The organism is Candidatus Phyllobacterium onerii (assembly GCF_028331445.1).
Lineage (GTDB): Bacteria > Pseudomonadota > Alphaproteobacteria > Rhizobiales > Rhizobiaceae > Phyllobacterium > Phyllobacterium onerii.
On sequence record NZ_JAQMHX010000010.1, the window covers coordinates 114,490 to 157,981 of the forward strand.

Annotated in this window: 33 protein-coding genes and 6 pseudogenes (1 of these 39 cut by a window edge); 25 read left to right on the forward strand and 14 right to left on the reverse strand. The window is 56.8% G+C overall.

What is annotated here, in order from left to right:
• The 5 genes from PHA01_RS21545 to PHA01_RS21565 all read left to right on the forward strand — a co-directional run.
• Positions 1-78, forward strand: the final stretch of a protein-coding gene (locus tag PHA01_RS21545; RefSeq protein ID WP_271898402.1) for a Bug family tripartite tricarboxylate transporter substrate binding protein. The gene continues 906 nt to the left of window position 1, outside the view; 78 of the gene's 984 nt are visible here — the last part of the coding sequence; its start codon lies beyond the left edge, outside the window; its stop codon occupies positions 76-78.
• A 58-nt stretch (positions 79-136) separates the two neighbouring features.
• On the forward strand, positions 137-637 hold the full coding sequence (locus PHA01_RS21550; RefSeq protein ID WP_224515290.1) for a tripartite tricarboxylate transporter TctB family protein: 501 nt from the start codon (positions 137-139) through the stop codon (positions 635-637).
• 33 nt (positions 638-670) lie between these two features.
• Positions 671-2,194 carry a tripartite tricarboxylate transporter permease gene (locus PHA01_RS21555; RefSeq protein WP_271898403.1) on the forward strand — a complete coding sequence of 508 codons (1,524 nt, stop codon included), beginning with the start codon at positions 671-673 and terminating at the stop codon, positions 2,192-2,194.
• A gap of 25 nt (positions 2,195-2,219) precedes the next feature.
• Positions 2,220-3,614 carry an NAD(P)H-dependent oxidoreductase gene (locus PHA01_RS21560; RefSeq protein ID WP_271898404.1) on the forward strand — a complete coding sequence of 465 codons (1,395 nt, stop codon included), beginning with the start codon at positions 2,220-2,222 and terminating at the stop codon, positions 3,612-3,614.
• Between the two features lie 384 nt (positions 3,615-3,998).
• Entirely contained in the window at positions 3,999-4,427 is a 429-nt protein-coding gene (locus PHA01_RS21565; RefSeq protein WP_271898405.1) for a DoxX family membrane protein, read from the forward strand.
• 57 nt (positions 4,428-4,484) lie between these two features.
• On the opposite strand, the gene PHA01_RS21570 is transcribed toward PHA01_RS21565, so the two are convergent.
• On the reverse strand, positions 4,485-5,579 hold the full coding sequence (locus tag PHA01_RS21570) for a LacI family DNA-binding transcriptional regulator (protein ID WP_271898406.1): 1,095 nt from the start codon (positions 5,577-5,579) through the stop codon (positions 4,485-4,487).
• Between the two features lie 203 nt (positions 5,580-5,782).
• On the opposite strand from PHA01_RS21570, the gene PHA01_RS21575 reads away from it, so the two are divergent.
• From PHA01_RS21575 to PHA01_RS21650, 16 genes are all read left to right on the forward strand, one after another.
• Positions 5,783-6,628 carry an ABC transporter substrate-binding protein gene (locus PHA01_RS21575; protein WP_417021002.1) on the forward strand — a complete coding sequence of 282 codons (846 nt, stop codon included), beginning with the start codon at positions 5,783-5,785 and terminating at the stop codon, positions 6,626-6,628.
• Positions 6,629-6,685: 57 nt separating this feature from the next.
• Positions 6,686-8,239, forward strand: coding sequence for an amino acid ABC transporter permease/ATP-binding protein (locus PHA01_RS21580; protein ID WP_271898407.1), 1,554 nt, complete (start codon positions 6,686-6,688; stop codon positions 8,237-8,239).
• A gap of 37 nt (positions 8,240-8,276) precedes the next feature.
• Positions 8,277-9,401 (forward strand): NAD(P)/FAD-dependent oxidoreductase, encoded by a 1,125-nt coding sequence (locus PHA01_RS21585; protein WP_271898408.1) that lies wholly within the window; start codon positions 8,277-8,279, stop codon positions 9,399-9,401.
• Between the two features lie 226 nt (positions 9,402-9,627).
• A complete protein-coding gene (locus PHA01_RS21590; RefSeq protein ID WP_271898409.1) occupies positions 9,628-10,650 on the forward strand; it encodes a LacI family DNA-binding transcriptional regulator in 1,023 nt (340 codons plus the stop codon).
• A 165-nt stretch (positions 10,651-10,815) separates the two neighbouring features.
• Entirely contained in the window at positions 10,816-11,829 is a 1,014-nt protein-coding gene (locus tag PHA01_RS21595; protein WP_271898410.1) for an SIS domain-containing protein, read from the forward strand.
• 81 nt (positions 11,830-11,910) lie between these two features.
• On the forward strand, positions 11,911-13,236 hold the full coding sequence (locus PHA01_RS21600; protein ID WP_271898411.1) for an ABC transporter substrate-binding protein: 1,326 nt from the start codon (positions 11,911-11,913) through the stop codon (positions 13,234-13,236).
• A 24-nt stretch (positions 13,237-13,260) separates the two neighbouring features.
• The gene (locus PHA01_RS21605) at positions 13,261-14,217 is read left to right on the forward strand and encodes a carbohydrate ABC transporter permease (RefSeq protein ID WP_271898412.1); all 957 of its coding nucleotides are present in this window, start codon (positions 13,261-13,263) and stop codon (positions 14,215-14,217) included.
• On the forward strand, positions 14,214-15,071 hold the full coding sequence (locus PHA01_RS21610; RefSeq protein WP_271898413.1) for a carbohydrate ABC transporter permease: 858 nt from the start codon (positions 14,214-14,216) through the stop codon (positions 15,069-15,071). The genes PHA01_RS21605 and PHA01_RS21610 overlap by 4 nt, the downstream gene beginning before the upstream one ends.
• A 13-nt stretch (positions 15,072-15,084) precedes the next feature.
• Entirely contained in the window at positions 15,085-15,927 is an 843-nt protein-coding gene (locus PHA01_RS21615; RefSeq protein WP_271898414.1) for a sugar phosphate isomerase/epimerase family protein, read from the forward strand.
• Positions 15,927-16,787, forward strand: a complete 861-nt coding sequence (locus PHA01_RS21620; RefSeq protein ID WP_271898415.1) for a PfkB family carbohydrate kinase — start codon at positions 15,927-15,929, stop codon at positions 16,785-16,787. The genes PHA01_RS21615 and PHA01_RS21620 overlap by 1 nt, the downstream gene beginning before the upstream one ends.
• A 2-nt stretch (positions 16,788-16,789) precedes the next feature.
• Positions 16,790-18,193, forward strand: coding sequence for an NAD(P)/FAD-dependent oxidoreductase (locus PHA01_RS21625; protein WP_271898416.1), 1,404 nt, complete (start codon positions 16,790-16,792; stop codon positions 18,191-18,193).
• Between the two features lie 35 nt (positions 18,194-18,228).
• Complete coding sequence (locus PHA01_RS21630) at positions 18,229-19,377, forward strand: ABC transporter ATP-binding protein (protein WP_271898417.1); 1,149 nt, start codon at positions 18,229-18,231, stop codon at positions 19,375-19,377.
• Between the two features lie 146 nt (positions 19,378-19,523).
• Complete coding sequence (locus tag PHA01_RS21635; protein ID WP_271898418.1) at positions 19,524-19,802, forward strand: hypothetical protein; 279 nt, start codon at positions 19,524-19,526, stop codon at positions 19,800-19,802.
• A 78-nt stretch (positions 19,803-19,880) separates the two neighbouring features.
• Positions 19,881-20,246, forward strand: coding sequence for an HVO_A0114 family putative DNA-binding protein (locus PHA01_RS21640; protein WP_271898419.1), 366 nt, complete (start codon positions 19,881-19,883; stop codon positions 20,244-20,246).
• A 386-nt stretch (positions 20,247-20,632) separates the two neighbouring features.
• Positions 20,633-21,085: an excisionase family DNA-binding protein gene (locus tag PHA01_RS21645; protein ID WP_271898420.1), complete on the forward strand. Its 453-nt coding sequence runs from the start codon at positions 20,633-20,635 to the stop codon at positions 21,083-21,085.
• A 24-nt stretch (positions 21,086-21,109) separates the two neighbouring features.
• The gene (locus tag PHA01_RS21650; RefSeq protein ID WP_271898421.1) at positions 21,110-21,658 is read left to right on the forward strand and encodes a PIN domain-containing protein; all 549 of its coding nucleotides are present in this window, start codon (positions 21,110-21,112) and stop codon (positions 21,656-21,658) included.
• A 100-nt stretch (positions 21,659-21,758) separates the two neighbouring features.
• Here the strand turns inward: PHA01_RS21650 and PHA01_RS21655 are convergent.
• The 7 genes and pseudogenes from PHA01_RS21655 to PHA01_RS21685 form a co-directional block, all read right to left on the reverse strand.
• Positions 21,759-22,232: pseudogene (locus tag PHA01_RS21655) on the reverse strand (IS30 family transposase); the annotation flags it as partial.
• Positions 22,233-22,543: 311 nt separating this feature from the next.
• Positions 22,544-22,822: pseudogene (locus PHA01_RS21660) on the reverse strand (transposase); the annotation flags it as partial.
• A gap of 10 nt (positions 22,823-22,832) precedes the next feature.
• A pseudogene (gene pepT, locus PHA01_RS21665) lies at positions 22,833-24,031 on the reverse strand (peptidase T).
• 50 nt (positions 24,032-24,081) lie between these two features.
• Positions 24,082-24,873: pseudogene (locus PHA01_RS21670) on the reverse strand (CapA family protein); the annotation flags it as partial.
• A 1-nt stretch (position 24,874) separates the two neighbouring features.
• Positions 24,875-25,231 (reverse strand): annotated as a pseudogene (locus PHA01_RS21675) (ATP-binding cassette domain-containing protein); the annotation flags it as partial.
• A gap of 154 nt (positions 25,232-25,385) precedes the next feature.
• Positions 25,386-25,691 carry a hypothetical protein gene (locus PHA01_RS21680; RefSeq protein ID WP_271898422.1) on the reverse strand — a complete coding sequence of 102 codons (306 nt, stop codon included), beginning with the start codon at positions 25,689-25,691 and terminating at the stop codon, positions 25,386-25,388.
• Complete coding sequence (locus PHA01_RS21685) at positions 25,688-26,929, reverse strand: flavin monoamine oxidase family protein (protein ID WP_271898423.1); 1,242 nt, start codon at positions 26,927-26,929, stop codon at positions 25,688-25,690. The genes PHA01_RS21680 and PHA01_RS21685 overlap by 4 nt, the downstream gene beginning before the upstream one ends.
• Before the next feature lie 99 nt (positions 26,930-27,028).
• Between PHA01_RS21685 and PHA01_RS21690 the strand changes: the two genes are divergently transcribed.
• Complete coding sequence (locus PHA01_RS21690) at positions 27,029-28,567, forward strand: cation:proton antiporter (protein WP_271898424.1); 1,539 nt, start codon at positions 27,029-27,031, stop codon at positions 28,565-28,567.
• 854 nt (positions 28,568-29,421) lie between these two features.
• Here PHA01_RS21690 and PHA01_RS21695 read toward each other — a convergent pair.
• Entirely contained in the window at positions 29,422-29,859 is a 438-nt protein-coding gene (locus PHA01_RS21695; RefSeq protein WP_271898435.1) for a type II toxin-antitoxin system VapC family toxin, read from the reverse strand.
• Complete coding sequence (locus PHA01_RS21700; RefSeq protein ID WP_224515319.1) at positions 29,859-30,104, reverse strand: type II toxin-antitoxin system VapB family antitoxin; 246 nt, start codon at positions 30,102-30,104, stop codon at positions 29,859-29,861. The genes PHA01_RS21695 and PHA01_RS21700 overlap by 1 nt, the downstream gene beginning before the upstream one ends.
• Before the next feature lie 764 nt (positions 30,105-30,868).
• Between PHA01_RS21700 and PHA01_RS21705 the strand changes: the two genes are divergently transcribed.
• Together PHA01_RS21705 and PHA01_RS21710 are read left to right on the forward strand one after the other, a co-directional pair.
• Positions 30,869-31,246 carry a helix-turn-helix domain-containing protein gene (locus tag PHA01_RS21705; protein ID WP_271898425.1) on the forward strand — a complete coding sequence of 126 codons (378 nt, stop codon included), beginning with the start codon at positions 30,869-30,871 and terminating at the stop codon, positions 31,244-31,246.
• Positions 31,246-32,478, forward strand: a complete 1,233-nt coding sequence (locus PHA01_RS21710) for a type II toxin-antitoxin system HipA family toxin (RefSeq protein ID WP_271898426.1) — start codon at positions 31,246-31,248, stop codon at positions 32,476-32,478. The genes PHA01_RS21705 and PHA01_RS21710 overlap by 1 nt, the downstream gene beginning before the upstream one ends.
• A gap of 129 nt (positions 32,479-32,607) precedes the next feature.
• Here PHA01_RS21710 and PHA01_RS21715 read toward each other — a convergent pair whose 3' ends face one another.
• From PHA01_RS21715 to PHA01_RS21730, 4 genes and pseudogenes are all read right to left on the reverse strand, one after another.
• Complete coding sequence (locus tag PHA01_RS21715; protein ID WP_271898427.1) at positions 32,608-32,859, reverse strand: hypothetical protein; 252 nt, start codon at positions 32,857-32,859, stop codon at positions 32,608-32,610.
• Positions 32,860-33,604: 745 nt separating this feature from the next.
• Positions 33,605-33,847 (reverse strand): hypothetical protein, encoded by a 243-nt coding sequence (locus PHA01_RS21720; protein ID WP_271898428.1) that lies wholly within the window; start codon positions 33,845-33,847, stop codon positions 33,605-33,607.
• A gap of 157 nt (positions 33,848-34,004) precedes the next feature.
• Positions 34,005-34,271, reverse strand: a pseudogene (locus PHA01_RS21725) (MFS transporter); the annotation flags it as partial.
• A 115-nt stretch (positions 34,272-34,386) separates the two neighbouring features.
• Complete coding sequence (locus PHA01_RS21730; protein ID WP_334312047.1) at positions 34,387-34,848, reverse strand: class I SAM-dependent methyltransferase; 462 nt, start codon at positions 34,846-34,848, stop codon at positions 34,387-34,389.
• 436 nt (positions 34,849-35,284) lie between these two features.
• Here PHA01_RS21730 and PHA01_RS21735 point away from each other — a divergent pair.
• Positions 35,285-43,492: peroxidase family protein (locus PHA01_RS21735; RefSeq protein ID WP_271898430.1), on the forward strand; the 8,208-nt coding region annotated here is incomplete at its 3' end.

A 43,492-nucleotide genomic window follows, 5' to 3' on the forward strand; every position in this document is an offset into this window, starting at 1 on the left:
GACTTTACCACCTATCAAACCAGTGATCGCGAAAATGTGGTCAAGGTTCTCAAGCGCGAAGGCTGGCTGGTCGAGTGATCTGATCGCGAGGCGCTCGCGGTGGGCGCCTCGCGTTTGACTGCGGATGGAGGAGAGCATGGCCGAGTTGCAAAAAGGATATGTATCCCGCAAGACGATGGAAATCGTAACAACGCTCCTGACCGGAGGGGTCGGCATCGCCATCTGCATTGAGTCGTGGCGAAGTGGAGTCGGTTGGAATGAGACCGGGCCCGAGCCGGGTTATTTCCCCTTCATTGTCGGTAGCCTGGTAATCCTGGGAAGTGCCGTTACGCTCTTGCGCACCCTCTTCTTCTACAACCACGAAGGCGAGATTTTCCTTGATATCGAACGGGCCAAACCCGTCCTTGGTTTTTTTCTGCCCATCGTTGCCTTCATCGTCATATCGCTTCTCCTTGGTCTCTATGTAGGCACGGCGCTCTATATCCTCGGCTCCATGAAATGGCAGGGAGGTTACCGGTGGTGGGTGTCAGCCTGCGCCGCGCTCGCCGTCTCCGCACTTTTCTATCTCGTTTTTGAGGTCGGCTTTCAGGTGCCGCTGCTCAAGGGGCCAATCGAAGGTTGGCTCGGAATTTACTGATCCTGCGATTGCCGGGACACTTGGGAGATGCCGATGGGAAATTTCAGCTATCTGATGGATGGGTTTTCGACCATCATCACGGGTCACCACATTCTTATCATGATAATCGGCGTCATGCTCGGGATCCTCGTCGGTGTGCTGCCAGGTCTCGGTGCGCCGAACGGCGTCTCGCTGCTCCTGCCGCTGACGTTCACGATGGATCCGATCTCGGCCATAATCCTCCTTTCCTGCATGTATTGGGGCGCCCTGTTTGGTGGCTCGACGACCTCGATCCTCTTCAATATCCCTGGTGAACCTTCATCTGTGGCGACGACCTTTGACGGCTATCCTATGGCGAAGAACGGCCAGGCAACACGCGCGCTTACGCTTGCGTTCATGTCAGCCGGTATCGGGGCATTGGCCGGTGTGATCATGATCACCCTGCTTTCCACCTGGGTTGCCGGTTTTGCGTTGCAGTTCTCCTCGCCCGAATTTTTCGCCGTTTATTTTCTGGCATTCGCCAGCTTTATAGGAATGAGCGGAAATGCACCGGCCAAGACCCTTGTCACGATGATGCTGGGCTTCGCCTTTGCCACCGTCGGCATGGATACGATTTCGGGCGGATTGCGACTGACATTCGGTATTCCGGATCTGATCAAGGGGGTCTCGTTCCTCGTGGCAGTCATGGGACTTTTCGGTATTGGCGAGTTGCTGCTCACCACAGAAGAGGGCTTGCGGTTCGACGGCATCAAGGCGCGGGTCAGGATCGTCGATGTCCTGAATGCGCTAAAGGAGATGCCCCGTTACAGCTGGTCGATCCTGCGCTCAACGGTAATCGGCATCTGGATGGGGATCACGCCGGCCGGCCCGACGGCGGCCTCGTTCATGAGTTATGGCCTGGCAAGACGGTTTGCCAAGGACAAGTCCGGATTCGGCAAGGGCGACCCTCGCGGCATCGTCTCTCCGGAGACCGCAGACCACTCGGCAGGTACAGCGGCGCTGCTGCCCATGCTTGCGCTTGGGGTGCCTGGCTCGGCAACGGCAGCGGTGATGATGGGTGGGCTGATGATATGGGGGCTGACACCCGGCCCTATGCTCTTTATCGACCGACCGGATTTCGTGTGGGGGCTCATCGCTTCAATGTATCTTGGCAACGTCGTCGCCGTTGTGCTGGTACTTGCCACGGTTCCTATCTATGCGTCCATTCTGCGGGTCCCCTTCTCGATCGTCGGACCGGTGATCGTGGCCATTATCTTTTCAGGTGCTTATCAGATAGCTAATTCGACTTTCGATATGTGGCTGGTCCTCGGCTTCGGCATACTCGGCTATCTGTTCAAGAAACTGGACTACCCGATCGCTCCACTCGTTCTCGCCATGGTCCTTGGCGACAAGGCTGAAGATGCTTTCCGTCAATCCATGCTGATGTCCAATGGCTCGCTGTCGATCTTCTGGTCGAACCCGCTGGTCACTGGAATCATGGTGCTGGGACTACTGATGCTTCTCTGGCCGGTATTTGCAAACGCAGTTGGCGTCCACAATCTCCGGCGCCGTGCCGCAAGACATTCGGCGAAGGTTTAAGCCCCGTACCGAAAGGATCAACAACGTGAATTATCATGATTATTTCGGCCATGCGCCGCGGCCAATCGGCATGTGCATTGTGGGCACCGGCGGGTTTGGCCGGAGCTTCATGGCCCAATCCAGACACATTGCTCTCCTCGATTTGCGCATCGCCGTCGATGTCGATAGCGCTACGGCCGCCGCGGCCATGAAGTCCGCCGGCTTCGAGGCGGTCGCTGAGTGCCGCAGCAAGGAGGAGGCCCAGCTGGCATGGGAGAATGGCCAGTACATTGCTGCCGGGGACGTCGCACATGTCGTCGATTTGCCATTTGATGTGTTGGTAGAAGCGACTGGGCACGCGGAGGCCGGTGCACGTCACGCCGAGCTTGCGATCAGTGCAGGCAAACATGTCGCGCTTGTATCCAAAGAGGTTGACAGCGTCATCGGGCCCGTCCTGGCTAAAATGGCATCGCAAAGGGGGACAGTGGTCACTCCGGTCGATGGCGATCAGCCCAGCCTCTTGATCGGCCTTGTCACATGGGCAGAGGTTCTTGGTTTCGAAATCGTCTGTGCCGGAAAGTCCAGCGAGTATGATTTCGTCTTCGACCCCCTGACGGGAACGCTCACGAGCAATGGCGTTGTTGTCGATGCTCCCGGCTTTGCCGACCACCTTGAACTTGGCCAACGTGACGTCAACGAAATTGTCGCCGCACGGTCACGATCGGCTGCTGCATTGCCCCAACGCGCGGTTCCAGATCTGTGCGAACTCGCCGTTGTCTCCCATTCGATCGATCTTGCCCCTGACTGTCCAGGCCTTCACTGTCCTATAGCCCGGATTTCGGAGGTGCCAACGTTCTTCTCCACACGGACAGATGGCGGGCTCTTGGAGGGCGAACGCCGAATGGATGTCTTCCATTGCCTGCGCCTTCCTGGCGAAGTCAGCTTTGCCGGCGGCGTCTTCGTCGTGGTTCGGTGCCGAGATGCAGCGAGTTGGAGCCTTCTTGCGGAAAAAGGCCATGTTCTAAGCCGCAGCGGAGCGACAGCGATGGTCTATCTCCCGCGCCACCTTCTCGGGCTTGAGGCGGCCACCAGCGTCCTCGACGCAGGACTGCGGCTTCGTTCCAGCGGATCACGGCATCCGCAACCGCGTTTCGATATTGCCGCGATCGCGGAAGTCGACCTTGGCACCGGCAAGATTTTGGCTGCGACGGGCCACCACCACGCTATCGAACAGGTTTCGGCGGTCCTCCTTCCTGCAGGACCGCTCGCGGCGGAACAACCAGCTCCTTTCTACCTGGTGGCGAACCGAAGATTGATCCGCCCGGTGAAGGCGGGCGACCCGATCCGGCTCGCAGATGTGGAACTAGACGCCTCACTCCTTCTTAGTTTGCGTCAGCAACAGGATGCGCGCTTCTTCGGGCACATACACGATAAAAAATAAAGTCTGAAAGAGACGAGGGTACCCAAGTTTGGCGGGGTCTGTCACAAAAATTTTCTAAGGGCACGGCTATCCGACCCATTCGCAACCACGCGTCGAACTCCGGACAGATGGATCTGACAAGCCACGTTATCTGGTGCAAATCGCGCTTCATCCTCGCACCCACTCCAGCTACACCTATAAATCGCACGATATCTTGCGCGAAACGCAGATGAATCGCGCATTGCTGCCGCGCAGCGAAGAATTGCGGTTGGATCCCGCGGAGTTCGAGCTTTATAGGCACCATTGTAAGTGGTCGTGTCGGGAAAGGTCCCCATTGTTCGTCCTTGCAGCGAGCCAACTACTTTCGGCTAGTTAGATCAGGTGACAGGGATGGACGTTATGGCGATGGTGAAAACATCAAACAAGGCGGGATGGACAACGGCGGCGGTTCTGACAGCGCGACTAATTTTCGCGCTCGTTTTCATAATGGCTGCAAGTTTCAAGTTCATAGATATTGCGGCAACGGGCGATTATATCGCTGCCGCGGGTTTCCCTTTGCCCAAGCTTCTGGCATGGCTTGCCGCATTGCTTGAGCTAGGGCTTGTTGCATGTTTTTTGACCGGCGCCTACTTTTCTGAAGCTGCCCTCGTGGCTGCTGCTTATGTCGTGTTCCTTGCATTTGCGTTCCACGGTCCTTCGCATTGGGAAGGGAACCAGTCTGAATTCGGTTTCTTCGTCAACCATTTTACGTTCACCGCTGGCCTTCTCTTTGCAGCAGTACATGGACCCGGTCGGGTGCTGGCGATCAATAGCAAAAGGTTTCTTCCGAGATAGTGCCGAATCGCCGGCATCGGCGCGCATGGCCGCTGTCACCTCGCCGCTGACGGGTTCTCATGACCGAGTACGAGGTTTGTCCTGGTCCAACGGCGGCGCAACGGAACCCCGCTCGATGATCGAAGTGGGAACGATGATACGCTCAGGCGGTCTGGCTTCACCCTTGAGCCTCCGTATGAGGAGCTCGGCCACTGTCTGGCCAAGAATATAGGCCGGCTGGTCGACGACAGTAATGGGGGGGCTGGTAACGGTTGTCCAGTCGGCATCATGAAATGTTATGAGCGACAGGTCTTCAGGAATGCGCACGCCTCGCTGCCGCACGACCTTGAAAATCTCAAGAGCGATCACGCTGTCCGACGCGATGATCGCCGTCGGCGGGTTTGAGCGCGACAACAGCTTGTCGGTGATGTCGGCCGTCGCCTGCGGAGTGGTCGCCCCCAGCATAATCAGCCGGTCCGATGGCAGCAGGCCGGCGATGTCGCATGCCGTCATGAAGCCCTCGATGCGTTCGCGCACGGAAGAGGTATAGATCTGCCCCAAATCCTTATATTCATGCCCTGCGAAATCGACAGCGGTGATATAGGCGATCCTTCGATGGCCGCAGGCAGTCAAGATTTCGGTCGCACGTTGAGCTGCCTTGCTATCGTCCACGGTTACAGTATCGACGTCGAAATCAGGAAGCGCCCGGTCAAGGAGCACCAGGGGTCGGCCGGAACGATGTATTTCGCGCAGGTGTGAAATGTCGCGCGATTCCGACGGGGTAACGATCAGGCCGTCGACACGCTTGCCGATCAACACCCGGACCGCCGCCTTCTCCATCTCGATCTGCTCGCTGGAATTTGCCAGGATTACATTGAAGCCGGCAGAACGGGCCGTGTCGCTGATCCCACGCACAGCATAGCCGAAGAAGGAATTCTCGATGTCACCGACCACGACGCCAATGATACCGGATCTTCCTGTCGTCATGCTCCGGGCGAGTTCATTGGGGCGATAATCGAGCTGTTTGGCAGCCGCCAATACATCGCCTCTTATCTTCGCGCTGACGACCCCATAATTTCCCAATACGCGCGCCGCCGTAGCCTTCGAGACACCTGCCTCTCGCGCGACATCGGCGACTGTGACCGAGTGGATCCTGGGGTTCGAACTATTCATGTGCTGAACGACTACTAGAGTTGTTGACGGGAGGTCAATGTGAATATATCAATTATCATTGAGACCGGTCTCAAGCAATAAGAGACCGGTCTCTACGAAGAAAAACCTGTTTGATGATGTCGAAATTCCGAGTTTCCTGACCTTTACAGCTGCGGATCTCGGCAGGCTCAGACAAGAAATACAACGTCAGAGGAGAACAACAGATGATACGCATTCACGGAACCAAAATGTTCGCACCTGCGGCCAGACGGGCCGCAGTTGCATTGAGTTTGATACTGGCCGGCTTTTTCTCCGTCGCGCAGACCCAGGCCGCCGGTGACAATCCCTATGGTCTCATCGATCCGAAGGTGATCAGCGTCGGCACAATGGGCGATGCCAAACCTTATACATTCACCACCGCGGAGGGCGAGTTTACCGGTTTCGATATCGAGCTCTTTCTTAACGTCGCGAGCCGTCTTGGTTTTCAGAAGGGCCAGGTCATCTTCACCGGCCAGGAATTTTCAGCCCTGATGCCATCGGTCGCCAACCAGCGATTTGACGTCGCTGTGGCGGCAATTGGAACCACGGAAGCACGTAAGAAGACAGTAGATTTTTCCGACGGCTATCTTGCCGGCTACCTTTCTGTCCTGACCTCGGATAAGGCGATCACGTCCGCCGAAGGCTTGAAAGGCAAGCGCCTTGGCGTCGTGCAGGGGACACTCCAGGAAATCTATGCCGGAAAAAACTTCGCGGGCACCGATCTGGTCAAATTCCCGGATAATAATTCTGCCATCTCAGCCCTGAACAACGGAACGGTTGATGCCCACTTCCTCGATTACGAGGCCGCCAAGCAATACAGTGAACGTTATCCCGAGCTGAAGATCGCCGCGAATATTCCCTCATTTGATGCACCGGCAGGATTCGTCGTGCGCAAAGGCAATGATGGCTTACGCGAGGCGCTCAACACGGCACTGCATGCTGCCATGGAGGACGGCACCTGGAAGACGCTCTATGAGAAATGGTTTCCGGGTTCGCCCATGCCGGATCAGTACCTTCCCAAAAAGCAATAATACCTGACGCCGGCTGCAGCCCCGCTTACGGGCTGACCTAACGATAAGGGGAACAGTATGGACTGGATGGAAAACCTGCGTCGCAGTTTCCTCGATTGGGAGGCTATGGCAGCGGTCCTGCCGACAATGATTACCGTCGGGTTAAAGAACACGTTGATCCTCGCCGCAGCATCGACGGTACTCGGCGTAATCATCGGGATGGTTCTTGCGGTCATGGGTATCTCGCAATCGCTCTGGCTGAGAATGCCGGCCCGTATCTACACGGATATCTTCCGCGGCCTGCCGGCCATTGTAACAATCCTGCTCATTGGCCAAGGTTTTGCTCGCATTGGAAGAGAGTTCTTCGGCCCATCTCCCTATCCGCTCGGCATTCTGGCGCTGAGCCTGATCGCCGGTGCCTATATCGGCGAGATATTCCGCGCGGGAATTCAAAGCGTCGAGCGCGGCCAGATGGAAGCATGCCGCGCCTTGAGCATGAGCTATGGGCAAGGCATGCGCCTCATCGTCGTCCCGCAAGGGATCCGGCGCGTATTGCCGGCACTTGTCAATCAGTTCATCGGTAATGTGAAAGACTCCAGCCTAGTCTACTTCCTTGGACTGCTGGCGGCGGAGCGTGAGATTTTCCGCGTCGGCCAGGATCAAGCGGTTGTCACGGGCAATTTGTCGCCGCTGTTGCTTGCCGGGGTATTCTATCTGATCATCACTGTTCCGCTCACCCACCTCGTCAACTTTATCGACAACAGTCTAAGGACAGGGAAACACACGTCCGGTGCGCTCACCAGCGGACTTGTCGAAGTCGATGAACTGGACGACCCCGTCAACCACCAGGCACCCGTCGGCGCCGAGCCTGACAGGGCAAGGATCGACCCGGCAAAACCGCGGTTCACAGGCGGCAGCCTCGCTGTCAGCGAACTCGACATGGCATATGGCGACCTTAACGTTCTCAACCAGGTGAGCCTTGCGGTGAAAGCCGGTTCGGTAACCTGCGTTATCGGTCCCTCGGGCTCTGGCAAGTCGACGCTGCTGCGCTGCCTGAACCGGCTCGTCGAACCGAAGGCCGGAAATATTCTCCTCGACGGAACGACAATCCTGACGATGAAACCTGAAACGCTCCGCCGGCGGGTTGGCATGGTATTCCAGCATTTCAACCTTTTTCCGGACCATACGGCGTTGGAAAACGTCATGCTCGCACTCGTCAAGATCAAGCGCCTGCCCAAGCGTCAGGCAAAACGGATCGCTGAAGCCAGCCTCTCAGATGTCGGTCTGGCCTCACGCAAGGATCACCGGCCAGGACGGCTCTCCGGTGGCCAGCAACAACGCGTGGCTATTGCGCGTGCCCTGGCCATGGAGCCGGAGATCATCCTGTTTGATGAGGTGACGAGCGCGCTCGATCCGGAATTGGTGAAAGGCGTGCTCGACCTTATGGCAGATCTTGGTCGGCGTGGCATGACGATGGTCGTCGTCACCCACGAGATGGGTTTTGCCCGGAAGGTCGCCGACCAGGTCATCTTCATGGATGAAGGCCGCGTGATCGAAACAGGCCCACCATCTGAAATCTTCGACAATCCAAAAAGTCCCCGCCTGAAGCGGTTCCTGGCTGAAGTGCTGTAACAACCAGCAACCGGCTCATCAATATGAAAGTAACGTCATGAATTTATCCGCTCCCGTAGTCTCGAAAGTCGTCGTGGTCGGCGGCGGTATCTTCGGTGCATCTGCTGCTTTGCATCTGGCACGGCATGGTGTTCGGACCATTCTCGTCAATGATGGGCCGCTTGCGCGGGGCGCATCGGGACGCTCGCTCGCCTGGCTCAACTCCGCGCGTCAGCGTTCTGCCGCTTACCACTACCTGCGCCTCGCCGGGATCGATCGCTATCGCACCCTGGCAGCGACGCATCCGGGCGCCGGCTGGCTGCGTTTCGATGGTGGATTGACGTGGGATGCCGATGACGCCAAGAACGAAATTGCCGACGTTTTAGTCTATGAGCGATCGATAGGCTACGACGCCCGCTTGCTGTCTGCCGATGAGATAGCGTCGGTAACGCCCGGCGTAGATGCGCGGTCTGTCCCTGCCCAAGGGGCTATCTTCAATCCCGGTGAAGGATGGGTAGATCTTCCCTCGCTGATTGCCTTTCTGATGAGCGAATTTCAGACACTTGGCGGCGAGGTGATAACAGATGGAGGCCGCGCCAAGCTGCTGACCCTCGGCGGGCGGGCCGGCGTGGTTATGCTGGAAGATGGCAGAGAGATTGGCGCGGACGCAATGTTGCTTGCAACCGGGCCGGCAGTTCCTTCCATGGCCATGGAGATCGGCAGGACAATTCCCGATGCGACGCCGATTGCGCTTCTCGTGCGTACAGAGCCGATTGTTCATCCTCTACGCGCAGTTTTGAACACGCCGCGCGTCGCCATCCGGCCGATGCCGTCGGGCGGCTTCGCCCTTGATTCCGCCTGGTCCGAGGAAGAGGTCGTGACGCGCCCGGATGGCACCTATCACGTGGACCAATCAACGATGCTGGGACTTCTCGATGAGGCTTCGAACGTTCTGGCGGGCAATCCAAAACTTGCTGTTGCGAGCTACGGTATTGGCCCCAAGCCTATTCCAGGAGACGGCGAGCCCGTATTCGGTCCTGTGAGGGATGTGGAGGGCTGTTACCTCGCCTTCAGCCATAGTGGTGCAACCCTCGGGCTAATTGCCGGAGAACTTATGGCGGGTGAAATTGCGACGGGGCAAGCCAACCCCCTTCTGGAGCCTTTCAGACCAACGCGGTTCTGAACGTACGTCCAGCCGCAACGCAGAGTAATGCAAAGAAGCGATGGCGTTATACGCCATTGCGGGTAAGGAGACATTTCAAAAAGTGAGATTTCCGACGTTCTTGTAAGCGGGAACATCGTTTCACCTTCGAAGCCGAATTCCCATGGCGCCCGGCCTATGCTAACCGGCAAGCCAGGGATACAAGGAGCGAGAGTGGTGGAATGTACTTGCTTTCGAGAAGGGTGAAATGGCTCAGAAACCGGCGACATTGAAGGATGTGGCGGCTTACGCAAACGTCTCGCGTGCAACGGCTGCTCGCGCTCTCAACAGCTATGGTTACGTTGGCGATGAAACAGCTCGAAAAGTTCATGAAGCTGCGGAAAAGCTCGGCTACAGGGGCAACCGCCTGGCACAAGCCCTGCGCAATGGTCAGTTGCCGATTATTGGCTGCATTCTCGGTGACATACAGAATCCGTTCTTCGCCCGGATCGCGCATGATATCGAGGTGCTGGCGCGGAAGTACCGGTACAATCTCATCATCGGCAGCAGTGAAGAAGAACTGGAACAAGAGGTCTCGTTGCTGGCAAGCCTCCAATCTCTCAGTATTCGAGGGTTCATCGTGGCGCCGACGTCTGACGAGAATAACTTCCATCTAGAGCGCCTGATAGAGGAAAACGTGCCGTTGGTCCTGATCGACCGTGTCGTGAAGGGTATCGAATGCGACAGTGTTGTGGTCGACAACGAGGGCGGTGCACGCAAGGCCATAGAATATCTGATCGCAATGGGCCATCGCCGCATCGGCCTTTTGCAGGATGACACGCGCATCTTCACGTCACGCGAGCGCTTGAGCGGTTATCAAAGTGCGCTCACGGCTGGTGGCATTACTCCCGATGACCGGATGATTTCCGTGGCTCAATCAACCGTGGAACACGCGATCGATGCAACAATTCGTTTGTTCAGTCAGAAAACTCCACCCACGGCTCTGTTCACCGTCGACAGCCTGATGACGCAAGGAGCTCTGTTGGCATTTCGCGCGATGGGCATTTCAATCCCGCACGACGTATCGCTCGTCGGCTTCGATGACTTCAATCTAGCGACGTTCACCGATCCTCAAATTACAGTTGTAGCGCAGCCTGTATCGGAAATCGGGCTTGCGGCAGCCCGGCTCCTGTTCGAAAAACTTACGGGACAAAGCAGCCCACCTCAACAAATTCGCTTTGAAACCAAGCTCTTGATCCGAGGCTCAGTGAGCCGCAGACCCGAAGGTTAAGTCGGACCGACCCCACACGAAATCAAAAAACCTACTTGTCAGCAGCGAAATCTTATGCGTTTAATGTATGTGAGATCGATCTCACATTGTCTTAACGAACATTCGCACAAGACAGGATCGCGCGCTGTAGGGCCGATCTTGAAATGCGCAAACGGGAAGGTTTTAATGCTCAACTTCGATAAAGATCGCTTTGTGAACATACAACGTGGCGCGGTTGCCATTGCGGAAGACGTGCGCGTTTTGATGCGCAAGTTGCTTGATGATGGCCTGGAACGCGTTTTCTTCATGGGCACGGGCGGTGTACAATTTCTGACCCAGCCTGCTATTGCGCTTGCACGCGCTTCGACGGTTTTCCCGGTATCTGCAGCGTTTCCTGCGCAGGTTATTCTGGAAGCCCCGGCCGGTCTGGACGAACGGGCGCTGGTCATTCTCCCGTCTTTATCCGGAACCACCAAGGAAAGTGTGCAGCTCTTGTCCTTCTTGAAGGAAAGAGGCGTCAAGACACTATCGCTTACCGGGCACAAGAACACCCCGTTGGGTAGCGACGCTGATTATAACTTCACCAACTTTGCGGAAGACGACACCTCATCGGAGTCATTTTACCTGCAAACGCTGCTAATCGTTCTTTCGCTGCTGGCGGAACGCGGCGAGTACACCGACTTTGACAAGACCATAGCGGAACTGAAGCAGCTTCCGGAATTGCTGGTCTCCGTCAAAGAGAATTACGAGGCGCGCGCTGCAACGCTGGCCCAGGAAATCAAGGACGAGAATTACCACATCTTCACGGGTGCAGGTTCAGTCTGGCCGCAAGCGCACTATTATGGAATGTGCATCCTTGAGGAGATGCAGTGGATTCGTACGCGTCCCGTACATGCGTCCGATTTCTTCCACGGTACACTCGAACTGGTTGAGCCCGGCGTCAGCCTGTTCATCTTCAAAGGCGAAGACGCCTGCCGTCCGTTGGCCGACCGCGTTGAAAATTTTGCGAAACGCTACACGGACAAGGTACGCGTTCTGGATGCTGCCTCTGCGCAACTTCCAGGCGTTTCCGACAAAACGCGTAAGCTGATATCTCCCCTTATCCTCGCAACCATGCTGGAGCGCCTGAGCGCGCATCTGGAGGTCTTGCGTGACCATCCACTCACTACGCGCCGCTACTACAAGCGCGTCGAATACTGAGCTTGTCCCGATCCGATCATATTGGATCGGGATGAAATTCATTCACAGAAACGAAAGATCAAAAAAGAGAGGAACTGCGAAATGAAGAGCAACACGTTTTTGAGGACCACAAGTCTCGCGTCGTACGTAGCAGTCGGATTGATTGTCGGTGGCGCTAACGCTGCATGGGCAAAGGATCCGGTCGTTGCGGATCCCGATGCGAAAGTTGAATATTCCGGCACCGTAAGCATTCTGACCAAATTCGGCCTGCAGCAGCTCTCTCCGTTTTTTGTCGATGCGGCAAAAGCATACGAGAAGCTTCATCCGGGCGTGAAAGTCGAGCTCATTCAGGAAAGCGACGACAGCGTGAAGGGCAAGACGAAGGCGCTCGTTGCCTCAAACTCATTGCCTGATATCTATTTTACCTGGACGGGCAGCTGGGGCGAAAACTTCGTCCGTGGCAATCGCGCCGTCGATCTGACCAAGGTGATCGGCCCGGACACCGTATGGGGCAAGGAACTCGCAAATGCCGCAGTGAGCGCCTTCCAGTATAACGGTAAGCTCTATGGTATCCCCCTTTACCTCGATGCCAAGTTCATGGGCTACAGCAGGCCGCTGTTCGAAAAGGCAGGCGTTGCGGAGCCAAAGAGTTTCGAGGAATTGCTTGCTGCCTGCGCCGCCCTGCGCAAGTCTGGGGTAACGCCGATCTCGTTCGGCAACAAAGAGGGCTGGCCAGCCGTCCATTATGCGGGACAGCTTCTCGCCTATAACGTGCCGCAGGCGACTCTCGAGAAGGATTTCAAGCCAGCCACGGCCGACTATTCGGACCCGGGCTATGTTGTCAGTCTGACGCAGTTCAAGCAGTTGATCGATGAGTGCTCGGATGGAGCGGGGACAAACGGCTCGTCATATGCATCGGCACTACAGCAATTCAGCAATGCCAAGTCTGCAATGTACTATCAGGAAATCATCGAATTCGATCAAAGCACTGCTGATGGCGCATTGAAGAAGGACGATTTCGGCTACTTCAAATTGCCTGCTCCGAAGGATGCCAAGGGCGATGTGAAGTCGATCGAAGGCGCACCGGAAGGCTACATGATCAATGCTGCCTCGAAGAACATTCCGCTCGCCGTCGATTTCATGAAATTCGTCACATCGGCCGAAAACGGCAAAATCCTGTCGGCTCCGCCCTATGGTCAGCCAAGTGCGACGGTCGGTGGCTATTCTGCGGACACGATGAACCCGGCGGTCGTCGGCGGCCTGAAGATCATTGCAGAGTCTTCGTACCTGATGCCATGGGTGGATACAGCCAATCCACCGCGCGTGGCAGCTGCATGGCTGTCAGGTCTGCAGGCACTCATTGGCGGCTCGCAGACCCCTGAGCAGGTCTTGGAACAAGTGAAGAAAGCTGCGGCCTCTTCGAAGTAAGAAAGCTGTCAGACGATGACTGTCATGAAGCATGACTATAAGGGTGAAGCCGCCAAGGCAGGCTTCACCCTGCGAAGAAAAGCTGATGCGGATCACGCCGGCATGCTGGCGACGTTGCTGTCGTTGCGCTGGGTCCTCATAGCTTTCGTTCTCATCCTGTGGTTCGTCTACTATCCGATCATCGACAATTTCGTCGTAAGCAGCAAAAACCAGGATATTTTCACCGGCGAGACGGCATTCATCGGTCTGGACAACTACCGGCGCCTGCAAGGTGACCCAATCGTCTGGACGGCAATCCTCAACAACACGCTTTATGCCGTCATCTCCATTATCTTTCAGGTGTTCGGCGCATTCGTACTGGCCGCAATAATCGAGGGCCTCGGCAACGAAAAATGGCGCAGGTTCTGGCGCGCCGTCTACTTCATACCCTCCGCCATTTCGATCACCGTCACTGGTCTGTTGTTCTATTTCATCTATCAGCCGGACATCGGTCTGCTCGACTCGGCTCTTACGCAAATCGGATTGGGGAACTGGTCACGTGCGTGGCTGGGTGAAGAGCAAACGGCAATCTATGCCATCATCGCCATGAGCCAATGGCAGGGTTTCGGCTATTCGACGCTGCTGTTCGGCATTGCAATACAGAAGATACCGCGCGAGCTATACGATGCAGCGACCATGGACGGGGCGGGCACCTGGCGCCGGCTGTGGAGCATCACGATGCCGCTCACCCGAGAGATGACGGCACTGATGGTGATCGTCACGATTACCGGCGCATTCCAGGTCTTCAACGAAGTCATGGTCATGACGGCTGGCGGCCCAAACAATAGCAGCCAGGTACTGGGAACCTGGCTGTATCAACAAGGTTTCATCGAAAATGATTTCGGTTATGGCGCGGCAGTTGCATCCGTCATCTTTGTCATAACCCTGCTGACCGGCTTCGGACAGCTTTGGTACACGAAGAGGCGGAGGGTTCATCTATGAGCGTCAATCGGCCCCCCGAGACGGAACGCCTTGATTTCGTTCAGGTGCTGGCGAAAGTTTGCCTCGTTACTTTTCTTGTCAGTCTTGGCATCTTGGTCATCTATCCACTTATCTGGATGGCGCTGAATGGCTTCAAGAGCAATGCGGAGATCTTCGGAAATCCGTTTGCGCTTCCGACGAACTTCACGCTTGGCAACTACATATCCGCGTGGAACCAGGGCATACGCAACTATATCGCGACAAGCATAATCGTCACGCTTGGATCGGCAGTCTGCACGGTAATAGTCAGCGCCTGGACCGCGTATGGCCTCACCCGATCGAAGCTTCCTGGAAAGCCTTATTTCGTCGGCATCGTGCTTGGTGGTCTCATGCTCAGCCCGACGGTCGCTGTCATTCCGCTTGTGCGCATGATGCAGGAATTGGGCCTCTATAATACCTATTGGGCACTGATCATCCTTTATACAGCCTTCCGCATACCGTTCACAACCTTCCTCATCCGCGCCTATATGCTTGGACTCCCGCGTGACCTCGACGAGGCTGCCGTCATGGATGGCGCGAGCGAAGGCCAGATCTTCTGGCGAGTGATCTTGCCGCTGTGCAAGCCGATACTGGTGTCCTGTGTCATCCTGCACGTTCTGTTTGCATGGAACGAATATCTTTTCGCGATGATATTTACGAGCGGTGCGGACCTTCAGACACTTCCGGTCGGCCTGACATCGATCATGTCGAAACACGGAACCAATTACGCCGTGGTTTTTGCGGCCATGACATTGTCAGCACTTCCCATCGTCATCGTATTTTTTGCCGCGCAACGCTTCTTCATTCGAGGCCTCGCCGAAGGCATCGGGAAATAATGGAGCAGCCGGAATGTTAAGACATGAACAGCTTATCGGAGCAAATTTCTCTTTTCAGCACCATCCGTTTCGATGGGTCGTCGAGCAGCTTCACCAGATGGGCTTCAAGCGAATGGAACTTTGGGGAATTGCGCCTCATCTCGATCTCTTCCACGACAGCCGGTCGCGCCTGGCAGAGGTAAGGTCCATCCTTGAAGACAATCAGTTGACGGTTCATTGCTTCACACCGGAGCAGGTGCTCTATCCCATCAATATCGCCTCGGGCGACAAGGCCTATCGCGAGAAAAGTGTGGAGCGCTTCCTCCTCGCGGCCGACATCTGTGCGGAACTGCAGGGGAGATATCTGTTTCTCACGCCTGGTCGGGGCTTTGAATGCGAGAGCCATGAGCATGCATGGGCCAATTCGATCGAGTCCGTCAGGAAGATCGCATCTCACGCCAAGCGCCTTGGAATAGCTTGTCTTCTCGAGCCTTTGCAGCGCACCGAAAGCAATATCGTCAACAACGCCGATGAGCTGTCAGCCTTCTGGCGTGAGATCGACGCCGACAATGTCGACGTGGTCCTTGATTTCGTTGCAATGGCAACGGCGAAGGATGATGTCGCTGGTTATGTCGACAGGTTTGGCAAGCGCCTTTCTCATGTGCACATTGTCGACGGAACGCCGGCAGGTCACCTTGTCTGGGGTGACGGCAACCTGCCTCTGCACGACTATCTGGCCGAACTTGATGCGAGTTCCTTTGCGGGGACACTGACATTCGAGCCCTTCGGTAGTGGCTCATATGCGCTTGATCCCGTTTCGGCTTGGCAACGCTCATTGAAAGCAATTGCCCCTCTTCTCGATCATGCGGACCAATAATGAACGCCCATCCCACTCTGATCGCCGTCGGCGACAATTGTCTTGATGCTTATCTGACCAAACGTTTTGTCACGGTTGGAGGAAATGCCCTCAATGTTGCGGTGCAGTGGAAGCGGCGAGGGTACAATGCCCGCTATTTTGGTGCCTTGGGGAGTGATGAGGAAGCGGAGATCATGCTTGCGGCAATCGAGCAGGCAGGCCTCGAGCGAACCGACGTGGAGATAGCTGCCGGCAGTTCAGCGGTGACATTGCTGGGGGATGACGCGGGCGAGCGGCGTTTCCTGCTCGAGTCGCTCGGTGTCGGCGCCAATTTCTTTCCAAAGTGCGAATATTACGATGAACTGCTCAAAGCCGATTGGGTTCATCTCGGCACGAATGCGAACGAAAGTCTGGTGCGCAAGCTCGTGACGGACGGCGTTAAATTCAGCGTCGACCTCTCGACACGCCACCTGGACTTGCCACTGGACAACGTCCCACTCGTTTTTGCGTCGGGTCCTGACGATCCTGTCGAACCGGTCAAACCGCTGATCGAAAGGTTCAAGCAAGCAGGTGCTCAGCAGGTGGTTGTTACATGCGGCAAGCGCGGCTCGTTCTACGATAATGGCAGCGCTCTGTTCTTCGCCGATTCAGTGCCGGTATCCGTTGTTGACACCTGCGGGGCCGGTGACAGCTTCATCGCGACATTTCTCATATCGCGTTTCTTTGAACGACAGTCCGAGGCTGCCTCGCTGCATCTTTCCGCCATCCGCGCCTCGGAGACCTGCACGCATCTTGGCGGGTTCCCGCAAGAAATCATGCCGATTCCGCCATGGCTTCTCGAGAAATACGACGGCGTAGTCCGCACGGCGCAAAGGGATTGAGCATGAGTAGCATCAAAATGAGACCACCCGTTGTGGCGGCGAAAGAAGATCGTTCCTTTTGGCTGCAGAGTATCGGTGCGGATGCCATCACTCTTCCTCTTCAGGGCCTCGAGGAATGCGACGTGGCGATCGTCGGTGGAGGCTACGCCGGCCTTTGGACGGCGTTGCGAATAAAGGAGCAGGCACCTGACAAGCGCGTGACGATCCTTGAAGCTGATTTTTGCGGTTCGGGCGCTTCGGGCCGGAATGGAGGTCAGGTCCATAGCTGGTTCGCGGAGATTGACATGCTGCGTGACCTTGTGGGCGATGACGACGCGCTCATGCTTTGTCGGGCCACTGCCGATGCCATCGAGGAACTCAAGTCTCTCCAAGATGCCGGCACCATCGACATGGACTTGCGGCTCGATGGCTGGCTATGGACGGCAAGCTCAATCGCCCAGGAGGGCGCCTGGTCGAAGGCATACGATATTTGCCGCACCCTCGGCGAGAAGCGATTCAGGCCCCTTGAGCGCGCCGAAATCCTGCAACGTACCGGCTCGGCTGCATCGTACCTTGGCATCGTGGAGGACAGGGCGGGGACCGTTCAGCCCGCCAAGCTGGCGGTGGGTCTGCGCCAGCTTGCGATGTCGAAAGGCGTCATCGTCCATGAACAGAGCCCAGTCGTTGAAATAGTTCCGGGGCGTCCAGCACAGTTGCAAACTGCACAGGGCAAATTGTCCGCCAATAATATCGTTCTCGCCGCCAATGCCTGGCTTTCTGCAATACCGGAATTACATCCGTATCTTTACGTGGTCAGCAGTCAGGTCATCGCGACCGTGCCGGCTGCCGACGTTCTGGATGAGATTAGTTGGGTCGACGGTGCATCAATCTGCGATGCACAGCACCACGTGCTGTACTATCAGCGTACGCCCACGGGTCAGGTCATCTTCGGTCGAGGAACCGGCGGCATCACCTATGAAGACCGAATCGGCGCCAGCTTCAACCGCGGCAGAGATAAGGGACACGACAATGTGCGCGAGCTGCATCGGGTTTACCCTCAGCTTAAAAACGTCGCCATCCAGCAGGACTGGACCGGCCCCATTGACTGCACAGTCCAGCATCTCCCCGTTTTTGACCATTTGAGAGACCATCCGAATATCTTTTACGCCATGGGATTCAACGGCACAGGCATCGCACAGACGCCTGTCGCAGGCCGCATCATGGCAAGTCTTGTGCTGGGCCAAGATAATAACTGGAGCAAATGCGGATTGGTCGGGATTGATCGCCGCACAAAGCTGCCGCCTGAGCCCATACGCTACGTTGGCGCAAAAATCGTCCGCCGCGCTATTCGACGCAAGAACGATGCGGAGATTGTCAACCAAAAGCCGGATCGTATTACGCGATTTCTCGCTAGCCTGGCTCCTTGATTACGCGAAAGTGCGAAGCAAAAAGGAATGAAAAAATGGCCGACTTGTCGCTGAGAAATATACGCAAATCCTACGCCAATCTAGAGGTTCTTCACGGGATTGACCTTGACATAAGATCTGGTGAGTTCGTCGTCTTTGTCGGCCCTTCGGGTTGCGGGAAATCCACATTGCTCCGCTCCATTGCAGGCCTGGAAACCATCACATCCGGCGATCTGATCATCGACGGTGAGCGTATCAATAACGTGGCGCCTTCCAAACGCGGCATCTCGATGGTGTTCCAGTCCTATGCGCTTTATCCACATATGACGGTATTTGAAAATATGGCTTTTGGATTGCGCATAGCCGGCCTGTCAAAAGCTGAAATCGACAAGCGGGTGCGCAATGCGGCGGCAATTCTACAATTGGATAGCTATTTGCAGAGGCTGCCAAAGGCGCTCTCCGGTGGGCAGAGGCAGCGGGTTGCCATCGGCCGCGCGATAGTGCGTGACCCTCGGGTCTTTCTGTTCGATGAACCATTGTCCAACCTTGATGCTGCGTTACGCGTAGCCACGCGGATCGAGATCGCGAAGCTGAAGCAAAGCATGCCGAAAGTGACCATGATCTATGTAACCCATGATCAGGTCGAAGCCATGACATTGGCGGATCGTATCGTTGTGTTCAAAGACGGCTATATCGAGCAGGTCGGAACGCCTCTCGACCTATACAAGAATCCAGCCAACCTGTTTGTCGCCCAATTCATAGGCTCCCCCGCAATGAATATATTGGACGGAAAGGTGGAAAGGGATTCAACTGGCAGAGCAAATTGCTCACTGGACTGCGGCGTCGCTCTCGACCTTGGCTTGCTGCCCGATGGCATTTCAACTGGGGATAGAATCAGCATTGGCATTCGCCCTGAGAACACGCAGATCGCAGAAGCAAAGGCGAATGGCGGAGTGCTTACAGGCATCATCGATTTTGTGGAACACCTCGGCGAAGTACAAATTCTCTATGTCGATGTGCAGGGCTCCGACCGAAAGTATTTGATCAAGGTTGATGGTACGGGCTCCTACGCCAGGATGAACACGATCCGCTTTACCGCCCGCGCGCAAGACATCCATGTCTTCGACGCCAACGGCTCTACCATCACAAGACCCGTCTCGCCAACCAAACCAGAAGCCGCGAAAAGTGACGCGACTTTGGGCTAGCGCTTTGATTTCTGCTTAGGCGCAAAGTGGACTATGCTCAAAATGGATGTTCGCGTTCTGTACTTTTAAAGTTGCATAACGTCTCCTATGGAATGCCATTGGATATTGAACTTGCGGCAGTTATCACTGAATGATAACAGGATGGCATGAGTGCGCGTGACACGAGTCTTGATACCCTGCTCGATCTGGACGGCCAAACAATGTTTGTCGGCCAGACGTATTGGGTCAAGTTCGCCGTCAAAGCAGTCACGGTCACGCCGCTACGGCCGCACGGGTTGCGCTATTCATTGACGTTACACGGACCAGGTGGGGAGCGGCTGGTAGGCTTTGACAATGCTCACGCGATCTCAGCGGTAAGGGCCAAGCCGCAAGTCGACGCAAAAGTACGACCACAAGCACCGTTTCCGGACATTGAGGCCGTATGAGTACAGTGACGCTGCCACATTGCTGGAAGACTTCTGGAGCGAAGTCGATGGCGTTTTGAAAGAGGTAGGAGTGATCAAATGACGAAGACGCTTCATGTTGGTATCGCAAGCTATGAGACGATGAAGAGCCGGACCATGGCGATTGCTCGAGGGCAACTTAAGCCGAAAAAAGACGATCCCAAAGTCTGGTTCACGTCCATCGAAAGCTTCGCAAAGGTTTTATCCGATCGAAATCGGGCTCTCCTTGAGATGATCGTTAAAGAAAAGCCAGCATCGCTTGCGGAGTTGGAAACGATGTCGGGACGAGCAAAATCAAATCTAAGCCGAACATTACGAACGATGCAGCGATACGGTTTGGTTGAGTTGGAAAAGGGAAAGGGCGGCAAGCTTATCCCCCACGTCACTTATGACCGTATTGCATTGGAGATGCCTGCATACTCCTGATGTTGCGAAATCATAGCGCTGCCGATGCTCGACAGGACGATTTGAATGCGGGCATTTCGTTCCATTCGACAGCGTCAAACAAGAGGTCGTTGGCTCGGATCACACTGATTTGCCTACGAGCGATCCCGGTGGCTTGAACTTTCCAGGATCAAACGGGCTCTGATGCAATTTTGTGGATTGTAGAACTTCAGGCACCAATCCAAATCGGCAAAAATCCGCTTGGGATTGAACAGACCGAGGGAGTTGGAAGGACGTCGTCCCTTAGACTTCAAGTCATGACTGTAGGGCCAAAGGCACGCGGCGTTTCGAAGAATTCGTTTGCTGCGATTATTGCGTTTAGTTAATTATGGATTATATTCAAAGGAAACAGATAAGGAAAAATAGCCATGACGGTCGCACTCACCACAAATCCACCATCCAAAGATGACGTGGAGCTTGCACGCGCATCAGGCCAGCGATTGGCTCCTTATGCGCGCAAAGGACTTGCTTTGACATTTCGCGTTCGTGATGCAGAGAACGAAGAAGCTATTGAACTGCCGGCGGGGGCTGTGAAGCTGCTTATGGCCGTGCTTGAGGACATGGCATCGGGAAGAGCTGTTACAATCGTCCCGCAGAACGCTGAACTGACAACGCAACAGGCCGCTGACGTCCTGAACGTATCGCGTCCATTTCTAATTGGCCTGTTGGACGAGAGGAAGCTACCATTCCGCATGGTGGGGACCCATCGCCGTGTTCGTTTCGAAGATGTGCTGAACTTCAAAGAGGCGATCGACACGGAACGGCGGAAGGTATTGGGCGAGCTTGCGGTGGAGGCTCAAGAGCTTGGGATGGGATACTAAGCTTTGGGGACTTTCACTGCCTTCTTGGACGCATCGGTTGTCTATCCGGCTCCCTTGCGCGACCTGCTTTTGGAGCTTGCTGTTTCTGACCTGTATCGCGCCAAATGGTCGAACACTGTGCATGATGAATGGATCAACGCTTTGCTCAGAAGCAGAGATGATCTTACCAGAGAACGGCTTGAGCGGACCCGCTACCTGATGAACGCCCATGTGCGCGACGCGCTTGTTACAGATTTTGATCAACTCACTGGCATTCTCCAGTTGCCGGATCCTGATGATCGCCACGTTCTGGCGGCGGCTATTAAGGGGCGGGCTGATTTGATCGTCACAGCAAATCTCAAGGACTTTCCCCGCAGCGAGCTCGCACCGTGGGGCATTGAAGCTCAACATCCCGATGAGTTCCTAACGCACCAGTTCCACCTTTCGCAGCCGCAGTTTCTGGCCGCCGTAAAAGCGGTTCGCTTACGCCTAAAGAACCCGCCGAAGACGGTCGAAGACTACCTTGATACACTTCGCGCACAGGGCCTCTTGGCTACAGTCAACGAGATCCAAGCATTTGATCAGTTCATTTAGTCGAGGATATTATTGACCTCACAATCTTGAAGCTGCGGCAGCACAGGCGATGTTCTGGGTTGTGGGTTCTAATTCAAATGCAACGGCGGGGTGGGGCAGGCTATTCGGGCAGCGATATAATTTCAACAAGCTGCTCTCTGAACACTTCGGTCGGGGTTCGGTAGTCGAGACATTTTCGCGGGGTCGTGTTCAGGCGCTCGCAGATTGATCGCACTGATTTGATGGGAAAGGGACAAGAGATCGGTGTCGCGCGGCAGGTAACGTCGCACCCTTTTGTTCATGTTCTCAACGGAGCCTTTTTGCCAGGGCGCTTGCGGATCGCAGAACCATGCTTTCGTTCCCATCCCGGCTCCAGATCGCGCCAGGACACGAACTCGAAGCCCCGGTCGAACGTGATGCTTTGTCTTGCCGAATGCGGAAGCGTTGAAAGTTCATTGATTAGACGCCCCATGATCGGTTTCGATTGCCGGTCATTGTTGCGAAACAGGACGGTGTAGCGGCTCTTGCGCTCCACCAGTGTGGCAATGTTTGCATGGCCGTATTCCTTGCGAAAGATCATCAAATCACCCTCCCATGTGTGGATACCCCGGGCGATGCAAGGACTTTTTTGGATCGTTCGAACGTGAGATCGGGTGCGGTCATGTGTCAGGCCTCTGTTCAAGCGACCATCTCATGCCGCGGGCCGGTATGGCGATGCGAAGGTCAGGTCCAAATCAATGGCGCGGGCGCGAAGCCCTCTGGGAATGCCTGGTTTTCCTGACCTCGATCTTGCCGATCTGTTTGTCCTTACTTTCCAACGTCCTCCTCACACCATCGAGGGTGCCTGTTTCGGCACTAGGCCGAGATAGGCACACCCCGATATTCTTCACCTCTTGTCATCATTGCTCAGATCGCCCGCGCTGTCTTATTCGCAAGTGCAATGGCAACGAGCAATCGTGGCTTGCGCTCCAGCATGTGCTGAAGCCACGATCCGTTGGGCGCTCCATTTTTGATCGCCCATCGGATGCGGGTCATCGCACCAATGATCAACAGCCGCCTGATATCCCGCTGTCCCATTTTCGATGTTCGACCCAGTTTCTGGCGTCCGCCTGTCGATTTCTGGAGCGGCACAAGTCCCAGCCAGGCTGCAAAATCACGCCCGCGGCGAAAGCTGTTCATATCCGGTATCGCGGATTTAGCCCTCCGATTTTCTGGCCGCCAACTTGCAGATCGTCAAGGCCACTTCAAATGACTTTTCGAAGGCTGGAAGCGGAAGAAATTCGAAGCGGGAATGGAAGTTGTACGCTCCCGTAAAGAAGTTCGGGGTGGGCAGCCCGCGCAACGAAAGCGCAGCTCCATCGGTTCCGCCGCGCATGGGAACGGGTTTTAGTTGAATGCCTAAGGTCTCCAACGCCGAAAGAAGCAGATTCATTGGGCGATTGTCGCCTCCTAGGTGATCGTTGATGTTGTGATACTGGTCGCTAATCGTACAGGTGGCTCTTCCTGTCGGATAAAGGGCGCTGATGGCTGCCACGGCTTCTTCGACCACCCGCTTGCGGCTTTCGAAATCCACCTTGTCGAAATCCCGGATCATTACCGTTAGATGGGCGTCGGTATCGCTCGCTACGAGATTTTTGAACCAGAAATATCCTTCGCGTCCCGCGGTCTATCCATCGCCATCAAAAGTGGGTTTACCATTACGCCTTTTGCGGACATCGGATGGGCGCTCACGCCAGTGAATGCGATCTCTCCCATCGCCGCGTTGAAGTTTTCGAAGACCACCTCGCCCAGTTCGCAGCAGTCGATCCTATAAGCGAAATCACAGGGAAAACGGGTAAGATCGAGCGCCTTAGCGCCTCGCAACCCGATTTCCTCGTCGGGTACGAAGGCGACACAGACGTCACCATGCGGGCCTATGGTCTCAAGCCCGTTGAGCAGGGTCATGATAACGGTGATCGCGGCCTTGTGGTCGGCGCCGAGTACGCTTGTACCATCACTGACGATGATATCCTGCTCTTCCCAGCCGTAGATCTCTGGGTTCTCCTCGATCCGCAGCCAGACGTCTTTCGCCCGGTTGAGGCAGAGATCCGTTCCCTCAAAGCGCAGGATTTGCGGCTGGATCACTGGAGACAGTCCGACATCGACCGTGTCGAGATGCGCGATGAAGCCTATGCGCGGCGCGGCCGGCAGCGAACCACGCTTTGTAGCCGTGACGACGGCATTCTCGTCGATGGTCATATCTGACAGACCAAGTGCCTGCAACTCGTCATGCAGCAGCGCCGCCAGCCTCGCCTGCCCTGGCGTCGAGGGCAGGGTGGGGGATTTGGCGTCGCTCTGGCTTTCGATTGAAAGGTAGCGGAAAAACCTCTCGATCAGTTCGTCGCGAAGATCCATGGCGACCCTCCGTGCTATCAGTTAAATGGGATGCGGTGCCGGGACGGAGACTAACTCACTCGGAGTATGCCAACGCCATCGACGATAGCTATTTGCGAGCCGAGCTTTTCCGATTGGATCGCGAGCCTGCGCAATATCCTCTCCGCACTGGACCCGGTGGCAAGATGCGGAACGAGACGCTTCTCGATCGCAGGATCTTGCAGGCCATCCTCTCCACCGACAAGCACGGGATAGAGCGTCAAGCCCGTCAGACGATTGTCGGAGCCGAACGAGCAGAGGCTGCCGACGCTTTCCCAGACCTCCGTCCGCCGCCAGGCCGATAAGTTCGACCGGGTATGGTAGATGAAATTTCCGAGGCTGTAGAAGATGGGTTTCCCGCGATAGATTTCGATAGGCTGCAATACCGGCGCGCCGTGGCTGACGAAAATCGACGCGCCAGCATCGATGCATTGCCGAGCGAACGCCCCCACCCAATCAGGAACCTTCAGCCAATCCGAAGCCCAGTGGTGGTGGTGAAGATAGGCGATAACGAGGCTGCCTGAATTCGCGGCAGCGGAAATCACGTCGAGGTTTCTGGCAGGATCTCCATCGTCGATCCTGACGGTCCGCCCAAATCGGCCCGACCGGCAGAAAATGGTACGTCCGATCCCGACTTCGCTTTCCGCATCGACGACCGGCCCATCGTCAGGCTGGCTATCGTTGATGAGATCGATGGTGGTGTAGCCGATCCTGTCGCGTATGGCCTGTAGCTGTTCGAAGGCTTCGCTTTGGACCTCGAGGATCTGCGACAGGTGAAGCCGGTTGACGCCCGGACGTTCGGGGCGATCCTTGCCGCCGTCCGCGTCGCGTATAAGCATTCTCCGATTTGCCGAAGATGAAATCCGATGGTCCGAAATCCTCCATGCGCCCATCCTTCACGATGCAGACGGCATCGCAAATGTCCTGAACAACCGCGAGGTCGTGCGAGATGAAGATCATTGAGAGGTTGCTGTCGGTGACCGTCTGTTTGAGAAGGGAAACGATCTCCGCTTGCACGGAGACATCAAGAGCGGACGTCGGTTCGTCGGCGATGATCAGCGCGGGCCTAGCAAGAAGGGCGCGGGCGATGCAGACACGCTGCTTCTGTCCTCCCGAAAGCTGATGCGGATAACGGGACAACAGGATGCGCGGAAGACCCATGCGATCGGTCATGTCGGTGATGCGCGACGGTTTTCGATCCAGGCAAAAAAGAGCCGGACTAAAAAAGCCCGGCCTAATTGTGAAGGTTAAAAACCTCCAGAGGGGAACAGCCGACGCGGATAAATGGGAGGAGAACCGCGTCAACCACACCCGATGTAGGAGCAGCCTGAGTGCATTACAATGCACTCATTGACGCAGGGCTGCTAAAAAGGGCCACAACTATAAGTTCAATTTTGGACCCACTGTTGAAGCTATCCACCGCATCGCTGTATTCGCTGTTTGCAATGAGATCGCCTGCTGGAGCAAGCCGCCGATCGTTATTCTGGGGGCGTTGCTCGATAGGGATGACGTTGCGGCATATCCTCTCGTTGATCTTTATTCTAATCGAGCCGAAGCCGACCTCAAGCCATCGACGCGGCGCCCGGTACTGCCGGCAGTGCACTTGGTTCCGAGGGCCGCCAATGGCCATGACAGTGCTCATTGCCCGCTTCCACTTGAAGCTAGCAGGGGCAGTAGCTCCTCGGCGGCACGTATTCCACTTTCCCATGCGCCATGGGCAGTTGAGAAGTTGAAAGCGTGTGTTGCTTCTCCGGCGAAGAACAGCCGGTCGCCAATGGGCCGGGCCAAGGTTTTGCGGGCGCTGGCGTATCCTGGCAATGCGTGACTGTACGAGCCGCGTATCCAGTCGGTACGACACCAGGAAGAGGCGGCGATGGGGCGAAGATGGCTGTGAACGTTGTTACCGAGGAGGGATGATAACTCATCCCTCGCAAAGGCGAACGCATCCAGCAATCCTGCTCGCTCGATTGTGACAGCACCCGTCCCGCCGAAGAACCCCTCGATCAACGATCGGCCAAAGGGCCGAATGTAATAGCTGCCGGTATCGCTGCTGCGAGGATTCCCCAGCAGGTGCGTTTCGGACTCAAGTCCGTGGTTGCCGTGCAGTTCGAAGAAAAGCTTGTCGGCAAGGCCAAGCGGCAGATTGCTAGCGGCGTGGAGATGTTCATCGGCGTCTGCATCAAATGCGATCGCACCGCTGGCAAGTACGTTCGTTGACACAGTGATCACTGCTGTGAGGGCGTCTATGGTACCGCGATCTGTCTCCAACCGCACGCCGTGATCGTTTAATGCAACGCGGCGCACAGGACACGACAACCTCAGCGGCACGTCCGGAAGGTTCGCCGCGATAAGATTGCCGTAGCCTTCGCGCACTCGCCAATTACTGTCGGTCGATACATCGTCATAAGCTAGGAAGTCAGCGATCGACAAGCGGTCCAACGGAGCGCCGTTCATGTAGCCGCTAACTGACTGGCAATAAGCGTTCCATTCGCCGTTCAACGGCAATGAATCCGACGCGCGATCACTTACAGCCGGATTGTCTCGCATCCGCTTTTCCAACACATTCCACGCCGCCGATGCTGCAACCTGATCTTCTGGCGTGAAGCCAAGATTGCGCCACTGCCTTTGCCACGCCGTCCGTCCCTGTGCGATCGTGAATCCGGTTGCTCGCCCGACGGCCACGAGCGGGTTGCGCTGGGCTGAATGCAGCCAGCCGCAACCCATATCCAGTGGCATTCCTGCCAGTTCGAGTGTCCAGGCACGGCCGCCCGGACGGTCACTGGCCTCGATCAAAATCGCTGAACGGCGAGCTGCCTTTAGCCGGCGTGCTGTCGCAATACCCGCAGCGCCGGCGCCGACAATCGCAACATCGTAATCCATAGCTGCCTCCGCGTCGGCATTTCCAACACTTGCCGGCATGAGTTTTACAGGGGAATTGTTACGGCTTCAACGCGCGCAGAATGTTGCTACTATACGATTATGACATTCTTCGAGACCCTCGTTGCCCTCATGGCCGTCGCCATCTTGCTGTTGCAGGTGACACGACGTTTGCACCTGCCTTATCCGGGTATCCTTGCCGCCGCGGGCGTGGCCGTGGCGATGTTGCCGGGGGCGCCAAGCATCCCGATTGACCCGCCCACGGCGCTTGCATTGTTCATTGCTCCCGTACTGATCGACTCGGCCTATGATTTCCCGTTGACTGCGGCCCGACGCATGCTGCTGCCTTTGTTCGTCTATGCCGTCGTAGCGGTACTTGTTACGACGGGCGTTGTCGTCTCGATCAGCGCACTCACGGTCGGTCTACCGATCGCGGCGGCAATCACGCTGGGCGCTATTGTCGCGCCGCCCGATGCGGCTGCAGCCACAGCGGTCCTGTCTAATTTACCGATCGACCGTCGTGTGGATGCGCTGCTGAAAGGTGAAAGCCTGTTTAACGATGCTACCGCACTGCTGCTGTTCAGTGCCGCGCTGACTGTTCATGCTCGCGGTGGACTGGATGCCGTCACGGTGCTGCAACTGATATCTGCGGCGCCTGGTGGGATACTGTTTGGCATCGCCTTCGGGTTTCTGCTCTCGCGATTACGGCCGGTGACAGAAAACACCGTTGGCGGCACTTTGCTCCAGTTCGTGTATGCATTTGCGACTTGGCTAATCGCTGAACGACTGCATCTGTCGGCGGTCCTGGCTACGGTAGCGAGCGCGATGACGATCGCCACACTTGCTTCAGTCGAGGATTCCCCGCGTATGCGGGTACATTCGTTTGCAGTGTGGACCACAGTTGTGTTCTTGTTGAATGTGGTGGCGTTCCTGCTGATGGGCTTGCAGGCCCGCCGCATCATTGAGGCGATGTCAGGTGTCGATCTCGAGCGAGCGCTTGGTTTCGCTGCAATGGTCGTTGTCGGCGTTATCACGACGCGCCTCATAATCGCGTACCTGTTTCATAAAATAGTGGGATATCGCCATCGGCACGGGCACGATCTGGCAGCGTTCGCACCAGGGGAGACATTGCTCGTCGGCTGGGCTGGAATGCGAGGACTGGTCACGCTCGCCACGTCGTTCGCTTTGCCTCCAGATTTCCCCGAGCGAGACCTGATCGTGCTGACGGCGTTCTGCGTCGTGCTCGCGACATTGGTGATACAAGGCGCCACGCTGGCGCCGATGATTAGGCTGTTGAAGCTCGGGCGACAGGCCGAGGTACGCAAGGAGATGGCAGCGGCGCGATGTTCTCTTGCCGAGGCGGCGCTGAGCCGACTTGAAAAAGAGGAGGGCGCAGAGGCCCAAGCTCTACGGCTGGCCTATCAGGAGGTTGGCAAAAGGGGTGAAGAGACCGGGCGCCCGCCGCTGGACCGTCGCCGCGGCCTATCGATTGCAGCCGTGCTGGCGCAACGCCAACGCCTTGAAGAGCTGCGTGATTCCGACAAAGTCGGCCCCAATCAATATCTGGAATTGCAGGAAGATCTGGACTGGAAGCAACTTGCGGCGGGTTCAGACGAAGATCGGCGGATTACCGAGAGTTGATGTCTCATCAATCGCGTTGGATTGGTACGCGCTGTATTTCCGATAAAGCAGCCAGAAGGAATGTGCCGACGTTTCAGCTATGTCTGAAACACGGTCATCCCGTCCGGGAATTACTTTGGAGGTGAACAGTATTGAGCTCTCAAAAGAAAGGTTGTCTCCATAGGTAGTTGACTTGAACCGCCATGATGTTCTCGGAATATGCACAGAAAATCGCATAACGTCTCATCCGGAACCGCATTAAAGGAAACCGCATAGAGTGGCTCTGCGGTTCGATTCCGCTGAAGGCGGGCATTTGAAGTGAGATTTCCAATGAGCATGCAGATGCATCGTTTACCTCGTCGTCGCGGTCCACGGATGCCGGCGCAATGATCGCCGCGTTATGGCCAGGCCCGAACTGCCTGATAGCAGATCGGTGCTGCGGTCACCGTTACGCTCGACAGCTTCGCGGATTTGCCAGGGAGATACTCAGCGTCGCGCATGCTGTCCATCATTCAGCTCTCCGGTCGAGCGCCAAACCGGCATGACCTTGCGCGGTGCTGTTTCTTTCTCCGCTCCTGCCGAATAGATCAGCGTCGTAGTCGGTTCGGCCAGTATCTGACGCGTCGTTTGACGGGGAGCCGGGGAGGGCAGGAACCACAAGGAAGCCCCGCCATCCTTTCCCTCGCCATACCCGCCCGCATCAGGCCATTCGCCAATTTCTTGCGTAAGACATAAGCAACGCAAAAGCGAATAGCTCAAAAGAACAGCACGGCGTCAGGGCAAGCAGCGATTTCGCGCGTACTGTTGCCAAGATGGGAAGAGGGGGAAGGGCTTGGGAATGGGGACGAGGGAACCATCGCCCTGTCCCAAAAGCGTTACGCCGCCTCGATATCAGTATGTGAAAAGTCGCTGCCCTTGAAGAGCATTGGTAGCCCATAGTCCTTCGCACAGGCATAGGAAAAGCAATCGCCGAAATTCAGCCGTGCTGGATGGGCGACGAAGCGGCCAAATGTCCGTGCGGCCAGAATTGCGCTGCGATGCATGGTTCCGTTTACTGACATTTCCTTGGCACCGATCGTTTCCAGAAATCGTTCAACATCCTGCTGCGCCTGATCAATCAAGGACGGCGGCGTTGGCTCTTGGTCGCCATGGATTGAGATTGAAACAATTCGAGCGAGGCTCACGACCGCTTCAAATATGGAAAGGGAGGAAAAGTAGATAGGCTTTTTTGCCATCTCGATTTTTGCAATGAGATAACCTGCATCTTCCTCATCTGCGCAAATCGCTACAATTGCGGAGGCGTCTAAGAACATTAAACGCCCCACATTTCATCGGTGTATTTTTTCATGTCGAAGTCGGGCTTGTTCGGTCCCATCCTCGCCTTAACATCGTCCTGGATGATTTTAATTCGGTCTTTTAGTGGTATAGCCTCTTGGGCGCGAGCCAGTTCGTTCTGCAAGGCGCGTCTGACGGCCTCGGTTTTGTTTGGGGCCTTTGTTAACTGCTGAACCTTTACGGCCAGAGCATCCACGTCATTATCGCGAATGTAGAGAGACATTTTTTGTTCTCCGTGGGTGTACCTCGAATATGCGAATATCTTAAATTGAATATGCGACGTTAGCAAGTACGGCGCCGGTCGGGCCATTCAGGCAATGAGGATAGGCGCCGATTCATGGCCGCTTTTCAAGGTGTGCCCTTGCCGCAATAAAAGCGTTCAGCCAGCGCTATTTTCACTTTGCCTAGTGGCATTTCGCCTGACTGAAACAGAACGGTCGGCGGTCTAAATGGCAGGGAACGTTTTCTGGATGGCGTCTTGTAATTTATCGCCAACTGACACCCAAACGCCGCAGGTGTCACCGGTTTTATTTGGAGATTGACGCAGCCAAGTGGCGCCAATTTTTTCTATACCCATCAACACGTAAGGTGTCGGGCAAGCCGAGCGCGATTCTCGGCGTCACTCCGAGACCTGCTGCAACGGCAGACCACAGGCCGAAACAGGCATGGGATTGTGACACGACCAAGGAGAGCGGCTGAGGTTCGCCCTCAAGAGAATTTGCAGACGTTATCCATCGAATGGGGTCAATTTTGCACCCCCACACAAAAAACCGCCTCTCGAATGTTTCTCGATTGCTGAAATGCCACGGACATATTCGTATAATTATGGAGCTAGGTTCCTCCGCCGCTTCCGCGAGGAAGCTACCGGGGCAAACGAGTCGGGTAAATAAAATGCCGCGGGAAGTGCAACGGCAGACTTGTTAAATAGATGTAATAGTCATATATGACATGAAATGGCATATTAGAAAGCGTATATGGATAATTGATATGGGATCGCCGAAATCAAAATCTGCCCTTGAACGGCTTGGACACGACGTCCGCAGTGCTCGTTTGCGGCGCGGCATCGCCGTGGCCGATCTGGCAGTGCGCGCGGGCACGTCGCCGAGCACCGTCGCGCGTCTAGAGAAGGGGGACCCCGGTGTCGGAATCGGCACGCTCGCCGATATCCTGGTCGTGCTTGGTCTTGTCGACCGACTGGCCGACTTGATCGACATCCGCAAGGACGATCTGGGCTTAGCGTTGACCGCCGAACGCCAGCGGCGGCGCGGACGGTCTCTTGCGACCACACTGCGCAGGCAGAAGGCGAAGGGCAAAACGGCACTGGATGACCCGGATATCGTCGATCCGGACGGTGCGTCATTCTGATGTCCGACTTCAACGCCCATGTCGTTCTGGGCGAGAGCCTGACACCTGTTGGTCAACTGCGTTTCACGCAAGCCGGGCCGCGCCAGTTCTCGACCTTCGCCTATGACCTCGCTTGGATCGAGAATCCCCGCGCCTTTGCCGTGCAGCCCACCTTTCCCCTTGAAGCTGGGCCATTTCACACATCCGGCCAGGCCGGGAACGTGCGCGACGCACTGGCGGGTGTCTTCGCCGACGCAGCGCCGGATAGTTGGGGCCGCAGGCTTCTCGAGCGCGCCTATGGCAACGGCCTTTCCGAATTCGAGTATCTGACCCTGTCCGATGATACGTGCCGGCAGGGGGCTCTGCGGTTTCTCGACGATACAGGGCAAATCATCCGGGGTGAGGGGGCCGATGCCGTGCCACGCCTGGTCGATCTGCAGGCGATCACCGCCATCGCACGGGCCTATGAACAAGGCAGGGAGATTTCCGCCGAAGATATGCAGGCGCTCGCCGGCGCGGGCGGTTCCGGCGGCGCACGTCCCAAGGCCAATGTCCGGGACGGCGAGACGCTCTGGCTTGCCAAGTTCACGTCGGTCCACGATCAGCAGCCGATCGAATGCGTCGAGGTTGCTACGCTCCGCCTCGCCCGGGCCTGTGGCATCCGCACGCCGGAAGTCAGGCTGGAACTCGCAGACACGCCATTCCCGGTCGCTCTGATCCAGCGGTTCGACCGGCGCGGGACCGCACGTATTCCTTACATCTCGGCCCGCACTGCCCTCGGCAAGACCGGGACAGAGCTCGGTTCCTATACGGAGATCATCGACTTCATGCGGGCAAATGCCGCTGATCCGCAGGCCGATTTCCGCGAACTCTTCCTGCGTCTGATCTTCACGATCCTCGTGTCGAACAAGGACGACCACCTGAAGAACCACGGCTTCCTCTATGTGGGAGCCGGTCGCTGGCGATTGTCTCCGGTTTTCGATGTGAACCCCGCGCCTGACCGCAATCCGCATCTTGAAACGGCGATACTGGAAGGTGGCGAGCACCACCGGTCGATCCGTATGGCACTGGAAGCCTGCGAGTTTTTCGAGATCGCCGAAGAAGACGCTCGTAGGATGATCCGCGATGCGGTGCGGTGTATTTCTGACGGATGGCGTGAGGCGCTTCGACAGGTGGGCGTCTCCGGGACGTTGGCCCGCCAATATGAATCGGCCTTCATGAACAATCAGACTGAGATAGCGCTGGCTATTTAGACGTCATATATGCGCAATATCATTCTGTAACTCGTCATATATAACACACTAGTTTGCACATAACCTGTGCTAGCTCTGATTATCACGCATCTCACATGCGCAACAATTCTCCTAATCCGCCTGATCTTTTCAACCAGCAACCCTACGGCGGTTGCCCATTCCAATGGCGAGCACGCTGTGGCCAACTCCTTTTCGTTGTCGATGGACCAGAGTTGAAGGGTTTATGGGAGGCGAATAACCAAAGTAGCCACTGCTCTCGGCCTCTTTTTCAGGATCGGGCTCAACGAAATCGACTTTCGACCATCTCGCCGAAATGTCGAGGAAATGGGGACTAATCAGCGCGTCGATCTGCTTCAGACGCTGCCGGACCCAAGTCGCCATTTTTGCCAGCTACGCTAAATCGCAGTCCGATCAGCTTGCGAGCTCCATCCTGAACGAGCGACGCCGGCGCAATCTCCAGCGAACTAACGGGGCGTACGATGGCTAAGAAACCAAAAAACGTTTAATATTTTCGAGCCAATCGATCAGGGAAATGTATCCGGCCGACACGCTAAAAGGTCAGTTTATCCGCTGGGCCGTCGATAAGCCAAAGGCCGTCGTCCAAAAAGAAGCGGATTATCAACGAAACAGAGCCCGGCTTAACAAAGACGCCCGAGATTCTGATGAATAATCAAAAGACGCGCCGCCAGGCACGTCCTTCTATTCAGTCTGGGAGGACCGTTGGTTCACATTGATGAATGGCACTGCAGATCCATGCACCATCGTTGTCTGTGAACCGGCACCGAAGTTGCCACTTCACGAGAGGAAGCGTAACGCGTTGGTTTGCGGACACAAAATGGAAATTGGGTGGGGTCACGACCGGCGCCGATGATGACCCCGCCGACGCTCTGAATTTGCCGGTAAAGTCATGCACTTAATGGTGATCCGCTCGAAGCTCGGCATTCGATGCTGATTCACATGTTCGATAAAGCAAAGGCCTTGCGATCACGTCACCGCTCACCGTGGCAGGGGACGGTGCTCTGCGATGAACGCTATCTCCAGTGCATCTGTAAGGATTGCCACAACACCATCAAGCAGCAGGAAGAGCAAGCTACGCTGCGCCTGCGTTGGTGATTGGGATTGATCCTCAGGTTTTATCCCTGTTAGCCCGCTCGAAGCCTTCGTTCCATTGCTTCCAGTGACGCGAGTTTTCGCGGTAGGGATTGACCAACTTGACGCCGGTTTCTCTTGAGCGGCGAGCGTCTCTCAGCCCATTGTTGTAAGGGACACCCTGCCTCCGGTCGATTTCGGGTTTTGGTTTGGCCGCTCCGGGTTTGATCGAAGCTTTGACTACGGCCATCAGTGCGTCGAAGTGCTGTTTGAGGTTCATCTTTTCAGAATACTTATCATCTGTAACGATTGAACAATACATGCCCAATGCGTTGGACCAAGCGTGAATCCGAGCAGGCGATGGCTGATCCAATCCTTGTCTCGCACAAGGAACATGGACTGATGCTTGCTACGTGGCAAGAGCATCGCGGTTCACGGGCTGCGCGCAGATTCATCATGCCAAGCGCCATGAATGCGTCGCCTCCCAGACCCTGCGCGAAACCGGCGAGGATCAGCAGTGGAAGGTTGCCCGCGAAGGCGCACACTGCGGGGGCTACGGTGAACAGAGCAAAGCCGCCCAAGAAGACACGTCCCGCGCCATAAATTTCCCCCGCGCCACAGGGAAGAATGGTGACGAGTACGGCCAGGTGATAGGCCGAGACGACCCATACGGTACGACCCGCTTCCGCGTGCAGCGAGAAGGCGCAACAGGTGGCGCCCTACCTGGGTTTTCAAAGCCGATGACAATCGAAACGAGACCAATGCATTGATCACCACTGCAAAGTCTGGCCCAATGATGCGGGCGCTTGCTTGGAGGTTTTAGCGATACAGATCCGACCGTCTGCGGCACGGCGGATATGCCCCGCTTGCGCTTGGATGCCAATGTCTGGTTGATCTGCACGGTCCGCGTTTGAAGGCGAGGGCGCCGCCTGTCAGATACAAAAGCCGGAGCCGGGCCCTCGGCGAGCCCACTTCCGCAATCGCCTCGTCGAACCGTGCGCGCAGGCGATCAGCCCACATCCGGCACGTCTTGCCATAATGTTCGCGCAGGTTTCCCACGTCATGCCGAGATGGTCCAGCTCGCCGCCGGGGAAATGTACTTGACCAGTGGCAATGTTCGGGACTCTTGCGGCCGAAGGTTTTCCTGTCGCGCTTCATCCGCCGCGTGATAGCGTGGTGCAGATAGAGTCCGCCGGATCGCAGAAGTCGATCTACTATAGCGCAATTTGGTTCCGGCAATCTTTGCAATCTCGGTATGGCTTGGCTCCATGAATTCCGCATCAATAGGCAGGGGTGTGAATAAGCTTAATGTCCCGACCCGCGGTCCAACCTCAAGACGCAAGTCTCGTGGAAGCGGTCATCCAATAAACCGTAACTCGCCAACAATTGCGCGCCCAAGGCAATCATCGCCACAGGGTTGCTGCTAAGTGTTTCCGCCGCTCAGAGCGCCGCATTGACTCACTAGCTCGTGCCTTTAGTCCTAATCCTCTTGGGACCTAAGTGTTGTCAAAGTCGCAGGACCTTCAGAACTATCAAGCTGGCCTGCGCGTCGCCATCATCCGACCATCGAAACTCGTGCCAATCATGTTGACAATCCCGCGATACCAGCGGGTGCGGTCAATACGATCCAAGATCACGGGACAATGCAACAAGCGTCCGCATAAGCGGCGCGGTCGGAATACGCCATGCCGGCGATTCTATTGGGGAGAATAACAAAATGGTAAACTATATCCGTTCCGATCTGGACTTCATTCTCGAGCAGATCAAGATCGCCGAAAAGCACGCCGCATATGTTGCCAATCCCAATGATCCGAACGCTGCGCCGCTTTTCGGTGTGGGCGCTGCCGGCCAGGTCGGGTCCGTTCCAGCCTATACACTTAGCCTGGGGCTGCGGACCGTCGACGGTTCATACAACAACCTGTTGCCTGGACAAGAAATGTGGGGCTCTGCAGACCTGCCGTTCCCCGAATTGCTTGATCCTGCATATCGCAATGCCGATGGTACCCTGTTCGATCCCGATGGTCCGGGGCCGGCTCCAGGGATGCCGACGTCCCCCAACTATAATCCGTCGAACGACCCCAATTCGCTGGTATTCGACTCCAGTCTGCGCACGATCTCGAACCTGATCGTTGATCAGACGCTCGGCAACCCCGCGGCTATCATCAAGGGGTTGCAGGTGGGCGGCCTCGTCGCCGCGGACCTTGCCAATGTGGCTCTCGTGCAGAACATTTATGCCGCCTACAAGCCTTTTGCTGATGCGGAATACCAAGCGCGCGTTGTCATGGAGAACGCAAAATCAGCTGCCAACGCCCTCAGCGACGGCGACCCGCTCACGCCGCCGGGTGCCGCCGAACAGGCGGCTCTCGATGCGCTGGCAACGGCGACGGCCGCGCACGATGTCACCGTAACCAATCTTGAAGCGGCGAGCGTCGTTCGCGATACCGCACTTGAGCCGTTCGGCATCGCCATGGATGGCGACAACGTCCAGATCACCAACGTCTCGCCCGACGTCGGCCTGTCGGCACCGTTCAATTCCTGGTTCACCCTATTCGGCCAGTTCTTCGATCACGGCCTTGATCTTGTAAACAAAGGCGGCAGCGGCACCGTATTCATTCCGCTACAGCCCGATGACCCACTATATGTTGAGGGCAGTCACACCAACTTCATGGTGCTGACGCGCGCGACGGTGGGCCCTGGTGCCGATGGCGTTTTGGGAACGGCCGACGACACGCGTCCAGTCAACACCACGACGCCTTTCGTCGATCAAAACCAGACCTATACTTCGCACGCCTCCCATCAGGTTTTCTTGCGTCAATACGCGATGGGTGCGGATGGCAAGCCGCACGCTACCGGCAACCTCATTGAAGGTGGTGGCGCGCAGCCGGGTGGTATGGCGACCTGGGCTGATGTCAAGGAACAAGCCAAGATGCTTGGCATTCTCCTGACCGACCAGGATGTTGGCGCCGTGCCTCTGCTGCGCACCGACGCTTATGGCAACTTCATCCCGAATGCCGCGGGCTTTGCCCAAGTCATTACAGGCGTCGGGGCCGATGGCATTCCCAATACTGCAGACGACATCGTTATTTCAGGTACGCCCGCCGCGCCGGTGCCGCTGACAAGTGCAATTCGCATCAATGCGGCATTCCTGGCCGATATCGCCCATGACGCGGTTCCGAACGGCATTGCGGACGGCGACATCGAAATCGGCCTTCAGAACCCCGGCAACAACCCGGCCGTCTATGATAACGAATTGCTCGATGCGCACTTCATTGCCGGCGACGGCCGCGTTAACGAAAACATCGGCCTGACCGCCGTGCATCACATTTTCCATTCTGAACATAACCGGCTTGCCCAGCATACCAAGGAAGTGGTGCTCGCCAGCAAGGATATGGCCTTCATCAATGAGTGGCTCGACGTCGACCTGACGCAGACGCAGGTCGATGCCATCCCGACGGACCCGATTGCTCTTGCAGCTTATGCCGACACCCTGACCTGGGATGGCGAACGCTTGTTTCAGGCCGCCAAGTTCGGCACGGAAATGCAGTACCAGCATACCGTGTTCGAGGATTTTGCTCGCAAAATTCAACCCAATATTGATTTCTTCGTAGTGCCTGACGGCTATCACGCCGACATCAACCCGGCCATCGTCGCCGAGTTCGCTCACGTGGTTTACCGCTTCGGCCATTCCATGCTGACCGAGCAGATCGATAGGCTCGATGCCTCGTTCACCAATGATCAGATCAGCCTTATTCAGGGCTTCCTCAATCCGATCGAGTTCGACTCAGGCCACACCATCGCCGACGGCATTGCTGCGGGCGACATCATCCGCGGCATGACGCGCCAGGTCGGCAATGAGATCGACGAGTTCGTCACCAGTGCGCTGCGCAACAACCTGCTCGGCCTGCCTCTCGACCTGGCAACCATCAATCTGGCGCGTGGCCGGGATACCGGCGTGCCTTCGTTGAACGCCGCTCGCCGCGATTTCTACGAGGCAAGTTCGCATGCGCCTGAACTCAAACCCTATGATAGTTGGGTGGAGTTCGCTGGTAACCTCAAGAATGAAGCTTCCGTCATCAACTTCATGGCGGCTTATGGCCTCCATTCTTCCATCACCGCCGAAACGACGATCGAAGGCAAGCGCGATGCCGCCATGCTGCTGATCTTTGGCGACATGGATATCGATGGCGATGGCATTGTCGACCTTGCGCCCGCTGACCGCCTGGATTTCCTCAACGGTACCGGCGCCTGGGCCAATGTCAACGGCATCACCACAACCGGTTTGGACAATATCGACCTGTGGATCGGCGGTCTCGCGGAAAAGATCCTGCCGTTTGGCGGCATGCTCGGTTCGACCTTCAACTTCGTGTTCGAAGTTCAGCTCGAACAACTTCAGGACGGCGACCGGTTCTACTACCTACAGCGACTTGACGGCCTGCATCTGTTGTCTGAAATGGAAAACAACACTTTCGCCAAGATCATCAGCCTCAATGCCGACGCGGGCCACCTTCCTTCGGACGTGTTCTCGACCCCCGGCCTGATCCTGGAAGTGGACCGGACCAAGCAATGGAACCCCGGCCTCGGCGAAACCGCCGGCGCGGACGGCATCCTGCTCGATGACCCGGCCACGACCAATGTCGATGAATCTGCCGACAATCTCGGCAACGACCCGACTGGGGGCAGCATTCTGACCCCGCTGGTGATCCGCAACAATCCCGCCACCCCGGGCGCTGACACCAATTACCTGAAATATACCGGCACTGAACACGTCCTGCTGGGCGGCACCGATGGGGATGATATCCTGATCGGCAGCGAGGGGGACGACACGCTTTATGCCGACGGTGGCAATGACCGGCTCGAAGGGGGCTCCGGTAACGACTCCTACTTCGGCGGCGACGGCGACGACATTATCACCGATTTGTTCGGTGACGACATCATCCGCTCTGGCGCGGGTCACGATGCGATCAATGCCGGCGCTGGCGTCGATCTGATCGTCGGTGACGCGGGCCAGGACTTCATCATCCTGGGCGCCGACTTGCTCGACGAAGCCTTCGGCGGCGTCGGCAATGACTTCGTGCTCGGCAGCAAGACCACCGAGCAGACGTTGGGCGGCGAAGGCGATGACTGGATCGAGGTGGGAGCGTGGACCGGCGCGGTCGGCGACGATTTCGACGACCAGTTCCAGGCCGACGCGGTCAAGGGGCATGACGTGTTCCATGGCGACGGCGGCTTTGACGAGTTCATTGGCGAAGGGGGCGACGATATCTGGTTCGGCAGTCTCGGCCGTGGCAAGTTCGACGGCATGTCCGGCTATGACTGGACCACTTATGCCGACATGAACTTCCCTGTGGACGTCGATCTCGCCCGGCAGATCCTGCCCGGCGTACCGGTGCTTCCAGCCAACGTGGCGCTGGATACCTTTACCCAGGTGGAAGGTGCCTCGGGCTCCAAATTCGCCGACGTGATCCGCGGCACCGACGTCACCGCTGCAGATGTGCCGACCGAAGGCTTCCGTGGCAGTGCACTCGACGCCGAGGGCCTCGCCCTGATCGGCGGGCTACAGCAACTGCTGGTGGGTGCGGGCGCGACCTCGTTCGATGCCCAGGGTAGCTTCGTCGGCGGTAATATCTTGCTCGGCGGCGACGGCAGCGACCTCATCGAAGGCCGCGGCGGCGACGACATCATCGACGGCGACAAATGGCTGCGGGTGCGCATCGCTGTGATGTCCACCTTCGACGCCAATGGTCCGACCGGCGACACGGTGCTTAGTTACCATGACTCAATGAAGACGCTGGTTTCGCAGGTTATGGCCGGAACTATCAATCCCGGCCAGCTCAAGATCGTCCGCGATATTGTCTCGACCGGAGATGCCACGCCTGACGTCGACACTGCCGTCTATTCGGACCTGCGTGCCAGTTATTCGTTCTCGGCCAATGCCGACGGCACGCTGGTGGTTTCCCATACCGGTGGCACCGCGCTTGACGGCACCGACATGCTGCGGAACATCGAACGGTTGCAGTTCAGCGATGGCAGCGCAATCAACGTCATCGTGGGTACGCCCTATAACGACAATGGGGTGGCGCCACAGGGCGCACCCCCGCTCAACCAGCCGGCGCTCAATGGCACGGCCGGAGACGACCTCATCGTGGGCCTCGCCGGTGCCGACATCCTCAACGGCAATGCCGGCAACGACATCCTCGTCGGCGGTGCCGATGGCACGAACTCGACAACGGCGACGGCAACCTATGCGGACACCTTCAACTCCGGAAGCAACAGCCGCCAGGATGGCACCGCAAACTTCGCAACGAACTGGGCTGAGTCTGGTGACTTCGGTGGCACGACTACGGGCCAGATCCGAATCGATGACGGCACCGACGCTCTAAGGTTCTATGGCGGCACGAACGCGGCAGACTACAATGGCGCGCAGATTACGCGGACGATGAATCTCTCAACCGCGACGACTGCGACCATCACCTACTCGGCCAACCCGGACAATCTTGATGCCGGTGAATCCGTTACGGTCCAGTTCGCGGCGGACGGCACGACCTTCGTGACGTTGCAGACCATCACCGGCGACGGTGGAACAACGAACTATACCCACAACCTCACAGGGCCGTTCGCGGCGAACGCAGCGATCCGCTTCGTGACGACGGCGATGAACGCCACCAATGAGGGTGTCAGTATCGACAACCTGGTCATTACTCGCGCTACTGTCACCGTCAGCACTGCCGGGGACACCCTCAACGGCGGGCTGGGCAACGACACCTATTCGTTCAGCCTGGGCGACGGCAACGACACGATCAACGAAGCGGTGAATGCGACCAGTGGTGGGACGGCGGATCGAATCTCGATCCTGGCGCCGACCACCGGTATTGATCCGGTCACACTGCTGCCGATCATGACGATGACGGCCCTCAACGCCAGTGACAGCAACACCGGGACTAACACGGGCGACCTGGTCATCAATTACGGCCTGGCTGCGGGCAATTCGCAAACGGTCACGGTGGCCGGCCATTTCACCGGCGGCAATGCCGAGACGGGTGTCGAACGCATAAACTTCAATGGTGCGCAATACGAGGGCTACCAGCTCGGCGCCGAGGACTATCTGATTAACCGCGCCGACCCGAACAACAATACACGCGTTGACCTGACGGGCTCGCTGGTCAACAATTTCGTGGCTGGCGAGAATGGCACCAATGACACCATCACCGGCGGCAGTGGCAATGACCTGATCTTCGGCGGCACCGGCAACAATACGCTCAACGGCGGCCTTGGCGACGACCTTCTGGTTGGCGGCACTGGCACCGATACGCTGGATGGCGGCGCTGACCTCGACACTATGGTCGGCCTCGGCGGCAACGACACCTATATCGTTGATGATGTCGGCGACGTGGTTGTCGAAGCCCTCAATGCGGGCACGGACACGGTGGAAACCCTGCTGGCTGCGCTCTCTATCGAGCTGATGGCCAATGTCGAAAACCTGACCTATACCGGCGTCGATGCCGACCAGTTCGTCGGTACCGGCAATGCGGGCAATAACGTGATCAGCGGCGGCGATCTTGCCGATACGCTGAGCGGTCTGGCCGGCAACGACACGTTGCAAGGCGGGCTCGGGGCCGACGCGATGACCGGCGGTGACGGCAGCGACGTCTACTTCGTGGACGAAGCAGGCGATGTGGTAACCGAGACTTCCGCCCTTGTTACAGACATCGACAGGGTTGAATCCGACATCTCCTATATTCTCGGCGCTAATGTCGAAAACCTCGACCTCAACGGCGCCAATGCCGACATCAACGGCACGGGTAACGCTCTCAACAACATCATCAACGGCAATGACGGCATCAACCAGTTGTTCGGCGGTGGCGGTAACGATACGCTTGCCGGCAATGACGGCAATGACCTGCTCGACGGCGGCGAGGGTAATGACATCCTCAATGGCGGCGACGACAACGACACCATTATCGGTGGTGCCGGCAACGACACCATTGACGTGGGCAACGGTTTCAACACCATCGTCTATAACGCTGCCGGTTTCGGTGCGGATACGATTGCAAGCTTCGATGCAGCTGGCGGAACGCCCGCAAGTCAGGACCGCATCGATCTTAGCGGGCTCGGGGTCACGGCGGCGAATTTTGCCCAACGTGTGTTCGAATCCACTTCTGGCGGTAACACGATCATTACAGTGCGTGAGAATGGAGCGGCCTCGGCGATCCAGGGCACGATCCAAATCAACGGCGTCACCAATGCCAATATCGATGTCACGGACTTCACCCTGGCGGCAGCTGCACCACCCGTGTTCGGCGTCGGCACCGCTGCTGCGAACACGATTACCGGCAACGCTGCTGCCAATACCATTAATGGCCTCGGGGGCAACGACACTCTGAGTGGTGCCGGCGGCGACGATGTCATCAACGGCGGCGAAGGTGCAGACGTCCTCAACGGCGGCGATGGCAACGACACGCTCAGTGGAGGAACAAATATTGCCAACGGCACCTATGCAGATACTTTCGGTGCCGTGGCTTATAACAACAACAACGGGACGCTCAACTTCGCTGGTAACTGGACAGAGACTGGCGACAACAACTCGGCGACTACTGGCGATATCCTTATCACCAACAACCAACTGAGGTTTGCTGGAACGATCGACACCAATGATTTCATCCAGCGCTCGATCAATCTGACCGGAGCCACGGCACCGACCCTTTCCTTCAACTATCAGGGTACCGCTGCTGGCGAGACCATCGCTGTTGAAGCATTGAATGGCGGTACTTGGCAGTCTCTCGGGACGCTGGGAGGAGCAACCAGCGGCGCATTCGTCGCCGCACTTGATCCGGCCCACTCGGCTATCAGATTCCGTACCACAAGCGGTTTTGATGCCGCCGAGACGTTCAATATCGACAATGTAACCGTAACTTTGGGTGCCAACAGCGGTGTCGACACCATCAACGGCGATGCCGGCGACGATACAATCATCTGGAACGCCAATGCGGCGGCTCCGACCGACGGCCGTGACATCGTCAACGGTGGTACCGAAGGGGCACTTGGCGATACGTTCGTCATGACCGGCAATGGTTCGGCCGAGACGTTCCGGATCTATACCCGGGCAGCTTTCCTCGCCGTGGTTGGAAACGCAGCTGTTCCGCTGGCTGCGGCGACAGAGATCGTCGTTACCCGCAACGGTACCAATGCGGCGGCCATCATCGCTGAATTGGCGGAGATCGAGGAAATCCGCGTCAACGGCGCTGATCCTTCCGGTAACGGAGCGGCCGGCGGGGACAACTTCGAGATCATCGGTGATTTCTCGGCGACCAGCCTGCGGCTCAACACCATCACCATCGATGGTGATGCAGGAGACGACAACATCGATATCACGTCACTCAGCTCGGCTCACCGCATCGTGTTCAAGTCCAATGGCGGCAATGACACCATCATTGGAACCCTGCGTCCGCAGGATGTGGTCGAGCTGCCAAATGGGGCCACCATTGCTGACTACGAAGTGACAATCGAAGACGGTGTCACGACCATGACCAGCGGTGAACATACCATCAAATTCACCGCCCCCGACGGGATGCCGCAAATTGGCGACGACCCCATCGACGATGAAGATGAGGACGACGAAGAAGAAACCGAACTTCCCGGCGGCAATGACGACGAGGATGATGAGGAAGACGACGACGATAACGACGATCATCACACGGGCGGCGGTGGTTGCGACGATGATGATGACGATGCTCCGGCACCGGGAGCAGACTCTGGCGCAACTGGCGCACCGGTTATCGGTACGGCCAATGCCGATGTCCTGCTTGGAACTGTCAATGGCGAGAACATCATAGCATTGGGCGGCAATGACACGGTGGTGGGCGGCGGCGGTGCCGATGTCATCCGCGGCGATGAAGGCGATGATTTCATCAGTGCGGAAGGCGGCGAT

Bases quoted from the DNA above. Each gene is read 5' to 3' on its own strand.
- PHA01_RS21640 (WP_271898419.1), top strand. From the start codon at position 19,881: ATGACGAAGACGCTTCATGTTGGTATCGCAAGCTATGAGACGATGAAG.
- PHA01_RS21620 (WP_271898415.1), top strand. From the start codon at position 15,927: ATGAACGCCCATCCCACTCTGATCGCCGTCGGCGACAATTGTCTTGAT.
- PHA01_RS21585 (WP_271898408.1), top strand. From the start codon at position 8,277: ATGAATTTATCCGCTCCCGTAGTCTCGAAAGTCGTCGTGGTCGGCGGC.
- PHA01_RS21645 (WP_271898420.1), top strand. From the start codon at position 20,633: ATGACGGTCGCACTCACCACAAATCCACCATCCAAAGATGACGTGGAG.
- PHA01_RS21565 (WP_271898405.1), top strand. From the start codon at position 3,999: ATGGTGAAAACATCAAACAAGGCGGGATGGACAACGGCGGCGGTTCTG.
- PHA01_RS21590 (WP_271898409.1), top strand. From the start codon at position 9,628: ATGGCTCAGAAACCGGCGACATTGAAGGATGTGGCGGCTTACGCAAAC.
- PHA01_RS21600 (WP_271898411.1), top strand. From the start codon at position 11,911: ATGAAGAGCAACACGTTTTTGAGGACCACAAGTCTCGCGTCGTACGTA.
- PHA01_RS21705 (WP_271898425.1), top strand. From the start codon at position 30,869: ATGGGATCGCCGAAATCAAAATCTGCCCTTGAACGGCTTGGACACGAC.
- PHA01_RS21555 (WP_271898403.1), top strand. From the start codon at position 671: ATGGGAAATTTCAGCTATCTGATGGATGGGTTTTCGACCATCATCACG.
- PHA01_RS21615 (WP_271898414.1), top strand. From the start codon at position 15,085: ATGTTAAGACATGAACAGCTTATCGGAGCAAATTTCTCTTTTCAGCAC.
- PHA01_RS21595 (WP_271898410.1), top strand. From the start codon at position 10,816: ATGCTCAACTTCGATAAAGATCGCTTTGTGAACATACAACGTGGCGCG.
- PHA01_RS21700 (WP_224515319.1), bottom strand. From the start codon at position 30,104: ATGTCTCTCTACATTCGCGATAATGACGTGGATGCTCTGGCCGTAAAG.
- PHA01_RS21605 (WP_271898412.1), top strand. From the start codon at position 13,261: ATGAAGCATGACTATAAGGGTGAAGCCGCCAAGGCAGGCTTCACCCTG.
- PHA01_RS21680 (WP_271898422.1), bottom strand. From the start codon at position 25,691: ATGAGCACTGTCATGGCCATTGGCGGCCCTCGGAACCAAGTGCACTGC.
- PHA01_RS21690 (WP_271898424.1), top strand. From the start codon at position 27,029: ATGACATTCTTCGAGACCCTCGTTGCCCTCATGGCCGTCGCCATCTTG.
- PHA01_RS21710 (WP_271898426.1), top strand. From the start codon at position 31,246: ATGTCCGACTTCAACGCCCATGTCGTTCTGGGCGAGAGCCTGACACCT.
- PHA01_RS21695 (WP_271898435.1), bottom strand. From the start codon at position 29,859: ATGTTCTTAGACGCCTCCGCAATTGTAGCGATTTGCGCAGATGAGGAA.
- PHA01_RS21715 (WP_271898427.1), bottom strand. From the start codon at position 32,859: ATGGCGACTTGGGTCCGGCAGCGTCTGAAGCAGATCGACGCGCTGATT.
- PHA01_RS21730 (WP_334312047.1), bottom strand. From the start codon at position 34,848: ATGCGGAATTCATGGAGCCAAGCCATACCGAGATTGCAAAGATTGCCG.
- PHA01_RS21685 (WP_271898423.1), bottom strand. From the start codon at position 26,929: ATGGATTACGATGTTGCGATTGTCGGCGCCGGCGCTGCGGGTATTGCG.
- PHA01_RS21575 (WP_417021002.1), top strand. From the start codon at position 5,783: ATGATACGCATTCACGGAACCAAAATGTTCGCACCTGCGGCCAGACGG.
- PHA01_RS21720 (WP_271898428.1), bottom strand. From the start codon at position 33,847: ATGAACCTCAAACAGCACTTCGACGCACTGATGGCCGTAGTCAAAGCT.
- PHA01_RS21630 (WP_271898417.1), top strand. From the start codon at position 18,229: ATGGCCGACTTGTCGCTGAGAAATATACGCAAATCCTACGCCAATCTA.
- PHA01_RS21635 (WP_271898418.1), top strand. From the start codon at position 19,524: ATGAGTGCGCGTGACACGAGTCTTGATACCCTGCTCGATCTGGACGGC.
- PHA01_RS21625 (WP_271898416.1), top strand. From the start codon at position 16,790: ATGAGTAGCATCAAAATGAGACCACCCGTTGTGGCGGCGAAAGAAGAT.
- PHA01_RS21580 (WP_271898407.1), top strand. From the start codon at position 6,686: ATGGACTGGATGGAAAACCTGCGTCGCAGTTTCCTCGATTGGGAGGCT.
- PHA01_RS21570 (WP_271898406.1), bottom strand. From the start codon at position 5,579: ATGAATAGTTCGAACCCCAGGATCCACTCGGTCACAGTCGCCGATGTC.
- PHA01_RS21550 (WP_224515290.1), top strand. From the start codon at position 137: ATGGCCGAGTTGCAAAAAGGATATGTATCCCGCAAGACGATGGAAATC.
- PHA01_RS21610 (WP_271898413.1), top strand. From the start codon at position 14,214: ATGAGCGTCAATCGGCCCCCCGAGACGGAACGCCTTGATTTCGTTCAG.